This is a genomic window from Bacillus sp. FSL L8-0152 (assembly GCF_038006365.1).
GTDB lineage: Bacteria > Bacillota > Bacilli > Bacillales > Bacillaceae_G > Bacillus_A > Bacillus_A cereus.
The window spans coordinates 475,515-533,185 of record NZ_JBBOVB010000001.1 but is presented as its reverse complement, the minus strand read 5'-3'; the positions used below and the strand labels follow the sequence as shown (position 1 = coordinate 533,185).

Below are 57,671 nucleotides of genomic sequence, written 5' to 3'. Positions count from 1 at the left end.
ATTGTTCAAACTTAATAACCGGTGTACCTGGTCCTAAATTATTTCCACTATTGTCTCCAAAAAGAGAGTCAACAGAATTTGGACGAAGTTTACCATCTTTTGTCGCCCGCTCAAGCGCATTATAGATAGCTTCCTTCAACTTTAATTGGTTCACACCAACTGGTGTATAAATTTTAAACGTTGGCATCCCTGTATCTTGGCAAATCGGTGAGATGTTATCATCAGCCATTTTAATATTATTTGTAATTGTGCCAAGTGCCATCGCAGAACGAGTCCCTGCATTTTCTCGCTCTTTCGCTTGTTGAATCGCACGACGAACATCTTTCGGTAAGTTCGTTGACGTTTCAACAATTAGTTGATACATGCTTTCTTGAAGCTTTTCCATTGTTACTTCCCCCTCAATTGTGAACGCTACCAAAACGTTATGAGCTGAAAATTCCATTGTTATGCTCTTTAGCTTTTTATTTGTTTCACGCTATTAAAGCATAAATGAAATTTTTCACAACTTGATTATACCTCTTTTTCTATCGTCCTTCTATTATCCGCACAGAAAAAGGCTACCAAATTGGAATTGGCAGCCTTTTTAATATATTATTCGTCTTTTTTAAATTGCTCACATTTTAATTCTAATTCATCTAACATTGCAAGAAGACGATCTACATCTTCTAATTCTACTTCTTCAGGTTCAATTGTATCAATTACTTCAATGAACATATTTAAACGCTCTTTTAAATATACTAATTGTGTATCTTTATCTTGAATTGCTTTTCCCATGAAGGCACTCTCCTTTTAATTCGAGTTGCTTTTATTATACCGCAAAAATGATTGCTATGGGCATGAAATTTCATCAATTTTGTCACAGTCATCCACTATAATGTAAGCCCTCTCTCTTTTCACGCTAAAAAGTTTCACTTTATAAAAAGCACATATTCTTCTATTATAGAGAATGGACAAATTGTTATTTCAATAGTCAAAGGAGTATTTCATATGACGATATCACAAAAAATGAAGCCGATTACTCCTTCTTACGATCCATGGGAAACGTATATGGACCTTGAAGAGTACGGCAAACTACTATTAACAAATGTTGAATTTACAACGACGACGTTATGCAATATGCGCTGTGAGCATTGCGCTGTTGGTTACACGTTACAGCCGAAAGACCCAAATCCGCTTCCGATGGATCTTTTATTAAAACGATTAGATGAGATTCCTCATTTACGTTCTTTAAGTATTACTGGCGGAGAACCTATGCTTTCAAAAAAATCCGTCGACAACTATGTAACACCACTCTTAAAATACGCCCATGAACGAGGCGTTCGCACTCAAATCAACTCTAACTTAACTATAGATTTAGCACGTTACGAACAAATTATTCCTTATTTAGACGTGTTGCATATCTCTCATAACTGGGGAACAATTGATGACTTCGTTGAAGGCGGATTTGCAATGATGGAGCGTAAACCTACTTACGAACAACGTGCAAAATTATTCGAAAGAATGATTACAAATAGTAAGGCTCTATCAGATGCAGGTGTACTTGTATCGGCCGAAACAATGTTAAACAAAAGAACTCTACCACATATTGAACATATTCACCGTCAAATCGTCGAAGAGATGGGCTGTAAACGTCATGAAGTTCACCCAATGTATCCAAGTGACTTCGCGAGTAATCTAGAGATTTTAACAAAAGCTGAAATTCGTGATGCTATTGAGCATTTACTAGAAATTCGCGATGAAAATGTATGGATGTTATTTGGAACGTTACCTTTCTATGCTTGTAGCGATGACGAGCGAGACATTGCCACATTTAAAAAATTACAAGAGAGCAAAAATGTCACTGTTCGTAATGATCCAGATGGCCGTTCTCGTTTAAATGTAAATATTTTCGATGGAAATATTATTGTGACGGACTTTGGTGATGTTCCACTTCTAGGAAACATACAAACAAACACATTACAAGAAGCATATGACAAATGGAGTGCTTCAAAAACAGCAAAATCATTAAGCTGTCACTGTCCTGCAGTAAAATGTCTTGGACCAAATGTTCTTGTAAAAAACAGCTACTATCCGACAGAAGATTTCTTATCAAAAACAGCAAACATTACATTATAAAAAACGTCAGCTTATAAGCTGACGTTTTTTTATGTTATTGCGAGTGGGAGGAAGAAATGAATTTAAAAAATAAATAATCATGAATTGGAATCGCCGCTCCAATTCCTTGAGAAGTAATATTTTTCACAACAAGTCTTTTTTGATTTCCCTTTAATACAAGATACACTTCTCCAAATGTTACTTTTCCCTTTTCATTTACTGCTGGTGTATAAGCGTATAAATATCCGAGTTGACTCGGACTAATATTATACACACGCTCATGTCCAGTACCATAACCAATAGTTGTTTTAAACGAAAGGGGCAATTGTACTTTTTCAAGCGCTTTGAGAAGCATCATTTTTTTCACATCTGCAGCATCTTTCATATCTGCTGTTAAATCGCCTTCAACCGTCTTTTGTGTTTCTTGCTTATAGCGAAGTGGATATAAACGGTCTCCTCCGCGATTATCATACACATTTCGATTCACTTGTTTATATTCCCAATTAATCGATGTGTCTACTGATTCATAATGTAAAGCCCATTGACCTAAATAAATTTTTGCCCGGTACCCTACTGCAAGCGGCGCATTTGAAATTGTCGTTTCATTAAACATCCGAATTAAGTCTGGATTTTCAATTTTAATATTAGCTGTTTTCAATAGTTCTTGAGCAAACTTACTTGGCTGTAAACGTGGCAAATCTTGCGCATCATTTGGAAATGTATTGTCTTTTGAAATATTTAAAACAGATGAAGGCATTTTTGTTCCTACTGTTGTCTTTGCAAAACTCATGTTAGGAAATAATAAAATAAACGAGACCATAGTTGAAAGACATATGCTGTATACTCGTTTCACCTGTCTGGCTCCTTCCTATGTAAAGGTATATATACTACTTTGTTTATTGTTTTCTCTGAGCACAATTGTTATGCCTATTTTTCATAATAAATAAAAACCAATTCCCATAATGACATACGCCGCTAGTAAAGTGCCGCCTTCAAACCAGTTTGTATCTCCATCATTTGAAATCGCAATCGTTAAGAAAACGGCTGTAATCATAGATACAAGTTCTGGTATGGTAAATACTAAAGGCATCCTCTGCGCGAAGAACATAGATAGCAATACTAGTACAGGAGCAACAAACATGGCGATTTGTAATGTAGAACCTATTGCAATTTCGACTGCAATATTTACTTTATTTTTATAAGCCATAATAATTGCAGATGCATGTTCCGCTGCATTTCCAACAATTGCAACGATAATAACCCCTATAAATAATTCTGACCAACCAAATGATTTTGCAACAGTTTCAAAAGTATGCACGAGCGCCTCTGATACATAAGCTACCGCCAGTGTTGCTATCGCTAAAATAAGGAGTGCCTTCCCTTTCGACCACTCTGGCTCTTCTTCATGCGCTACTTCGTCACTTTTATGTTGATATACACCACGGTGCGTAACTAACTTAAATAGTAATGCAGCAAGGTACATGATAATCATAATAATAGAAACACCTATACTTAATTGATACGTCTTGCCAACGTCCATCTTCATTGAAAAGATCTCTGGAATAACAAAGGCCACGACAACAGCAAATATTAATAAAGCTGAATTATGCCTTGCATCGTAAACATTAAAGCTTTGCCTTTTATATTTAAGTCCACCTACAAAGAAGGATAGTCCTCCTACTAATAATAAATTTCCAAGTACAGAACCCGTTAAAGAAGCTAACACCACTTCAATTAACCCTGCTTGAAGTGCAAAAATTGAAATGATAAGTTCAACAGCATTACCGAAAGTAGCATTTAATAATCCGCCTATTCTAGGACCAGATACAATTGCTAAACTCTCTGTTGCTCTCCCCATAAAACCAGCTAACGCGATAATCGTAATACAATATACAGCGAACATAATTGTTTCTGGCCAATGAAGTGTTTTTCCAAGTACAGATAGTGGTACACCTATAAGTGCTACTATAAGAAATATTTTATTAAACATGCTTTTCACCCTTCCATCGTATGTATTTCTCCACAATATTATTATTATTCTTCTCCTAACTTGTCCGATTTCATCACAATTACGTTTAAAAAATCATCTTGATGAAAAGAGTATGAAAGATACTTCATTCTTATTTTGACGAAGAAAACTACAAAGTATGAAAAGAGGCTAAAAGCATGCATTTAAAAGAAAAAATTGAAACTATTATATGCGGTCAACGAACTGGTGTATTATCTACTGTACGTGAAAATAAACCTCATAGTGCCTTTATGATGTTTTTCCACGAAGATTTTGTGTTATATATTGCAACAGATCGGAAATCAAAAAAAATAACAGATATTGAAAACAATCCTAATGTCCATGTATTACTCGGACGAGAAGGAAAAAAATTAGATGAAGATTATATTGAAGTTGAAGGGTTAGCTTCAATCGAGGAAGACTCGACATTAAAAAACAAGTTTTGGAATAATAGCTTAAAACGTTGGTTACTCGGTCCTGAAGACCCTAATTACGTATTGATAAAAATCAATCCCGACACAATTTATTACATCGATGGTGCCGGTACGACGGAGCCTGAGTTTTTACGACTATAAAATAAAACAAGCCCCCCTTAGGTGGGCTTGTTTTGTCGAAAAGTTCTTTTGAAAAAAACAATAAAATAGGTGGAACTTTCTAAAGATTCTGTTATATAATAGCATTAACTTAAATAAACTGTATTAAAACAGATTGAGAGGAGAAATAAAATTGATGAAGAGAGAAGAACGCAAAAACATGATTGAGTTTATTGAAAAGAAAAAAGGGATTGAGCGTGACGAATTACTGTTTATGACAGACGATGAAGTAGAACATATTTATAATGTAACGTACTTTTTATATGAGGAAATTGCAGAGTAGTATAATAATCCCCACCTTATTAAAAATATAAGGTGGGGATTATTTCGTTATTTAGCCCACTATTTACAGGCAGTAAAACTCCCACCTTAAAATTCAGGTGGAGCAAGAAGTTAAGTTGAAGTCGTGCTTCCTATAAACCTCAATTGCTTCAACTTTATACATGAGAATCATTTTCATGTATAATACTGTAAGATTGGAGGGATTTTACTATGAGTTCGTGGCTCTTATTTGCACTATTATCAGCAATTGCTGCTGCCCTTGTATCGATTTTTGGAAAGTTTGGTTTAGACGGCATCGATGCAAACGTTGCAACAACAATTCGATCTATTATTATGGCATTATTTATGATAGGCGTTATTATCATACAAGGTAAATTTCAAAATATCGGCGACGTACTGCTAAATAAAAAAGCACTGCTATTTATCACATTAAGTGGGATTGCAGGTGCTTCGTCATGGCTATTTTATTTTCTTGCCCTCAAAACAGGAAAGGTTTCACAAGTAGCTCCTGTCGATAAATTAAGCGTCGTATTTTCTATCATTCTCGCTATGATTATCCTCGGTGAAAAGTTAAACTTTATGACCGGTGTTGGTGTAGTCTTTATTACAGCTGGTGTATTATTTATTGCTTTCAGCTAAAAAAACCGCTATTAGCGGTTTTTCTTTTTCTTTATGTACAACCATACAACACATGTAACAACTGCTGAAATTAATAAAATCCATATTCCATAATGATGTAAACTATACTCAACGAAGCGCCACTTCTCGCCTAACTTCCAGCCAAGCCCAATAAAAACACTTATCCAAATGAGCGCACCACCGTAAGCGTACAAACAAAAACGCCAAAGTGTCAAATTTGATACCCCAGCAAAATATGCTGTTAAATGACGTACTCCCGGTATAAAATAACCAATCATTAAAAGAAATGGCCCATATTTTTCAAATAAAATATGTGTTTTTTCAATGTGATGTTCTTTAATTCTAATTTTCGGCCCATATTTCTTTAAAACAGGGAGCCCAAGTTTTAAACCTAATATGTAGCTTAACGTGATCCCTAACATCGCACCAGCCATCCCACTTAAAAAAGCAGCAGTTCCTGACATAACTCCTTTTGAAACATTATAACCAACAAAGGTCAATAAAAACTCGTCTGGTATCGGTAATCCGACAATCCCACCAGCCAAAGCTATAACAATTCCAAAATAGCCATAATGCGCGATTAACTCGCCAATATGTTGTTCCATTCGGAAGACACATCCTATGCACGATCGTTATTCCACATTGTACCCTTTCTATCTTTAAGGCAAACATGGTATACATATTCACTATACATTGTTTTTATAATGAACTCTACTTCTATTCTTTCCTTTAACAGAGATAAAGTGAAACTTTAATCAGTGGGAGTTTTGTAATTATTAACCTATGCCAATCTTGCTTCTACAGACATCCCGACTCCCACATAACTCACTTACATTCACTAATTTTGAGATTAGATTCTTACTGCCTGCAAATGTCCTGATAAAAAATAAAAATTCATATGCGTGTTTTTTTGTTACAATAAAGGAAAGTTACTTTTCGCAACGGTTTAACTCTCAAGAAAAATGATATATCTACCAAAAACATAGTTTGGTCTATATAATCCAACTTCTACCTATTAAAAGAACATGAACCCTTTTACATACAACATCATTTTTCTAAATTATACAGGGGGGAACGAACATGACCATTGAAAATCAATTTATTCAAAAAGTTTACTATAAAACATTTTTAACAGAAGAAACTTCTACTCCTGCATCGAAAGTACTCGGTGAAGCATATATAAATGAATCTAAAAATGAATTCTCCAACATTTCTAATATTCGATTTGCTCAAGGTGAATTTTATTATCAAAATAAAGATTTTGAAGCAGCTATATTTAAATGGGAAAAAGTTAATAATACTCTTGCACTTTGGGCAACAAAAAATATTGCAGATGCTTATTTTGAACTAGGATTCCTACCAAAGGCAGAAGAAATTTATCAATCTATTCAAACAGAAGATACAACTCTTACGATGGAAGTTTCATTACAACTTCTTTCTCTTTATATCGAACAAGATCGTTTAGGACTTGCTTTTAAGACGATTAGTGAAGCTGTTGCATTCCAACCGGATTACCCAAATATTACTGCAATTGCACGTTCTTTCTATGAAAAACAAGAAGATTGGAACAACGCTATCGAACTAGCTGTTCAAGAAGGTATTCGAACACAATCTTTACACTGGTTTGATACATTAATAAATTACATAAACAAAGGATTTACTAAAAATATTAAGCCTGAATATTTCTATGAGTCTTTAAAAGCTCTATATGCTGTTGATCAAGCTCAATTTAAAGAACTTGTTATTGCTCTTTGGAATAGCTACCAACATGAATCCTTATACCTTCCTTGGATTCAAAGTATTAATCATTTATTCTTGCATATTGAAACAGACAATAATGACGATTGGAATGAAATTTCTACTCGCTATCAAGAAACATACTTTGCATTAATTACCGGAAATCATTTTATGCATGAATTAAACGGACTTGTACCAAATCTATTAACAAATTGGTTCAGTTTAACGAAAGCAAAAGATTCTCTAGTTGTCTCTGCAGCAGTATTAGCATGGAATGAAGTCTCACCTACAACCTTAGAATCATTACTCGTAAAAAGTGCTGGATCCTTACTTTCTAATACATCAGCTGAAGCAGATGTAAATATGGAAATAGTTTCTCATTTATTCGAAACAATCGCTGTATGGGCTGAGAAAAATGATGTAGATTTAAGTCATCAATTTACGCTACTCGTCCATGAACTATGTGATTTAAATGTCACACCACTACTAATAGCTGGAACTAGTGACCATGATAAAACATCATTTGTTAATTCAATATTAGGAGAGAACATCTTAACTGAAACTTTAACAACTCCTATTCTATTTAAAGACGCTAGTCAAACTGAAATAACAGAATTTACCGAGTTAGATATCAGAAATATCTCTAACCTTGATGAATTCCACCAAATAGCGGCTACATCTGCTCAGTCAGAACTTGAGAAAAAATGTATAGAAATTAAGCTACCAAGTAGATTTTTAAGAAAAAATAAGTTTACATTTCTTATTACACCATCCATTCAAGGACAATTGGATAAAAACAATGCATACTTTGAATACTTACAAGCAGCAGATAGCCTTGTTTACGTATTAAATTCTTCTTCACCATTGCATAGTGAAGAAATTGATACGTTAATTTATTTACGTGAACAAGTACCAAATTTACAAATTCACTTCGTATTACACACAAATAATACGACTACTAATGAAAAACTAATTAGTAAACTTAAAGTACATTTTCCAGATGCACAATTCTTCCCATACTCTCCTTCGCAAGAGAGTAGTCAGCAACTTGGAGATGTAACAGAATCTATTCTCTCTAATCTTGCAAAACGCGATATAGAAAAAGAACGTATAGAAAAGCTAATATGGTTTACGCAAAAGACAATTGCTTATCTCATAAATGAACGTGTGGAATTAGAAAATACATTAGTAAAATCCGTACGCTGGAATAAACACATCTCAGTGAAACTTACTGGATTTATTAATAACCTTACTGCTCTTGAAAAAGATAAAATTCGCTCTATTACCGAATCCTATCTTTTAACGAAAGAAGAAATTACACGAGATATACATTCTCAAATTCCTGAATTATTACAGAGCTGCTCTGATCTTGTTCAAGAAGATAGTGATTTCAAACTAGTTCATGAAGAATTAAATGCTGCAATGAATGAACGAGTTCAAAAGCATGTACAACAGGTACTTCTTCCTAAATTTACTGGGTCTATTCAAGAATGGATTGAAACAGCACATAATGAATTTATTCAAGCTCAAGCTTATTTAGATGAAATGAGTGAAACGTTTAATAAATTATATAAAGAAGAACGTATGAAACTTCCTTGCGATTTCAAATTATTAGATGATTGGAATCGAGATGTTGTACGAATGACAAATCGAATTACAGTAACGAACATCAATATTTTATTACGCTTTACACCAACACAGTTTTTCTTAAAAAGTGCCGGAAAATTATTTGGTAATATGCAAAAAAACCAATCTATGCTCGCCAACAAATATAAACAATATATTGAAACAGAAGACTATACAGAAATTGCTCACACAATTTCAAAACAATTCTTCCTACAATTTGAAGTATTTGAAGGTGCATTAGAACGTGATATCATGATGTTCTTTAAAGATCCACTTAGCATATTGAAACAAAATGTGGATGCAGCTCAACTTGAGATAAAGGAAGACGAGCAAACATTAGCAACGCTAAGAAGCAATCCAGAAACATATCATGATCCTTTGGCGTTATTTAAACTACAATTGCTACAACATAAATTCGTTTTAAGTACTACAAAGAAACATGAAGATATGTTTGTATCTAACGAATCTCCTACTGTTTAACAAAAAAACCAAGCAAACTAAAATTTGCTTGGTTTTTTACTTTATTATTTTCATATGTTCAAACGGATAATAAATGCCTGCTAACTTTCCTAACACATCTTCTCTATCAATAAAACCTAAACCATTTCTACTATCTTTACTTATTAAGCGATTATCTCCCATAACAAAAATCTTATTTTTAGGAACTGTAATCGGTCCAAAGTCCTCTGTTAAATTCATAAGTTTTTTTTCTGCTTGTTTTTTATTACTATCCAAATACTCTTCATCTTTCACTTCAGAATTTACATATAATTGATCATTTCTCATCTCAATTATATCTCCAGATAATCCAATCACTCTTTTGACATAAAAATTATCTGTTTTCACAACAATAATATCTTCTCTCCCATAGCTTTCAAATTGTTTTGCTAACTTATTAACAATTACCTTATCTCCATCTTGCAACGTTGGCCTCATAGATGCTCCTTTTACAGTCGTAGGGAAAAACACAAAAATTTTCGCCAAAAACACCAATAAACATGCAATTGCAATAGTTCCAAAGAATTCACGCCAACGTTTTTTCTTTTGCATCATTTCACCATCTCATCATCTTTTTACTTTTATTATAAATAATACAACCGATATTTTTCTACAAAATTCTGAATTATAAAATTATAATATTAGAAATTTCAAAATGGTAATACTGATCAAATTAAACAAGCAAAAAAGATACTCTCAAAATAGTCTATTCACTATTTTGAGAGTATCTTTTTATAATCCCACATATACAATACACATTTGAGCAGATACATATGTAAACCAAATCCAAAGTGGCTCATACTTCAATTTACGCCCTCCGATATCTGTCACGCCAATAATAAAATCAGAAATCACAAACAGTAAACCACCAAACGCTGGTATCCACCATATTCCTGTATTTTCATAATATAAGGCGAATGCAAAGCAAGCCATTCCTCCAACCCACAATCCGTAAATTAGAGCTCCTATCGTAAACAATTTATCCTGTTTATCATTTCGGATAAAGAAGAACCATCCTACAATTAGAAAGAGCCCATATACGAGTAAGCCAATCCAAAAACCATTCCACGAAATTCCTGTTTGCAAAAATGCTTTTACATAAAAACAATGAGCAAGAGCGAAAGTAACCATCCCACCAATTAACCTGTGACCAATTGGAATCAGCCCAGCCATAAACAAATCTCCCACAGTCGATAAAGTCATACCAAGTGCAACCCACGTACTATACTCTACAGATGGATCTTGTAACCATATCCAAATTGCACTACCTGTTAAAGAAAAACTAAGAATAAGACGGATTGCTAAAGGTAACGGCATATTATCTTTCGTTCTTTTTGTCTGCCGCATTGCATAAATTGCACCAATTAAAAAAAGAAGTATTTGCCCAATTAACACCACGTAAAGTAGATTCATAATATGTTCTCCTCAATAAATGCTTTTTGTATCTTTTTTCGTTACACTTAGTCTATTATCCTTTTTCTATAAAAAAAGAAGAACAGTACTGTTCTTCCATTGTAATCGCTTTTCTGCTTTCTATGCTACTTGTTTTTCTTTCTCTATTTTTTGCTTAGCTGGCGTCCGATTTACCACAATAATTCCCGCGGCTACACATGCTAAACCGAGTAACACAAATGAATGAATTGCTTCACCTAAAATCATGCTCGATAATAACACACCAAATACGGGTATAAAGAACATATACATAGATACTTTTCCAACCTTATTGTACTTCATAATTGTATTCCAAATGCAAAAACCAGCTGCAGATAAGAAAGATAAATAAATCAGCATAAGTAGTGCATGTAGACTAAATGTAAATGGCATTACTCCAACTTGTAAAGCCCCTATACATAATAATCCTATAGAACCAAACATCATTTGGTATGCTGTCATATAGCCAACATCTAACGTTTTACTACCTTCTTTCGCTAATATGTTTCCATATGAATACAGCATTGCTGCACTAAGAAGTAATAAGCTTCCGATTCCAAAATGAAATGATAAGCTACCATCACTCGGCATATTTACTAAAACGACGCCACAAAAGCCAATCGATACGCCAATTATTTTTCTCATATTGAGGGCATCATCTTTATATAAAAAATGGGCGAGTAAAATTTGAAAGAATGATGATGTCCCTGAAATGATAGCTCCTTCAATTCCCGAACTATAACTCATTCCAATATAAAAACAGATATATTGAAGAAACGTTTGGAATAAACCAATTTGTATTAACTGTTTCCCCGTTCCTTTTTTGAAGCTCATATCTTTTCCTAACACTTTAAAGAATAATAAGAGCATGAATCCAGATAAAAAGAAACGATAACCGGCAAATAATATTTGCTCTCCAACTTCTTGTGGTTGAATTCCAAGTTCAACATAACTTAATTTAATAAAAGGAAATGCGCTTCCCCATAAAAAAGTTGCTACTATTGCAGCAATAAATACGCCAATCGGATGGGTAAAAAATTTCTCTGTCTTCACTTGTTGTCTTCCTTTCCGACCTTTTTATGAACAATATTCATATATACCAAAGGAATTGCGAAAACACAAGTTTTCCGTTTATACTTGAAACAAAACCGTACCATCTCATAAAAACATATGATATACTATAGAATAATTACAACATAAGAACGATTAAAAACAGATTCAACAGAAATGCTGCTATCCATTATGGATGGCAGCTTTCGTCGTTTTATAGGGGTTTCGATTTTGATTATTTTTCTCAATAAGAATTCGGAAGGAGCGAGTAGTAATGAACTCAGAAGTAAAAACGTTACACGCAAAAGAAACAATTTCTCATCCCTCTTTATGGGACACATTAAAAAAACATTATGAACTTGTATTTGCAGTAGCATCTGGTATTTTTATTTTAGTTGGTTGGTTATTTACAAAGAACGATGCAATGAATGTAGGTATTACTTGCTATATCCTTGCTTATATAGTTGGTGGATATGCAAAAGCAAAAGAAGGAATTGAAGATACGATTGAAGAAAAAGAGCTAAATGTTGAAATGCTAATGCTCTTTGCAGCTATTGGTGCTGCAATTATTGGCTACTGGGCAGAAGGGGCTATTTTAATCTTCATCTTTGCACTCAGCGGTGCTATGGAATCTTATACGTTAAGTAAGAGCCAAAAAGAAATTTCCGCTCTTCTTGACTTACAGCCTGAAGAAGCATTACGTATTTCCACCGGAACTGAGGAACGTGTTCCGGTTGGAGAGTTACAAATTAACGACATTATTTTAATTAAACCCGGTGAACGTGTTCCTGCTGACGGTACGATTCATAACGGTGAAACAAATATCGATGAGGCAGCAATCACAGGAGAACCTATTCCAAATGAGAAAAGACATGGCGATGAAGTATTTGCCGGTACTGTAAATTTACGTGGTGCTATCGAAGTTAAAATTACGAAGCCGAGCGATCAAACATTATTCCAAAAGATTATCCGTCTCGTCCAAAGTGCACAAAGTGAAAAATCACCATCACAACTATTCATTGAAAAGTTTGAAGGAACATACGTAAAAGGTGTACTACTCGTTGTTGCGCTTATGATGTTCGTTCCTCATTTCTTACTTGACTGGAGCTGGAATGAAACGTTTTATCGCGCTATGATCTTACTTGTAGTCGCATCTCCTTGTGCGCTCGTAGCTGCCATTACACCAGCTACGTTATCAGCCATTTCTAACGGAGCGAGAAACGGTATTCTCTTTAAAGGCGGTATACATTTAGAACGCCTTGCTTCTGTGAAAGCAATCGCGTTTGATAAAACAGGAACATTAACAGAAGGTAAACCTACCGTAACAGATGTATATGTTCGAGAAAATATAACAGAAAAAGAAGTACTTTATATTACAGCATCAATTGAAAGTCACTCTACACATCCTTTAGCTGAATCCATTGTTAAATATGCACAACATGCGTACGACATTACTTTAAAAAAACCAGAAAAGGTTGAAGATGTAACTGGTTTTGGTCTAAAAGGAATATTGGAAAACAACGCTTATAAAATAGGTAAAGCTGATTTTATCGGTGAAGAAACAAAGACATTTCATAATGGTATTTCTGCCTCACTTGAAAAAGAAGGTAAAACTGTCGTTTATATTAGTGATGAGGGAGGCATTCTTGGACTTATCGCTTTAAAAGATACGCTTCGCCAAGAAACAATAGCTGCTATTCGTGATTTACAAAGCATTGGTGTCGAAGCAATTATGATTACTGGAGATAATGAAGAAACGGCAAAAGCAATTGCCTCTGAAAGTAATATAAAGGAATATTATGCATCATGCTTACCAGAAACAAAAGTTGAAACGATTAAAAAGTTAAAAGAAAAATACGGTACAGTAGCAATGGTTGGAGACGGTATAAATGATGCACCTGCCCTAGCTACTGCTAGCATTGGTGTCGCAATGGGGGAAGGAACAGATGTAGCTTTAGAAACTGCAGATGTTGTACTGATGAAGAACGAACTATCTCGCCTTTCCCAAGCAATTCGTTTATCAAAACGAATGAACCGTATTGTGAAGCAAAACGTAATCTTTTCGCTAGCCGTTATTGCCATGCTAATTTGTTCAAACTTCTTGCAATTTTTAGCTCTTCCATTCGGTGTTATTGGCCATGAAGGAAGTACGATTCTTGTCATTTTGAATGGCTTACGATTACTAAAAGGAAGCAAATAAAACGGGTCCCTCATAGAGGACCCGTTTTTTTTAGTGATAGCTATTATGACCGTTCGCACTGCTACTCGTTTTATGCTTTGGATGCGAACTGCTCTTTTGTTTATTATTACTTTTATTATTATGGTTCTTTTTATTATTACTCATGAAATATCCCCCCTGTTCCTTTTTATTATGGAACAAGAACTCATTATTCATTACGGGAATTATTGTCACCGGTTCTATAATGGTGGAGTAAACCATTAATTTCACCGCCAAGTAAAATTACCCATCCAGTTAAATAAAACCATAACATTAAAATAATGATACCACCGAGACCACCATATGTATTGGCGTAATTCGCAAACTTATCTACATAATAAGCAAATGAGTAAGACACCACAATCCATCCTACAGTAGCAAATAACGCCCCTGAAATAACTTCTCTTCTTTTTAACTTTCGATCTGGTGCAAATGTATATAAGAAACTAAACAAAGCAAATAGTACGAAGAAACTCGCTACTAATCGTGTAATGCTCCATACGAAAGAAAAACTATCTGATAAACCGAGTGCTTTAAACACTGCTGCTCCAATAACTTGTCCGAATACCGGAACAATTAACGCAAAGACAATCATAAAAATAATAGCTAATGTAAACACAATTGATAACGCTCTTGTTGTAATAAAAGAACGTGTTTCCTTTACGTCATAAGCGCGGTTAAAAGCATTCATAACCGCATTAACACCATTTGAGGCAAACCATAACATGGATAATAAACCAAATGATAATAAACCACCATTTTGCTGGTTTACAACTTTATCTACATTTACCTCAATTAAGTTCATTGCATCATCTGGTACATAAACCTCTAATAAACTAAGCACATCCTCTGTTTGAATGGGAATAAATCCAAGAAGCGTAATTAAGAAAACGAGCCCAGGAAAAATTGCAAGCAAGAAGAAATAAGCGAGCTGTGCTGCCAAGCCCGCTACATCATCGCGCATCGTCCGGTCATATAAATCTTTACCAAACGAATAAGTACGATTTCTTCTCACCTTTTCTAAAATTTTTCTCATATATGTTTAAACGCTTTTCTTCTCTTCTTTATCTTGCTTTAACTCAATGTACGCTTCAGTTTTTTTTTCCACTGCATTTGAGTCTTTTATAAATAATTCACGCGCTTCTTTCATACCACCATCTTCAGCAACTACTGGCTCTTCTTCTGCTTTCAGCTCATCTACCTTTGGAGATACAGCTTGAATTTCAATCGTTTCTGGCTTTTCTTCTGGCTCAACTTTTTTCTTACTAAAAATTTCTTTCGTTTCTTTTAACGTCTCTACAACAGATGGCGTTAATTTTTTAATTTCTGCTACTTTCGCTTTTACCACATTGAAATCAGCAAGTTCGCGTCCTTTATCTGTAACAGTTTGCACTTTTTCTTTGATCTTTGCATTTTCACCAATTTCAATCATCTTTGTTTTTGCTTTTTCTGCTGTATTTTTTACTTTTTCACGGTTTTCTTTCTTTAACATGGATACAGCTACACCTGCCGCTACACCAATCGCAATGTTTCGAGCAATATTATTTTTCTTTGCCATATTCCTTCACCCTTTCATTTCTTATGTTAGAAAGTATTTCTTTCTAAGCTTCCTCATATTCCTTGTTCATTTCGAATGAAAGCTAATAGCTTTGCACACCCTTCTGTTACAAGGTCATATACTTCTTGGAAATTCCCTGTATAGTAAGGGTCAGGAACGTCTGTCCAGCCACCGTCTGGAACAAAATCGGACAGCCTACCAATATAGCCTCCAGTTTTACCTAAACTTTTTAAATCTGCTATATTCTTGTTGTCCATGGCAATAATATAATCAAACTTTGTTAAGTCTTCTTTTTCTACTTGCCTTGCTTTAATTCCTTCAAAAGTGACTGCATTTTCTTTTAAAATTTTTTGTGTTCCTTTATGTGGCGGATGGCCAACATGCCAATCTCCAGTTCCTGCAGAATCAATGACAATTTTCTCTTCAAGTCCCTCTTTTACGACAAGATTTCGAAAAATCGCTTCTGCCATCGGAGAACGGCAAATGTTCCCAAGACAAACAAACAATACTTGAACCATGTTTTTGTTTCTTCCCTTCTTGGTGCATTTCTTCATATATACTTATAGTATAAACAACCAATTATGAAATATAAAGGAAATCCCTACTAATTTAATAGGATTGAAAAGATCCATTAACGAAAATGATAAAAAATGTTAAGATAGCCTTATGTTATTTTAAAGGGGGACACTTCGGTGGATTTATCCGTAAAGTCAGAAGAAAACGTTGAATACATGGTCGAAGCTATTAAAGAAAAATTACGTATGGTTAATGCTGGAGCGATGAGAGCTGCTAGTTTTAACGAAGAAATGTACGAAGATTTACGTGACATTTATGATCATGTTATGAAACGTGAAACATTCAGCATTAGTGAAATGCAAGCTATTACAGAAGAATTAGGTACATTAATTAAAAAGTAAAAAAGCCTCTCTTATATGAGGCTCTTTTTTATTTCCAACAAATTCATGACAACTCTTCTCTTTCCCTCAACCAACTGTAAAATATTGTACAATAGAAGTAGAACCTCACCTTAGATTTTTTCTCCATACATACTACTCACAAATAATAGCAACACTACCATTGCTAACTGTTTTTACTGGAGGTGCTTACTTATGAGCAATTGGTACAGTAAGACGAAAGATCAAACATTGATTGACCTAGAAACAAACGAACAACACGGTTTAACAGATGAGATTGTAAGTGAACGTTTAAAGCAATACGGTTCTAATGAATTAGCTACAAAACAAAAACGCACTTTATGGCAGCGTATTTTCGCCCAAATTAATGACGTCCTCGTATATGTCCTTATTATTGCTGCCCTTATTTCTGCCTTTGTAGGTGAATGGGCGGATGCCAGTATTATCGCGCTTGTTGTAGTTTTAAATGCTGTTATCGGTGTTGTCCAAGAATCGAAAGCAGAACAAGCTTTAGAGGCATTGAAAAAGATGGCAACACCTAAAGCTATCGTCAAGAGAAATGGTGAACTAAAAGAAATTCCATCTGAGCACGTCGTTCCAGGGGATATCGTTATGCTCGACGCCGGACGATATATCCCATGCGATTTACGCCTTATTGAAACCGCAAATTTAAAAGTTGAAGAATCTGCTCTAACTGGTGAATCTGTCCCTGTTGATAAAGATGCAATCTACCACCCTTCCATGCAAAGTGATGAGCAAGTACCACTCGGCGATCAAAAAAACATGGCATTTATGTCCACTCTTGTAACATACGGAAGAGGCGTCGGTGTTGCTGTTGAAACTGGAATGAACTCACAAATTGGTAAGATTGCTACCCTTTTACATGAAGCAGACGATGATATGACACCACTTCAAAAAAGCTTAGCACAAGTCGGAAAATATTTAGGCTTTGTCGCTGTAGCTATTTGTATCGCTATGTTCCTCATCGGTTTTTTACAAGGCCGGGATACGTTAGAAATGTTTATGACTGCTATTAGTTTAGCCGTTGCAGCTATTCCAGAAGGCTTGCCAGCTATCGTTTCCATCGTTCTTGCAATTGGTGTGCAACGTATGATTAAACAAAACGTTATCATTCGGAAACTACCAGCTGTTGAAGCCCTCGGTTCTGTCACAATTATTTGTTCAGATAAAACAGGTACGTTAACGCAAAATAAAATGACCGTTACTCACTTTTATAGTGATAACACATACGATCGCTTAGAAAGTTTAAATGTAAATAATGATACGCAACGTCTATTGTTAGAAAATATGGTGCTATGTAATGATGCTTCTTACACTAACGAATCACAAACGGGAGACCCGACTGAAATTGCACTTCTCGTTGCTGGAACCACTTTTAACATGCAAAAAGATCATTTAGAAAAAATACATGAACGTGTTAACGAAGTACCTTTCGATTCAGATCGTAAAATGATGTCAACCGTACATACATACGATGAAGGCTACTATAGCATGACGAAAGGCGCTATTGATAAGCTCTTACCTCGATGTACCCATATTTTTAAAAACGGCAAAATCGAGATTTTAACTGATTCTGATAAAAATCAAATATTAGAAGCTGCCGGAGCAATGTCTCAAGAAGCTTTAAGAGTACTTTCATTCGCATTTAAACAATACAATTCAAACGATGTGGATATAAATCATCTTGAAGAAAATCTTATCTTTATTGGTCTTGTCGGTATGATTGATCCACCACGAACTGAAGTGAAAGATTCAATTACAGAATGTAAAAAAGCCGGTATTCGCACAGTTATGATTACTGGTGACCATAAAGATACCGCCTTTGCAATTGCCAAAGAACTTGGCATTGCTGAAGAAATATCGGAAATTATGATTGGAACTGAATTAGATAACATTTCTGATACAGAACTAGCTAGCAAAATTAATCATTTAAATGTATTCGCTAGAGTCTCTCCAGAGCATAAAGTGAAAATTGTAAAGGCATTACGCGCGAAAGGAAATATCGTTTCTATGACTGGTGATGGCGTCAATGATGCACCATCTTTAAAGCAAGCCGATGTCGGCGTAGCGATGGGCATTACAGGAACAGACGTTGCAAAAGGGGCAGCGGATGTTGTGTTAACAGATGATAATTTTTCATCTATCGTGAAAGCTGTTGAAGAAGGTAGAAATATTTATCGCAACATAAAAAAATCAATTCTCTTCCTACTCTCTTGTAACTTCGGAGAAATTATCGCTTTATTTTTAGCAATTTTACTCGGCTGGGCAACACCACTACGACCTATTCATATTTTATGGGTGAATTTAATTACAGATACACTGCCTGCATTATCACTTGGGGTTGATCCTGAAGATCCAGATGTGATGAAGGAAAAACCACGACATGCAAAAGAAAGCTTATTTAGTGGCAGCGTTCCTTTCCTAATTTTCAATGGAGTTATCATTGGACTTTTAACGCTAATAGCTTTTATCGCCGGAGCAAAATTCTATACTGGAGATACAAATTTATTCCCTCTTTTCCCAGAGCGAATTGATGACGATGCTCTATTACACGCTCAAACGATGGCATTTGTCGTCCTTAGTTTTTCTCAGCTCGTTCATTCATTTAACTTGCGTTCAAGAACGAAATCAATTTTTTCAATTGGGATCTTTACAAATAAATATTTAGTTTTCTCCCTTCTTATCGGTGTTCTTATGCAAGTTTGTATCATCTCCATCCCGCCCCTTGCAAATATATTCGGTGTACATGCATTAACGATGCGAGATTGGGGATTTGTTCTCTTATTGAGTATCATTCCACTTATTGTGAATGAGATTATTAAATTAGTGAAGAGAAACTAAAAGGCAATGAGGAATATTCCTCATTGCCTTTTCATTTATCCTTGTAATTCTTTTTTGATATTCTCCGTTAATGTAGCCATACGCTTGCGGCTTTCTTCACGCTCACGTTTATTTTGTTCTTCAATTTGTTGTGTTTCTTGCATACCTCTTGAAATAATGTTCCAAGTTTCCTCAAGCGTTTCCATCTTAATACTAGAAGAACCTGATATTCTCGCTACTTCTACACTTTGCGTTGCGATATTTTGTGCATTTTTCTTAAGTAATTCATTTGTACGGCGATCAAGTTCAGCCATAGAATCTGCAACAAGCTTTTGACGTTTCGCATTTACTGCTTGAATAATACCATTTTTAAAGATAGGAATCGTTGTAATAAATGCTGTATTGATTTTACCAATTAATTTATTATTACCACGTTGAATCATGCGAATTTGCGGCGCTGTAAGTAGCGCAACCATACGCGCTTTTTCTAAATCATCAATACGTTGCTCTAAAATTTCAACCGAGTTTTTAAGCGACTCTAATTCAATACCTGCTAATTGATCATTATTACGCACGCGCTCTTCATACATCGGAACTAATTCTGTATTTAAACGCTCTAATAGCATTTCTCCTGCTACTACGTACTTCTCTAAGTCTAAATAATATTTTAAGTTTTGCTCATACAAGCCATCTAACGTTCCAATTGATTTTTTCATCTCATCTTGGTACTTCGTAATTTCCACATAAACCTTATCAATTTCGCGGCCCATCGTTTGATATTTACTAAAGATTTGTTCTATCATTTTATCCGCTTTTTTGAACATGCGCGAGAAGAAACCACTTTTTTCTTCTGCAAAGTCTTTACTATCAAATCTGTCCATAATTTTACCAAGTTGCTTTAACAATTCACCAGAATCTTCTATCTTTGATAATGACATTGTATGTAAAATTTGATCAGCAAAACGTGAAATTTCCATAGAAGGTTCTTTTCCAAGTTCAATTAATTCCAATTGATCTTTAATATCTACTGCGTTATAAATACGTTGCACATCTGCATCTTGTCTAAGTTGCAAGCGAACATCTTGTGCGGTTTGCTCATTCAATTCAGTTTTCGAATCTAGTACGACTGGGTTATTCATATGGTATTCTCCCTTTCCTTATAAAAATGGACGAAATAGTCCTTTTATTGTTTGTGATAAATTTTTATAGGCTGATGAACCATGAAACTCAAGATCGAAATTAACTTCTTCAAGCCAATGGGAATCAAATGCTCCCGCTTCAACATATGGTTCAATATCGTTTCTGCCCGTGGGATTGAAATGGAATACATCTACTCCAATTTGATTTAAAAATAGTAATAAAACAGCGTCAGAACGAGTTAATTCTCCGCTCTTCTCATTATTAAATATAACAATTTTCGGTACATCTTGTGAATAATCAAATTTCTCAAGCTGTTCTAAAATATTGGGTGGTATTTGAGAAAGTTGTGCGAAAACATATAGCGCTACATCTTGTTTCGTCTCTTTCGCAATTGGTTTGCACATTTCACTTTCGCACGTATGGATAATCGCCTCTGCAATCCCATGTTGTAAACCTTCCGGTAAACGCTTATGCGGCCACCAATGGCTATTCATAATTAGATCAGGATGTAATTTTCCAGCTCGGTCCAATGCATCTCGATAATGATATTGGAAGTTTGCTTTTTGCTCTTTCGTAAACGGGAATGTATTAATTAATAAACTGTTATCAAATGATGTAACAGCCTTTAATCGTTGAAAATATTCTTTATCATTCTTTGAAACGCCTGATATTTTCGCAAATAAAGAAGGAATATAAATATGTTTATTTTCAACAAAGAATGTTGGACGTACAAATGCCTTTTCTTTCGTAATTAAAAAGAGTTCATCATATGTCGTTTTTAACGTACGTGCTACAGGTGTATACGAACGGAATTGCCACGGTTTATATAATAGTGAATTATCGTGGTGAAGTACTTGTTCAATTTCTTTCGAAGCTTGATACGCTACTGTTGCAACACGCTCGCGGCGGCGATCAGGGAATGGTTCAAGAGAAATGCGACCCGGATGGGACACAATAAAAGTTCTTCCCTCTTCATCAATATTTTCAAATCCATCTTTTCCTTCGGGGTGATAATAAAGCACATCACAACCGAGCATAATAAGAAAATATAAGAAATATATACGGCTTTCCTGTGCATCACCATACCAAACGATACGTGGCATCTGTTTCTTATAATTAATCGTAGAGAACCACTTCGCTACGTAATTTTCGCTTAGTTTAATTATGTCGATTAAGAAACGACGGAAGCCTTCTGTCTTTAACGACTGATTATGTTGTTTCTCATATAATTTCAATAATGCAATAAACGTCGTATGTATGTAATGCTGTAAATCAGGGTTGTCTACTTTCGGTAAAAGTTGTTTCCCAGATAAGTGTGCAACTAACCTATTTACTGTCAGACCATTTGGTGCTTCTTGATGTAATCCGAACACTTCTTGAATATGACGAAGCTTTTCTGAATCAATCACTTTGTTTAAATTTTGTTCGTGTAAAACTTCGATTCCTTTCGCTTCACTATAATCAAACAGTTCATTAAAATATTCATCTACATCATTAGGAACGCCTAGGATTCGACATGCTATATAACTAAATTTCATCTCATTCTCTGTCAGCTCATATTGTGGGCGTTTTTCTAAAAGCGCTTCAAATTGCTTTAAATCTGATTCATCTTTTAATGCATATGGTTGAAGTGTAAAACGTGAAAACACAACAGTTCACCTCCAAAAACATTTACGTTTTTTCTAAGTCCTTCTTCTATTATAAACTATTTTTGGTTATAAAAAATGGGCGCTCGCAAAACGAGCAAACCCATTTCAATTATTTATTGTTTTCTTTAGTAGCTGCTACTTCTTCTTTAGCTTGTCCAGAATTCTTCATGTAGTGAAGTATAAATGTTGCTCCAAATGCTACAACTAAAATAATGAAGAACACTGTATGGCTTATTTCAATATGAATAACAGACAATAACATTTTTGCTGCAATAATTAAAATTAAAATATATGCTGTCGTTTCAAGTTCTGGAATACGCTCTAACAATTTTAAGAATACACCAGCGATACCACGCATCATTAAAATACCTAGCATTCCGCCTAATAGTAAAATCCAAACTTCATTAGATACACCAAATGCAGCAAGTACACTATCTACAGAGAATGCGATATCCATTAATTCAACCATCGCAACTGTTCCCCAGAAGACACCGAACATTCTGAAGAGAATACTATTTTGGTTCATACCATGAGATTCCTCTTCTTCTGCATTACCTTTTCTTTTATCAATGAAGTATTTAACTGAAAGCCACGCTAAGTAAAGTGCACCTAACACTTTTACCCATGCTAATTTAATTAAGAACATCCCGATTCCAATCGCAATAAAGCGGAACACATAAGCTCCAATAAGTCCATAGAATAACGCTTTTTTACGTTTTTCTTCCGGAAGGTGTTTTACCATTACCGCTAACACAAGTGCGTTATCAGCAGATAACAACCCTTCAAGTACAACAAGTGTACCTATTAATCCCCAAGATACTGGATCTTGCAACACTTTAATCCACATGTCCAAGTCGAAAAACTGAGCATACGTATCAAGGATTCCTTGCAAAATACTCATCTTACCTTTATCCCCTATTCTTTGCTAGATTTATAGAAAGGTCAAAAAAAGGAAACGAATATCGTTTCCTTTCTATGCATCCAAGCCATACGCTCTTACAAGCGCACCTAAACCACCTTGGAATCCACTTCCTACTGCATTAAACTTCCACTGTCCATTATGACGGTATAATTCACAAAAGACAACTGCTGTTTCGATGGAGAAATCTTCCCCTAAATCAAAACGAAGAACTTCTTCATTCGTCTCTTCATTCGCTAAACGAACAAACGCATTTCCAACTTGCCCAAAGTTTTGACTACGGCCTTCTGCATCATAAATCGTAACTGTAATAGCAATTTTATGAACATCTGCTGGAACCTTCTTCAAATCTACAACAAGTTGCTCATCGTCGCCTTCGCCTTCGCCTGTACGGTTATCTCCTGTATGTAAAACAGATCCACAAGGAGACTGTAAATTATTATAGAAAATAAAATCAGTTTCCTTCGTACATTTTCCGTTTGCATCTAATAAAAAGGCAGATGCATCTAAATCGAAATCTGATCCACCGTCATAAGATTTAATATCCCATCCAAGACCAATTACTGCTTTTGTTAAACCAGGGCTTGTCTTACCTAAATCGATTTTCTGTCCTTTTTGTAATTGAATAACCATCTATATTCACCTCTATATTTTTATCTTTAAAAATATATCCATCGGTATACACGCATTTCACCGATGGATATATAAATCAAATCTATTACTCTACATCTAAACCAAAATTATTACATAGAGACGCTAACCCACCTTGGAATCCACTTCCGATTGCATTGAATTTCCAGTCACCTGCATGACGATATAATTCACCTACTACTACGGCTGTTTCAATAGAGAAATCTTCTCCTAAATCGTAACGAATTAATTCTGCATTCTTTTCTTCATCTAAAATACGTACGAAAGAGTTAGAAACTTGTCCAAAGTTTTGGCTGCGTCCTTCTCCATCGTAAATCGTGATTGTGAAGCAAATACGTTCGATATGTGCAGGTACATTTTTCAAATCTACTTTAATCGATTCGTCATCGCCTTCACCTTCGCCAGTTCGGTTATCTCCTAAATGCTCTACAGCACCATTCGCACCTTTTGGGTTATTATAGAAGACGAAATCCTCTGCACCTGAAACTTTACCGTTAGCACCTACTAAGAAAATACTAACATCTAAATCGAAATCGTTTTGTCCATCATAACGATTCGTATCCCACCCAAGTCCTACAAGAACTTTTGAAAGACCTGGATTCGTTTTTGTTAAGTCTACCTTTTGTCCTTTTTTCAATGAAATTGATGCCATATACAATTCCTCCTCGGTTATTTTATTGATAACGTGATACAATCTCACTTAAGTTTTTATCTTGTGTTCCTTCTCCAACTGCTGAAAACTTCCATTCACTTCCGTGACGATACATTTCACCTGCAATTAGAGTCGTTTTGCCAGCATAATTATCCGATAAATTATAGCGTGCTAATTCTTCACCAGTTTGCGGGTTTTGAATACGAATATATGCATTACGAATCATCCCGAAATCTTGACGACGATTTACACAGTCATAAATATTTACAACGAATACTAAACGATTAATACGGCTCGGAACTTTATGTAATTCTACGAAAATTGTTTCGTCATCACCAGCGCCTTCGCCTGTTAAATTATCTCCTGAATGAATAATACTACCACAAGTAGAAAGTTTATTTCCGAAGTAAACTAAATCATTTTTGTTTAAAAAACGATCTCCTTCTAACATAACAACAGATGCATCACAATCTACATTTGGTTTACTTCCAAATAATGAAGACAGAAATCCACCTGATTGCCCAATTGGATCCCAGCCTAAGCCAACCTGTAGTTTTGCTACTTTTGGTTGTCCTTTCGTTAAATCGATCTTTTGACCTTTTTCTAAAATAATAGGCATGAAGTTTCTCCCTTTCTACAAAGCATTTTCCAAATCGGAAAATATTGTATTCTTCTCTTATATTGTAGCATTATTTACCTAGCGATAAAAAGGATAAATTCTCAGTTATATGAAAACATTCATATAATTTACTTATGATGATGTAAGAAGTGGTAAATAGCACCAATCATTCCTGCACAATTACCGTTTTGTGCAAGTTCAATCTCACAATTATTATAAATCTCTTGATTTAAGTATTTACTGACCTCCTCTTTTACTTCTTTTAAAAACTCATTTCCTCTATCGGTAATTCCTCCACCAATAATAATCGTTTCTGGATTAAAAATATAAGCAAGATTACTAATTCCGATCGCCAAATGTTTAAAGAAGATCCCAACTGCTTGAGCAACTTCCCAATCTCCTTTATCATACAACTCGAAAATTTTTTTCCCATTCCACTCGCCTTTGCCTTTATATTTTCTTACAAGCCGAATTAATCCTGAAATCGAAGCAACCTCTTCAAACGTTTTTCCTTCTATTAACATATTCCCCCATTCACCAGCACTAAATGAATGTCCTCGGTACAATTCTCCATCTATAAAAATTGCTCCTCCAATTCCTGTTCCAAGGGTGAGCATAATAAAGTTCTCTTTCTCTCTTCCACTACCATTCCACTTTTCTCCAAACGCTGCACAATTCACATCATTGTCAATCGATACTGGAACTTTTAATATCTCTTGCAATCTATCAATAATAGGAATAGTACTATATCCCGGAATATGATCCGCACCTCCCGTCACAATTCCTTTATTAATATCAACAATTCCCGTAGTGCTAATACCAATTCCTGTAATAGTATGTTCATTCATTATTTTTTTGGATACATATATAAGTTTTTGAATAATTTGTTCTCCGCCTAAATGAATTTCTGTTGCAACTGTTTTACGCTTTAATACTCTCCCTACTTCTGAAACAATGCCATACTTAATTTGCGTACCGCCAATATCAAACGCTATGTACTCTTTCATCTACTGCCACTTCCTCTACCGTTATGAATGTAAATTCCCCGCCTCTACTATTTGTAGGAAATCTACATTAACTCTTTTCTGCTTTGACAAATACACCACCTTTTTCTATATATAGTTTTTTTTGCATAAAACTCTTTTTCCTAAGAAATATTACAAAGGGATGTATTTTAGATGGAATATTAATTTCTTAGGAGGAAAACCATGACGAAAATCTTCATTTTAGCATCAACACTCTCTTTATCTTTTTTTAGCGGTTTAAATATCGGTAATGCTGCAACTGAGAACTTCCAACCATTAACAAACGCTATTGTACAAAATAGCGATCATTTTGCCGAAGGAAATTTAAAGGATAATAATAAACCTCCAGGAAATAACGGTTCTCAGGACGATAGTGGTTCTGGCGGCAGCGGCTCTGGCGGCAATGGTTCCGGCGGTAATGGTTCCGGCGGTAACGGTTCTGGTGGCAGTGGCTCTGGTGGCAATGGTTCCGGCGGTAACGGTTCTGGTGGCAGTGGCTCTGGTGACAACGGTTCCGGCGGTAACGGTTCTGGTGGCAGTGGCTCTGGCGGCAATGGTTCCAGTGGTAACGGTTCTAGTGGCAGTGGCTCTGGCGGCAACGGTTCCGGCGGTAACGGTTCTGGTGGCAGTGGCTCTGGCGGCAATGGTTCCGGCGGTAACGGTTCTGGTGGCAATGGCTCTGGTGACAATGGCTCTGGTGACAACGGTTCCGGCGATAATGGTTCTGGTGGTAGCGGCTCTGGCGGCAATGGTTCCGGTGGTAATGGTTCCGGCGGTAACGGTTCTGGTGGCAATGGCTCTGGTGGCAATGGCTCTGGTGGCAATGGCTCTGGTGGCAATGGCTCTGGTGGCAATGGCTCTGGTGGCAATGGCTCTGGTGGCAATGGCTCTGGTGGCAATGGCTCTGGTGGCAATGGCTCTGGTGGCAATGGCTCTGGTGGCAATGGTTCTGGCGGTAACGGTTCTGGTGGCAGTGGCTCTCAAGGTGGCAATCGTGTTAAAGGTGATAGCAGTTCTCAAGGCGGTAATGGCTCTCACGGCGGCAATCGTGTTAAAGGCGATAGCAATTCTCAGAAGGGCAACGGTTCTCAAGGTGGTAATGTAAAAGATAATACAAAAAAACAAGGTGATAAATTACCTAATACTGCAACGCATTACCCTATATCTATTTTAATGGGTCTTTCAACATTCCTAATTGGTATGTTACTGTTTATTCGTCTTAAAAACGTAAAATAAGAACAACATCCTTCCATCTAAAGAATACATGAAATACTGTATAAAACCAAAAAGGGCTTTGGATTGCATTTTATTATGCAGCCCAAAGTCCTTTTTATCCCCTATCAAAAGAGTATTAATATGCTTTTCCCCAATACACCATTTGTTTAGCTTCTTTACCACAACAAATACATTCTTCAGCTAAATGCTCTTGCTCAAAAGGCATACAACGTGAAGATACTCCCACCTCTTCTTTTAGTTTCTCTTCACAAGCCAATTCCCCGCACCACATCGCTTTAATAAAGCCTTGCTTTTCGTCAGCTACTTTTTTCATCTCTTCGAAATTTGTCACAGCATACGTATTCTCATCGCGAAATGCTTTTGCTTTATTAAATAAAGCAATATGAATTTCTTCAAGTAATGCTGGAATACGTTCTTCTAATTGATCCATTGGTACAAACTCTTTTTCCTTCGTATCTCTTCTTACAAGTACAACTTGATTCTTTTCAATATCTTTAGGGCCAACTTCTAATCGAATTGGAATACCCTTCATTTCATACTCATTAAATTTCCAACCAGGCGTTTTATTACTAGCATCTATTTTTACTCGTGCAACCTTTTGAATATGTCCTTGTAACTCTGTTGCTTTTGCTAAAACTCCTTCTTTATGCTGAGCAATTGGTACAATAACAACTTGCACTGGAGCGACTTTTGGTGGCATTACAAGTCCATTATTATCGCTATGAACCATTATTAGCCCGCCTATCATTCTTGTTGATACACCCCAAGATGTTTGGTGCACATATTGCCATTTACCGTTACGATCTAAAAACTTAATATCAAATGCTTCTGAGAAATTCGTCCCAAAGTTATGAGAGGTTCCTGTTTGAAGCGCTTTTCCATCATGCATTAAACTTTCAATTGTATAAGTTGCCTTTGCTCCAGCAAACTTCTCTTTTTCTGTTTTTTGTCCTTTAATAACTGGTATCGCTAAATAATCCTCACAGAAAGAAGCATATAAGTTTAAAATATTTAATGTTTCAGCCTGCGATTCTTCTGCCGTTTCATGGATTGTATGACCCTCTTGCCATAAAAATTCAGTCGTACGAAGGAATGGTCTAGTTGTCTTCTCCCAACGAACTACTGAACACCACTGATTATATAACTTTGGCAAATCATTATAGGATTGCACAATTTTTGAAAAGTGCTCACAGAATAAAGTTTCAGATGTAGGACGTACACAAAGTCTTTCCGCTAACTTTTCATCCCCGCCATGTGTAACCCATGCTACTTCAGGAGCAAATCCTTCAACATGATCCTTCTCTTTTTGCAATAAACTCTCTGGGATAAACATTGGCATATATACATTTTCATGGCCAGTTTCTTTTAACTTCTCATCCATCACCTTCTGCATATTCTCCCATAAGGCATAACCATACGGACGTAAAATCATGCACCCTTTTACACTTGAATAATCAACAAGTTCGGCTTTTTTTACAATATCGGTATACCACTGCGCAAAGTCCTCTTCCATCTTCGTAATGGCTTGCACTTGTTCTTTTGCCATAGTCAGTCTTCCTCCTTCTAGAAAATACAAAAAAGCCCGCGTCCCTAAATAGGGACCGAGCTTTGCCGGCGTTACCACCCTGATTCATGCACAAAAATTGCGCATGCTCTCTTTTTGATAACGGGAAATTCCCGCTGCATATGCAGAACTCAAAGGCAGGTTCCATATTGCCTTTTTAAGAATCTTTCAGCCTGGCGGATTCTCTCTCTGCTAAAAAGGTTGAATATGTACTAGTCCTTTTTCATCGTTATAACGAAATAAATTTGTTGATTATCATAATACAAATTCTTTTTTAAAACAATAGCTAATTTTCTTATTATTATATATTCTTTTCATTTTTTACAGTTTTATACGTAGCTTTTTCGAGAGATTTTTACAAGTTGATGTGCAATCATACCAATAAGTGTACCTAGTAGAACGAAGAAACCAATAAATCCATATCCCATTCCTTCCCACCCACCAATAACCATCATGGTAACAGGAAATGATGCTAAGCAAAGAAGTATTACAATCAGTGCAAATATAATATCAAACTGTTTGTCTGGAAAACGTTTCTTTAGTAAATATGAAATAGCAAATACAAGGAGAATTGTGATGCCACCAATGATGTAAAATATACCGAATCCATCTAACCAGTCCATACTATTCCCTCCGTCCATAGATTCCCTTATACTTATTATATGTTTAATTTTTCTGAAAATAAACAATAAATTTTATTCAGAAACATATTTTTATTACTAGGTATTAATAGTAATATATAAGAATAGGTTTTATATAATTAGGAGGATTACTTTATGGATAAAGCATTAACGAATCGTGTCATTATTTTATCATTCGACTGTTTATCAGCTTTAGATTTTCCTATACTACAAAAACTACCTCATTTCCAATCTCTAATAAAAAAGGGCACGGTTGTCGAAAAAGTAGAACCAATTTATCCTTCTGTAACATATCCAAGCCACTCAACAATCGTAACCGGTAATTACCCTAACAAGCACGGTGTTGTTAGTAATACGTTACTTCAACCAGGACGTGAATCACCTGATTGGCATTGGTACCGAAAATCGATAAAAGGAACAACATTGTATGATGAAGCGCGTAAAGCAAATTTAACGACAGCTGCCCTTCTATGGCCTGTTACTGGGAGAGCAAACATTGATTACAATTTACCAGAAATTTTCCCCAATAGACCTTGGCAAAATCAAGTGTTAGTTTCCTTATTTAGCGGTAGCCCACTATACCAATTAGATTTAAATCTTCGTTTCGGCCATATAAGAAATGGTTTATCACAACCAGAGCTGGATGATTTCGTCCTCGCCTCTGCTGTACACACCATTCAGACGAAAAAGCCTAATGTTATGTTCGTACATTTCACTGATTTAGACATGCAAAGACATTATCATGGCTTTGAATCTAACGAAACAATAGCTGCAATTCATAGACATGATGAGCGGCTCGGGAAAATTATTCAAACTTTAAAAGACAGTGACCTATACGAAGAGAGTACAATTATCGCTCTTGGTGACCATAGCGCTTTAAGTGAAAACAAAGCGATTCAATTAAATGTGCTATTCCAACAAAAAGGCCTCGTATCTATAAATAAAAAAGGGCTATTAGTAGATTGGAAGGCCTATTGTCAAAGTTGCGACGGGTCTGCCTATGTATATGTGAAAGACAAAAATGATACGGATACAATTCGAGAAGTACAACTACTCCTTGAAGAACTGCTGCAAAATAAACAGAATGGAATTGAATTTATACTTCATGATGAAGCTGCGAAAGACTGCGGTGCAGATGGTAATTGTTTATTTATGTTAGAAGCGCAAGAGGGGTATTATTTCACTGAAAACTATACAGGAGATTTTATAAAAGACATTACTGAAAAAGATGTTACGCCTAGTAAAAAATATACATTTGGTACGCATGGATACTCTCCAACAAAACCTAACTATGAAACAATTTTTATCGCTGCTGGAAAAGGAATAAAAACCGGCGTTACCGTCCCGTATATGAGACTTATTGATGAAGGTCCAACTATCGCTAGACTACTCGGTTTACACTTAGGCGAAACAGACGGATCAATTGTAGAGGATTTACTCCAATTGTAAAGAACTGTGTATATATGTAAAAGTTCTGTAAAAATCATCACTGTTTCTCTTTTTATAATTTTTATTTTTGTACACTGTTAGTAGAACAAATTTAAGGGGGAACACTATATGAAAAAAATGTCCAGACAAGAAAAAAGCTGGATATTATACGATTGGGCGAACTCGGTATATTCGCTCGTCATTACAACTGCATTATTTCCAATTTACTTTAAAGCAGCTGCAAAAGAAGCCGGGCTATCTGGTGCAACTTCAACAGCATATTGGGGATATGCAAACTCGTTCGCTACACTTTTAATTTCTATACTTGCTCCTATTCTCGGCACAGTTGCTGATTATAAAGGATTTAAAAAACGATTTTTCACATTCTTCTTTGGACTTGGTATCGTATTTACAAGTATGTTAGCAGTCGTTCCAACATCTCAGTGGTACTTATTATTAGGATGCTATATGCTCGCCTTAGTTGGTTTTGCTGGAGCCAACATTTTCTATGATGCATTTTTAGTAGATGTCACTTCTGAAGATAGAATGGATCGAATTTCTACAAGAGGTTTCGCTTTAGGCTATATTGGGAGTACTATTCCTTTTATCGGTTGTATCGCTCTTATTATTCTTGCTCAAAAAGGAACTATCCCTTTATCAGTTGGCATTGCTAGTCAAATTTCATTTGCGATAACTGCTCTTTGGTGGGGGTTATTTACAATTCCAATGCTTAAAAACGTAGAGCAAACACACTATATTGAGCGTCATCCAAGACCTATTAAAATGAGCTTCAAACGTCTTGCTGATACTTTTAAAAATATTAAAGAATATAAAACTGTATTTATGTTTCTAATTGCTTACTTTTTCTATATTGACGGAGTCGATACAATTATTACTATGTCTACAGCTTACGGAACCGACCTCGGTATCAGTGCAACGAATCTATTAATCATATTATTTGTAACACAAATTGTCGCTTGTCCATTTGCGTTACTATACGGAAAACTATCTGAAACATTTATTGGTAAAAAAATGTTATATGTCGGTATCATTATTTATATCATCATTTGCACATATGCTTATTTCTTAAAAACGACACTTGATTTTTGGATTTTAGCAATGTTAGTTGCTACATCTCAAGGTGGTATTCAAGCACTAAGTCGTTCATACTTTGCAAAACTAGTACCAAAAGAATCTGCTAATGAATTCTTCGGATTTTATAATATATTTGGGAAGTTTGCCGCAATTATGGGTCCGGTATTAGTCGGTGTTACAACGCAATTAACAGGAAAAACAAACGCTGGTGTTCTTAGTATTATTGTTCTGTTTATTATCGGAGGATTCTTACTAACTAGAGTTCCAGAAAATAATACATCCGTTACACCACCTAGTCCAAAGACTAAAACGCTATAAGAAAAGATCCTCTTCTCATAAGAAGAGGATCTTTTTTATTTTTAAAGGTGCGCCTTATAATGAACGACTCTACTGCTTGTACAAAAATAATTTATCAACAGTTGTTCCTAATACTTCAGCTAAACGGAATGCTAACGCTAAGCTTGGATCATATTTATTATTCTCAATTGCATTTATCGTCTGTCTAGAAACCTTGCATTTATCAGCTAATGCGCCTTGTGAAATATTATTTTCAGTGCGTAATTCATAGATTTGATTTTTCACACCATTGCTCCTAACCTGTAAAATCGTTTTTACAACATCAGTATATAATTGGCTCATATAGTTGTCAAAAGTTCCTCAAAGAAAAAGGGAGCAATTTTGCTCCCTTACAATAGTTATTTCGAAGCTAAAGAATTTGTTAGTTCCTCTTTATTAGCGACAGCTTCTTTCTTTATTTGCATACGTAGAACTGGCCCTATCGCTAATAAAATAAGTGCCATCGCTATACAAAACACAGTAACTAGTGAAGTTAGTTCCTTTAATCCTCCAGCTAGTGAAGTTCCAATTAACATTGCTCCCATAAACAGTGGTAAAATCGTCCCATTTACTCTTCCAACCATATTTTCTGGTACAAGTTGAATCATAAGCGTACCGACAACGATATTAACACAAGCTAAACAAATACCTGTTCCAAATCTCATGAAACTAGTAATCCAAAATGATGTAGATAGCCCTTCTACTAAAAATGATATCGCTAATATGCCCATACCGAATACAAACATCTTTTTCGGATTCACTTTTGAAGCGAAAATTGCAGCAACAATACCACCGATTAACATACCTATTCCATCAGCTGCTGCTAAATATTGAACAGCTTCTTTTTCCATGCCTAAACGTTCAATTACAAGGAATACTTCTAATGGATTCGTTAATCCAACAGCTAAACCCATAATTGTAAAAGTGATCGTAATCATACGTAAATTTTTCGTGTGAAGAACGTATTTCCATCCTTCTTTTATATCATTTTTTAATGAATCTCTTGCCACTTGCTCTTTTTCAACCCATTTTGGTAAAAATGAAAGGGCGATAGCAGATAACAAAAATAAAATGATTAAACTATATAGTGATGTAAATAAGCCAAGTTTTGTATACACAATTGATCCTACAACTGGTCCAAAAATCATAAATAATGACTGTAATGTTTGGTTAAATGCAATCGCATTTGCTACCTCTTCTTCTTTTACATAGCGCTTAAATATACGCGACGATGAGGGCTGAGAAAACTGACCTACAATCGCGGAAATGAGTGTTGCAAAAAATATAGCCTGCCAATAATCAAATTTTAATAATAAGACAATTCCTATAATAGACAGTACACTTAACACATCTCCAGCGACCATTGTTCTTTTCGGATTCCAACGATCTGCTAATGCACCACCAATGAACGAGAAAATAAAGATAGGTGCATACTCCATGACAGATAATAGAGACACTGAAACTGGATCATTATTTGTCCGCTCCATTATGAAATATAAAAGAGCCATATTTCTGATCCAAATTGCAAATTGTTGTAAAATATCAGATGCCATAACGAGCATAAATGCTCGGTTTTTAAATAAAGCTTTCACTTTCATTCCCCTTCCATAAACCGACCGTTCGGTCTAATTTGTTTTGTAAGAAAAGCAACTGACTTATTATTCAGCTGCCATTCCTTTTAACAATACATCTATTGCCTTTTTATAAATACGTTTCAGCTCTTTATAATCTAACTCGTAGTAAAGTACTCCAAGCCCTGATAATAATCCGTTCACAATATACATAAGATCACGAGCATTATCTTCACGGAACTCTCCAGACTGTATACCTGCTTCAATTAATTTCTCAAACATAACATATGATTCTCTAGTTAAAGCTAACAGTTCATCCAGAATCTCTTTACTTACAACTTGGCTCATAGAGAATTCCTCTATTGCATTTGAAATTGGTTGCTGTATGTCCTCTACATGATATTCCGCGAGACCATATAGTTTTTCAGTACTAGTACTATACAACTTCTCTTTTTCATTCCATTTTTCAACCCAATCATACGTATGCTGTTTCACTACAAATAAAAATAATTCTTCTTTACTTTTAAAGTGATAATAAATGCTTCCTTTACTTCGCTCTGTAATTTCACAAATCTCTTCCATAGATGTAGCTGCATAGCCCTTCTGTGAAAATAGACTTTCTGCTTTATATGCAATTTCTTTCTTTATCTCTTCTGCGCTTCTTCTCATATTCACACCTCTTTAAACCGACCGTTCAGTCTAATAATAACAAATCAAAAACCTCTATCGCAAGAGGATATATTCCTTATTTAAGAAAACGTACTTTCAAACCAAGTTCGAATCATATGTATCGTTCCAAATTTAAATGCTAATTTAACAAGAAATACGCCTCCCGCAGCTAATAAAAATAACACTACTTTCCCCTTATTTTTCACTTTCGGTTCCCTTTTCATTTCCATTCCCCTTGGTATATTAAAAATATTAATCAAACGTTTGTTTAACTGTGTTTATGCAATATGTAAGCCAACTAATCAAACGTTTGTTTAAAAAGAAATACGCCTATATAAGGCGCATTTTCATCAATCACCGCCACCACCGCAGCTTCCACCGCTATCTCCCCCAAAAGACCCTCCACAATCATGTGAGCCGCCATCATGCGAGCTATCATTATCAGATCCAGCAAAGAGAAATAATGGTGATGAGCTGTTAGATGAATTATGAATGTTATTTTGTTTTGTAAGATTTACCTTCTTTTTGTTCGATCGAACTGCTGTTACGATTATTCCAACTACAACAAATAATAGTATGACAATAATAAATTCCATATAAAAGCCTCCCTTATTCCTCGAATAATTGAATGGTTCTCTCTAGATTTTCAAGTGAAATGAAGCGCGATTCTCGAAGGATCTCTTTTCCATTATAAAATAATAAAATTGTCGGTCCTGTAAATACGGCATATCGCCCCGCAATCTCTTGCATGTCTTGTAGTAATATCTCTATTTTCTCTACGTAATCATAATTCTCTAATACGCAATTTACTTTTCTTAGCATAACATCACAAACACCACAATTTTCCGTTTTAATAAACAGAAGTACCAATTGTTGTTCTTCGATATAGGTCGCTATTTCTTCTATCGTTTTAAATGTAGTCATCTTATCCCTCTTAGCGTAATTTACGAAATACTTTGTCTTGATACATACGAAAAGCTGAACTATCTTTAATCTTTCTCTTTTCCATTACCTGCTGAAAACGTAACGTTTTTATTGTTAACTCTTCTCGTAATTTCTTTCTCTCTTCTTCATCATAACAGCAGGCAATTAGATCCTCTATTTTTAATATATCTTTTTGTAGTTCCATCTCTGGTGGAATCATTCCCGCATTTTTTAAAATTTTATAACTCATTCTAAGTTCTGGAGGTACCATTGAAAAATCTTCTAATTGTAGTGGTTTTCCTTTTCCCGGAAGATAATCAAGATCACCATTCCGTATTGCTTGTCGAATTTTTTCTTCAGCAATGTTCAAAAACACATCCACACTATTCCCTCCTTTACATATTTTTACTATTATTTTACATGATATTTCCTTATCTTTCTACGTCTTTAATAATTGGCTCCATACAATTTTTTCTCAAATTTATTTATAATGAGCTATTTCCTCCCATACCGACCTTTCGTTTTCATATATAGTTTGTATTCAAGCCTTTTTGTATTGAGAAAGTCTTTTTCAACTTAATAAAGCGTTTACACTAAATCTTACATTTGTTACGATTTAATCACCCCCAGCTCCCTTGTATAGACTTCGTGATGTCTGATCATTTTATCTAGACGTTTCATACGTCTAGATTCATTTTGATTTATTGGCGTATGCCTTTAAATATATCTTTTATTTTGAAAGGAGAAATGGCTATGAGGTCTCAAAAATTCACACTGCTATTACTATCTCTACTACTTTTCTTACCTCTTTTTCTCACAAATTTTATTACTCCTAATCTCGCATTAGCAGATTCACCAAAGCAAAGTCAAAAAATTGTTGGGTACTTTCCTTCGTGGGGCGTTTACGGACGTAATTATCAAGTTGCTGACATTGATGCATCAAAACTTACTCACCTTAACTATGCTTTCGCGGATATTTGTTGGAATGGAAAACATGGAAATCCTTCTACCCATCCGGATAATCCAAATAAACAAACGTGGAACTGTAAAGAATCTGGTGTACCATTGCAAAATAAAGAGGTTCCTAATGGTACTCTCGTACTCGGTGAACCATGGGCTGATGTTACCAAATCGTATCCTGGCTCAGGTACAACTTGGGAAGATTGCGATAAATATGCCCGTTGCGGAAATTTCGGAGAACTAAAACGATTAAAAGCTAAATATCCTCATTTAAAAACAATAATTTCCGTTGGTGGCTGGACTTGGTCTAACCGCTTTTCTGATATGGCCGCTGATGAAAAGACAAGAAAAGTATTTGCCGAATCTACAGTAGCTTTTCTTCGCGCATATGGATTTGATGGCGTAGATTTAGACTGGGAATATCCGAGCGTTGAAACGATTCCTGGTGGTAGTTATCGTCCTGAAGATAAACAAAATTTCACTCTTCTTCTTCAAGACGTCCGAAATGCTTTGAATAAAGCAGGTGCTGAAGATGGCAAACAATATTTACTAACAATCGCGTCAGGTGCAAGTCAACGCTACGCTGATCATACAGAGCTAAAGAAAATTTCTCAAATACTCGATTGGATTAATATTATGACATATGATTTCCACGGTGGATGGGAAGCTACTTCTAATCATAATGCAGCTCTATACAAGGATCCAAATGACCCAGCAGCAAATACGAATTTTTACGTAGATGGTGCTATAGACGTTTATACCAATGAAGGTGTTCCAGTGGATAAACTAGTATTAGGCGTACCTTTTTATGGACGTGGCTGGAAAAGTTGTGGAAAAGAAAATAACGGACAATATCAACCTTGCAAACCAGGTAGTGATGGGAAACTTGCTTCTAAAGGTACTTGGGATGATTATTCTACCGGTGACACAGGTGTGTATGATTACGGTGATTTAGCAGCCAATTACGTTAATAAAAATGGTTTTGTACGCTACTGGAATGACACAGCTAAAGTACCTTACTTATATAATGCGACTACAGGCACATTTATTAGCTACGATGACAATGAATCTATGAAATATAAAACAGACTATATAAAGACGAAGGGTTTAAGTGGAGCAATGTTTTGGGAACTAAGCGGGGATTGCCGTACAAGTCCAAAATATAGTTGTAGTGGTCCAAAATTACTTGATACGCTAGTAAAAGAATTACTTGGTGGACCTATTAGTCAAAAAGATACTGAGCCACCAACAAATGTTAAAAATATTGTAGTTACGAATAAAAATTCAAGCTCAGTTCAATTAAGTTGGACTGCATCCACTGATAACGTAGGCGTTACTGAATACGAAATTACTGCCGGAGAAGAAAAATGGAGTGCAACAACAAATAGCATTACAATTAAAAACTTAAAACCTAATACGGAATACACATTTTCAGTAATTGCCAAAGATGCTGCTGGAAATAAATCACAACCTACCGCTCTTACTGTCAAAACAGATGAAGCTAATACGACACCTCCTGATGGAAATGGCACTGCTACATTTTCAGTCACTTCGAATTGGGGCAGCGGTTATAACTTCTCGATTATAATCAAAAATAATGGAACGACCCCTATTAAAAATTGGAAATTAGAATTTGATTATAGCGGCAATTTAACACAAGTTTGGGATTCTAAAATTAATAGTAAAACAAATAATCATTATGTAATTACGAACGCAGGATGGAATGGCGAAATTCCTCCTGGCGGATCTATTACAATTGGTGGTGCAGGAACAGGTAATCCTGCCGAACTTTTAAATGCCGTCATTAGCGAAAACTAGACGTAATATCCATTAATTATTTCACTAAAGTTTGAATTTAGGTTCGAGCAATACCTCCTAAATTCAAACTTTTAATTTTACGAAAAATAAAAAACATTACAATAACTTATTATAATTATATTTAGTTTCTAATATGAAGTTTATATGAAGTTCATTTGAATTTTACATGAATTTCCTTTAATTTCTATTGTCTTCCTATAATATCCACATTATCCTTTACATATAGGAATTATTTTCATTCCATTTTGAACTATCTATATATATAAAGAAAGATAGTCACCTGTTAGGGAAAGGCTTTCGTATTATTATAAATATAACAAAAGAAAAAGCACGCTTATAAGCGCACCATAAGAGTGCTTCTTCATACAATTCTCATGTAAGAGTTCTCGAAAATCATGTTAATCACAAAGAAAAGGCATTAGCTCATAAAAGCTAATGCCTTTTCTTTATTCATATTGTTCAGCATTCCAATCTTCTATATTCCATACTTTTGTTATCCACGATTCATAGAAAGAAGGTTCATGCGAGACAATTAAAACTGTTCCTTTGTATTGTTGTAACGCTTCCTGTAAAGCCATCTTAGTTTCTACATCCAAATGATTAGTCGGTTCGTCTAAAATTAAAACATTGCTTTTTGTTACGATAAGTTCACATAAACGCACTTTCGTTTGCTCTCCACCGCTTAATAAACGAATAGGTTTTAATACGTGTTCTTCTTTCAATCCACACTTCGCTAATGCTTGGCGCACTTCTTTCTTTGTCATATCTGGTCGTTCTGTCCAAACTTTCTCTAACGGTGTTATTTCTGAAGCAAACTCTTCCTGTGCAAAATAAGCAGGATTTACTCGTTCCCCAACAAAAATTGAACCGCTTAGCGGCTTTATTTGACCTAATAACGTCTTTAACATTGTCGTTTTTCCAATACCATTATGACCAACAACAGCTATCTTTTCTCCTTTTTTCACTTGTAAATTCAAGTCTGGAAATAACGGCTCACTATAACCCACTCTTAGTTTCTCAGCCTGTAATATACGACTTACTGGTTCATTATAAACAGTAAAAGCAAAACGGGACCGAGGTATATTATTAACCTTTTCAACCCTTTGCATTTTCTCCAATACTTTCTCTCGACTTTTTGCCTGTTTTGCTTTTCGAATCTTATTTTTTTGAATAAATGTTTCTAACTGAGCAATTTCTTTTTGTTGTTTCACATACGCCGATTGTAATTGTTTCCTTTGTACTTGGTAACTTTGTAAAAACTTTTCATAATCCCCTACATATCGCTTAACTTTTCGTTCTTCTAGATGGTAAATGACATTCGTAATATTGTTCAAAAATACTTCATCATGCGAAATGATAATATAAGCTTTTTCGTACAGTTTCAAGTACGATTGCAACCATTCTATATGTGCTGTATCTAAATAGTTCGTTGGTTCATCTAGCAATAAAACATCAGCTTTTTCTAGAAGAAGCTTTCCTAGTAATAACTTTGTCCGCTGTCCTCCACTTAACTTTGAAACATCCTTTTCCAATCCTATTTCAAACAGCCCTAAACCAATTGCCACTTCTTCAATTTCTGTATGAATTTGATAGAAATTAGAGTTTTCCAATATAGTTTGTAACTCTCCATACCTTACTAACAATTTTTCTACTTCTACTGCTTCAGCCATCTCTTCTGCAATTTTTAACATTTCGTATTCAATCGCATACAAGTTAGAAAATGCACTTTGCAAGTATCCTGCAATTGTTATTCCTTCTTGTAAATCTATATGCTGCTGCAAAAATCCAACCTTCACATGTGGAAACCATTCAATGTTCCCATCATCATGTATAAGTTCTCCTGTTAAAATTCTTAGCAGTGTTGATTTTCCAATCCCATTTTTCCCTACTAACCCAACATGCTCCCCCTTTAATAATCGAAAGCATGCATTATATAAGATGGTTTTCTCACCATACGAATGACTTAAATTTTCTACTGTTAATATACTCATTTTTTTCTCTCCTTTACTTATCGTCCATAAGCTAAATAGAGAGACCAACAGTATGAATCCTTATTTAATTATGCATATAAAAATGGGTAAGGTGAATACACCTTACCCATTACATATTATCGTAAAAAAGGATTAAGGTTCTTTACCTGCTGTCTTCAATTTAGCTTAATCTTAAAAAATGGGCAGACTTCTCCCATATCAAGCTAAAACCATTTGAAGAACAGTTGATAAAGTCATTTTATCCTTTCACTCCTTTAACATTTGTTATATTAAGAGTATAAACTACTCTGTTATATTCTATTCTCTATTTTCCCTTTTGTTCCTTCTCCATCTTTTCATATTCTAAAAAAAGCCTCTTAACAGTAATTATACTAACAACTGTTAAAAGGCTTTTTCTATTTTTTCATATAAGGAGCTAACACACTTAAAATCTCTTCTTTATCCTTTTTTAATTCGAGTGATGTTAACATATCCATCGTTCTCGGTCTAGGTAATTTCACTTGTACCTCGCCAACAATTGACGCTGGTCTTTGAGATAAAATAAATACGCGATCTGAAAGCAAGATTGCCTCATCTAAGTCATGTGTAACCATAACGATTGTTTGCTTCTCTTGATGCCAAGAGTTTAAAAGCCAGCTATGTACTTCCATTTTTGTAAATGCATCTAACTTTCCAAAAGGCTCATCAAGCAGCATAATTGGCTTTTCACATAAATATGTGCGCAGAAAACTAATTCTTTGACGCATACCACCAGACAATTCATCTGGATAATGGTCTGCATATTCATCTAGTTCGAACTGCTTTAATGCTTCCATTCCTTCTGTCAGCCTTTGTTTTTTCGGCTTTCCTTCAATTTCTAACGGAAGAACGATATTTTGCAAAGCTGATCGCCACGGTAGTAATAAATCTTGTTGTGGCATATAACTAACAACATCTTGCTCTTGTACTTGCTTATCTTTATACATTACGTTCCCGCTTGTTGGTTTTTCAACATTTGCAATCATGTTTAATAATGTGCTTTTCCCGCAACCACTCGGTCCTACAAAAGAAACAAACTCTCCCTCTTGTATAGAGGCACTAATATTCTCTAATACATTCTTTCCGTCGAAAGATTTCACTATATTTTTTATTTGTAATCCGCTCATTTTTCACTTGGAAGGAATTCATTTGTAAAAGCATCTTTTACATCGATTTTCTTTTTAATAACTTTGTTGTCATATAAGAAATTCATGTAATTCGTCCAAATTTCTTCCTTCTGTACTCCCCATGCTTTCGCATCATCTTGATACTTCGTACTTAACCATTTCTGGCTTTCTTGAACTAAATCTTTATTTACATCTGGAACAGCTTTAATTAGAATATCAGCAGCTTCTTTCGGTTCCTTAATTGCAAAATTATAACCTTCTGTTGTTGCACTCATAAACTTTTTCACAAAGTCTTTATCTTGCTTCGTATGTTTTTCACTCGTAATAATAACAGGACTATAGAAATCAAGCGCTGGATCTAAGTCTTTCACCATAATCGTATTTAACTCTTTTCCTTGGCGCTTCGCTTCAATACCATCCCAACCGTAATAAATCCATTCGAAATCTGCATCACGGCCGATTGATTTAAAGAAATCTGTTTGTCCTAAGATGATTTTTTCAACTTTATTAAAATCAGCTTGATGCTTATCCATAATCGTCTTTAATGTCGCTTCTTCCGCTGGTCCTCCCCAGCCGCCATAACGTTTACCTTCAAAATCTTTCGGTGACGTCATATTATCTTTCTTAAGCGATGCAAACGCTGAAGTGTTATGCTGAATAATCGCTCCTACAGATACAACAGGAATTCCTTCCACACGAGCTAATGTTACATTTTCTTGTGCGCTTATTGCGAAGTCTGCTTTTCCTGATGCTATCATTTGCTCTACTGTTACATTGTCACCTGGTTGAATAATTTCTACATCTAATCCTTGCTTTTTGTAATAATCTTTCGTTTGCGCTACATACAAGCCAGTATGATTCGTATTTGGAAACCAATCTAATACTACTTTTACTTTTTGATCTTTACTTGCACTTTCTTCTTTCTTCGCCGGATTACATCCAGCCACACCTACCGCTACTAAGGCAGCTAACATAACTTTCAAACCTTTTTTCATTTTCTGCCGTCCTTTCTATATATCCATGGTGCTGTTATTCTTGCCATAAACTCTACGATAAAATACAGGCATAATGTCACTATAACGATGATTGCTGCAACACCAAATACTCGGGCAGTCAAAAAGGATTTTGTAGCCCTCGTAAGCATAACGCCTAATCCTTCACTTGCACCGAGCCATTCTCCGATAATTGCCCCCATTACGCTATATGTAACTGCAATTTTTAAACCGGAGAAAAAGTATGGAAGCACTGCTGGAAATTTTACTTTCTGGTAAACTTGCCATTTTGTCGCCTTCATTGTTTGTAAAAGCTTCAACATGTTTTTATCTACTGTTTGAAAACCTTCTAAAATACTAAGCGCAATTGGGAAGAAACAAACGAGTATTACGACCATTACTTTCGGCAACATCCCATATCCAAACCAAATAATAAATAGCGGTGCAAGTACAACAATTGGAATTGTTTGCGAAATAACGAGCAATGGATTTATTAAAATACGAAATAACGGTATAACGTCCATAATAATTGCGATGCTCGTCCCCAATAAAATTGCAAAGAATAGTCCAATTATAACTTCCTGCAGTGTTTGCATCGTATTTGGTAATAGTAAATCTTTCATCCCAATTAATTCTTGAACAATGGCAGAAGGCTTTGGTAAAATCCACGGTTCGATTTTAAATAATGAAACAGATCCTTCCCATATCGCAATGAGAAGGATAAGCCAAATAGTTGTAATAAGTTTAGATTGCTTCTGGTTTTGCATATTCATCACGGTACTTCCAAACCTTTTCATCTATCGTTACACCAGTGCTTGGACGATAATGGATTTTAATAGAAGTAATCACTTCTTCTGCTCCAGCATCGACGCAAGCTTGTTGCGCACGTTTAACGACATCAAGAAGTACATCTAATTCTCCTTCCAAAGTTGTTTCCATTGCCCCTACTTCATAACGAACTCCCGATTGTTGCACAACTTCAATTGCTTTATCGACAACAGAATATACATCTTTCGTTTTCGCTTGTGGTACTACTGAAAATGACATTGTAACTTGTTGTGACATAATAAAATCCCCCTTATAAAATTAGATTTCAAAAATAAGAAAAGGCTTTCCTACTGCGTAGGAAAGCCTTGTATGCAAGTTATTATAGAATAACATATGCTACATCACTTTAAGTAACTCCCTACGCTGGCATTATCCAGATCAGGTTGAGGGTCGATGTTTACTTACATCCTCTCAGCCAATTGGCTCCCCGGTCCTTAATTCGTTTTCATTGTAGCATGATTTATTTTATTGAACAAACAAAAGCATGCATAATCATTTCATTATTTTTGGAAAATATCCAACTTTTTCACCATGAGCTAATAACTGCTGTATAAATTCTTTATTGATTGCTGGTACTATCAATTCTTTTTTCTTAATCCATTCATTCGTTCTACGCGTACCCATTACAATTTCAGATTGCTGCGCTCCATCTCCTGCAACTTGAGAAGCAATTAACTCTGCTATTACTTCATTTTCCTTCGCTAATTCAAGTCCGGTATTTACATATTCTGAAAGTGGAACCATTTCAAGATTGTATCCACACTCTCCAATTAACTGTATAAATTGTTCAAACTCAATTTGATGTGGATGACAAATATGTAACGTCTCTCCTACAATTTGCGAATCTTTTAAATACGATACAATTGATTTACTAGCAAAATCAATTGGTGTGAAATCAACTTTCCACTTCACATTTGGTGCTTTCCCAATTAATAGCATTGTTTTAATAAGACGATAAAATGCGTTTCCTTCAATATTTTGTTGGAACGAACCTGTTTCTGAATGACATGCTAAATTACCTGCACGATAAATATTTCCGCGCAAACCATTTTTCATTGCTTCACGAACAATGTTTTCCGCTTGTAGTTTACTATTTGAATATACATTCTCTAAGTCTACACTGTAATTAAAATCACCAGTTTTCATGTATGTATCCCATTGATCTACCGCTAATTCTAACGGGATACCAATTGTAGAAATAAAATGGAATGTAGCACCTTTCTCCGCTAATGCTAGCATACGGCTAGTTCCTTGGACATTTATATTTTCAAATTGTTTTACATCTCCAAAATGTCTTACATCTGCACCGCAATGAATTATCGTATCCATCTTAGAACTGATGAACATAAATTCTTCTTCGCTCATCCCAAGATACTCTTCCCCCAGATCACCAGCTACGGCCTGTATACGCTGTAACCATTCTTCACATATATCACTAAAGTAGCCTGTTAATGTATCTATAATTCTTTGTTGCACATCTTTGGTTGGTCTTACTAAACAATAAATAGTAGCAGATGTATCTCTCAACAATTCATATAATATGTGTGATCCTAAATAACCAGTAGCTCCTGTTAAAAAGACATTTGAAATCTGGGTTTCTTCCAAAACGTTTGCATACGTAATATTATCTGGTTCGTGAATCAGTTTATATTCACGAAATACTTCTTCTTTCTCTACTTTTACTTCTCGCTCAATTCGAGCTAATCCATATATCGTTCTTTCTTTAAAGAAATCTTGAATTGTTAAATGTGAAAAATCTTCTTTTAACAATGTTAAGACTCGTAATACTTTTAATGAATGTCCACCAATTGTAAAGAAATCATCATGCACTCCAACTTTTGAAATTCCTAATACTTCCGCCCAAGCGCGCGCTATTTGTTTCTCTGCTTTATTAGAAGGTGCAACATATTCTTGTAGACGAACCGGTTCATACTTTTCTTCTAACTGAGCTAACTTCTTAACATCAATCTTTTTATTAGGTGTAAGTGGTAATTCATTAATATAAATTAGTTTAGATGGCACCATATAATCTGGTAATTGCTCTTGTAACTGATAAACTAATTCTGGTATTTCTTTTTTATTTAAAGTTGTATAGAACGCGATTAAATATTGGCTACCTTCCTTACTCTTCTTAGCAAAAACAGCATTTTCTTTTATATTATGATTTTGAGAAATTTTACTTTGGATTTCTCCTAGTTCAATACGATGTCCTCTAATCTTTACTTGATCATCTTTCCGATGTAAAAATTCTATATTTCCATCCTCTAACAACTTAACAATATCACCTGTTTTATATATATTAACTATAGGATTAAAAGGGTTCTGAATAAAAGCTTCAATTGTTTTATTAGGCTTATTAAAATACCCTTTTGCTAATCCTACTGAATCTATATATAATTCACCAGGTACACCAATTGGACAAAGATTCATATTCTCATCCAAAATCATAACTTGATAATTAGCACATGGTTTACCAATGGGAATACTCGCAACATCCTCATTTAACTGACTAGGTATTTTATAGGTTGTCGTCACTACAGTACATTCTGTCGGTCCGTATACATTATGAATTTCAACATTTGTACCTATCCTTTCTCTCCACAATTTAATAACCTCTACAGGCAACATTTCACCGCCAATCGCAATTCTTTTTAGGGAAGCTAGCTTATATATATCTTCTTCTGCTAAATAAGTTGCTACTTGTCGAACAAAAATTGTTGCTAATGCCAAGATCGAAGTTGCTTTCACTTTATAGATTGCATTTGCAAATGCTTCTACAGACAATCGCTCTTCCTCTAATAATACATACAAGTTTCCTCCGCAGAATAAAGAAGCAAATGACTCCCATACAGAAGCATCGAAACTAAAAGAAGGAAATTGGGCAAATACATCCTCTTCTGTCAATTCATATTGCTTTTGCATCCAAGTGTACAGATTAACAACCCCTCTATGTGCTAACATCGTTCCCTTTGGATTCCCTGTTGAACCAGACGTATAAATCATATAAGCTACATCATCACAATGAATAGACAACTTTACATCTATATCTTCACAAGTTTCACTATCATACATTGAAACTGTTTGAACTCCATCACATGTTATAGGCGTCTCTTTCATCAATATAACTTTCGCTTGGCTATCTTGAATAATGTACTGTATTCTACTTTCCGGATAATCTGGATCAATCGGAACATACGCTGCACCAGCTTTTAATATAGCTACCATACTTACTACTGTGTCTATGCTACGTTTCATAAATATTCCAACATAGTCTCCTAATTGGACGCCATTTTTAATTAACATATGAGCTATTTGATTACTTTTTTTATTTAGCTCCTCATAAGTTAAAGTACCTTCCCTTGAAGATAAAGCTATACGATTTGGAAATTGAGTAACAGTATTATAGAACATATCGACGATACTTTTCTCAGGATATACTGCTGTCGTATCATTCACTTGACTATAAAGTGCCATCTCGGCCTCTGTAATAATATTAAAATTCTTTATATAATTATTCTTATTTCGTGATGTACCAATTAAAACACCTTGTATTTGTTGTGCATAACGAGTAATCGTTGTTTCCTTCCAATTAACACTATTAAATATTATTTCTACACTTTGCATATTTTTACTAAATACAAATTGTAATGTATTCGTGTCTTGTAGCTCATAATATGTTTCACCAATAATAATAGGTGACATTTCATATAATGTATTACCGTTTTGAAACTCTTCTATTTCTTCCTCATTCATTTCTTTAATTTGTTCCAGTTGCTCTTCAATCTGTAAATTCAAACTTTCATAGGAGAGAAAATTAGAAACTTCAATAGTAATCGGAAATAAACTTCCTCTTACATGATAAAGCACGACAATATGTTTTTCTTTAGAAATATGATATAACCACGTTGCAGTCGCTCCTATTAAATCTACAATATGAGTCAAATTTGGAAATAGTTCAGTTTTCCTTTTTATCCTAAGTTCCGTTCCTTGCACATCTTTAGGTATTTTAATACTTCCTTCTACTTTCCCTAAAAATTCTTTTACCATCTCATTATAAGAAATTGCTAATTTCATATTTATGTAAATTCCTCTCTTAAATATAATAAAGGTGTGAAAATTCACACCTTTTTCATCCCTTATTAACGGACAGATTCGTTCAATTCATAATCAGTAGCGGAGATATCCCCTTTGATTAGAATTGAACTTTCTCCTTATTCGCTTTTAAACTCACCAATAAGCTCTTGTAATTCCTGAGAAAGCCAACTTAAAGAAGTCGCTAATTCTGCAATATCTTGTACTGATATTTCTTGCTCTTTCATGCTTTCTTCAACATTACTACTGCTGTTGGCATAAGTGTTTGCAATATGTGATAATTCATTTACGACTTGAACGATATTCTGGCTATTTTGTAAAATGTCACTCGAATTACCCGAAACAGCTTTTACTTGATCTGTAACAGATTGCGCTGATTTGGAGATTTTTTCAAAGAAATTTCCACTACTTTGAACAAGTGAAATTCCAGTTTCTACTTCTTTTGAACCTTTTTGCATTGAAACTACAGCATCTTCTGTCTCAGCTTGTGTTTCACCAATTAATTTCGCTATATCTTTAGCAGACGCTTCCGTTTGTTCTGCTAATTTTCGTACTTCATCAGCAACAACTGCAAACCCTCTCCCCGCTGCTCCAGCACGTGAAGCCTCAATAGAAGCATTTAAAGCTAATAAATTTGTTTGATTTGAAATACCTGTAATTACAGTTACGATATCACTAATTTCTTTTGACCTTGTTTCTAACGAATAAATGATGGAAGATAAATCTTGTACTGCATTTTGAATTAAACTCATTTGATTAATAATTTGTCCAATCACTTCATTACCTTCAATTGAATGTTGCTCCATACCTTCAGAAGCAACCGCAACTTGTTTCGCAGCCCCAGTTATCTCTTCTACCTTATCTTCCATTCCATGTACAATTCCTAAACATTGTTGTACTGAAGTTTTTTGAGACTGTGCCCCTACTCTTAAACCTTCAATAGAACTTGCAATCTCTTGAACTGCCATGCTGTTTTCCTCTGTACTCGCCGACAATTCTTGTGAAGAAGAAGAAACTTGCTCAGCAGTTTGCCTTACTTTATCTATAATCCCTTTAAATTTTTCAATCGTGTTATTGAAATAAACATTAATAATTCCAATATCATCTGGTCTTTCTTTTAATTTAATACTTAAGTCACCTTCACCAATTTTACGTAACCCTTCTCGTAAATCTTTTAATGGAGCTAACGAGTGACGCACGATAAAGAATTGAGTAATAGTCGCAATTGCTAATGAAATAATGATAAAGAGTAAGCCCTGTATCATAAACTTCTCTTTTGTAATAGGAACAATGGAAGCATCTAAGTCAGCCGCAATAATTGCAACAATATTATTTTCTCCATCTGTAATTGGTTCTAATATTGTCACCCACGAACCTATTTCATCTTCATATACTTCTGTCATTTGGGCCTTTTTCGTATCAATGACTTTATCGTATGCCTTCATCCAATGAGCGGGTTGTTCATAATAATCTCCCGGCTTTATAGGGAACGCTTTTGTTAACTCTGTAGTCAAACCAACGAGTTGTAATTCTCGCTTTTCATTCGGCTTTGCTCCTGTAACATACGTTTGTCCAACACTTTTCAATTCTTTTGACACTTCATCTAATTTCTCTGTTAACTTTTCTTTTTTCACTTTTTCGGCTGTAGGATCTTTCGCCATGTCTCTAACTAATTCTACATCCAATTTTTTCAATACTATTTCTCCTGTTTCAATAGACTGCCTTTCAAATAAAGACATCATACTATTTTGAAACATGTTGAAACTTAGTGCACCCATACTTCCAACAAGTGTCAAAATAACTAATACGGTTAATAAGACGTTCTTTTGAAGGAACGATAACTTATGCCAATATTTTTTCATTAATATCCACCTTCCTTAATTAACATAAACAAAAAAACAAAATATATGAATATTTTGTTTGAAAATGTTTCTCAATATGTTCGAGAATAAAAAAAAGCCAATGTAAAAGCATTGGCCAAGACCAACCCTATCCGTCCGGTAACTGGCTAGCGTAGCCTTTCGACCTTAGCTCCTGTAGTTTTGCGTCCTCATGTTTCCATCAGTTTGCCTTTCTCGCTGAACGAGTTGAACGATATGGGAGTTCTATGAGAATTAATTTATTCTCTTTCAAAGATTACAACATATAAATCAAAATGTCTACTTATTTAGAGATATAAATACAAATTTTTAATGCATTGCTTTTTCAAAATAATTTCAAAAAGTACGTGAATGTTACTTTTTTTGTGTTATATAATAAAAAATGTATAAACAACAAGGATTTCTTCGGGTATTTATTTAATTTTCATTCAAATTAAACTATTCGAATATATCTTAACTAATGAATTTCGGAGGTAGTTTATCATGTTTTGGCTACAATTTCTTACCTTGTTACTCTGTATTTTTATTGGTGCACGCCTAGGCGGAGTTGGTTTAGGAGTAATGGGTGGAGTTGGTATGGCAATACTCGTTTTTGTCTTCCACTTACAACCAACCGCGCCTCCTATCGATGTAATGCTTATGATTTTGGCAGTAATTACAGCTGCTGGTGCTTTGCAAGCTGCTGGAGGAATGGACTATCTTGTTCATCTAGCTGAAAAGGCATTACGAAAAAATCCAAAGCGTATTACTTTTTTTGCTCCAATTGTTACTTATTTATTCACACTATGTGCAGGCACTGGTCACGTTGCCTATTCTGTACTTCCTGTTATTGCAGAAGTCTCTCGTGAATCAGGGATTAGACCGGAACGCCCAATGTCGATTGCCGTAATCGCTTCTCAACAAGCAATTACAGCTAGTCCAATTTCAGCTGCCACAGTTGCTCTTTTAGCAATGTTAGCTGACTATAAAATCACTTTATTAGATATTTTAAAAGTGAGTATTCCCTCCACTTTCATTGCTTGTATGTTAGCAGCATTCGTTGCTAGTAAGATGGGAAAAGAATTAAGTGAGGACCCTGAATACTTAAAACGATTAAAAGAAGGAATGATTCCTAAGCTTGAAGAGAAAAAAGAATTTGTAGGTGTAAAGGGCGCAAAATTATCAGTTATCCTTTTCCTTGTAGGAACCTTCCTTGTTGTACTTCTTGGTTCATTTGAAGCACTTCGTCCAGGATGGATAGTTGATGGGAAGTTAGCTCGCCTTTCCATGCCGAACACAATTGAGATGGTCATGTTAACTATCGCGGCTCTTATTATTATTTTCTGTAAACCAAATGTAGAAAGCATTGTGTCTGGTAACGTCTTTAAAGCAGGGGCAACAGCAGTTGTTGCTATTTTCGGTATCGCTTGGATGGGAGATACTTTCTTTAACGGAAACTTAAATATGATTCAAGGATCCATTCAGCATTTAGTAACAAGTGCACCTTGGCTATTTGCCATCGCGCTATTCATTCTATCTATTTTACTGTACAGCCAAGCAGCAACAGTACGTGCCTTAATGCCACTTGGACTATCCCTTGGTATTCCACCAGCACTACTGATTGCAATGTTCCCTGCAGTAAACGGATATTTCTTCATTCCAAACTATGGAACAATCGTTGCTGCCATTAACTTTGACCGTACTGGTACAACAGGTATCGGTAAATACGTATTAAATCATAGCTTTATGATTCCAGGTTTAATCGCAACATTTACTTCTATCGGCATTGGAATGCTTTTAATTTCTATTATGTTTTAAAGAAAAAGCACAAACCCTTATTTAAAAAGGTTTGTGCTTTTTTAATCAAACGTTTGTTTAAAATTTGGGGCAGTCCATTTCTCCATGTAGCACTTAAAATACTACACGTCCTTCCCTACAAACTTCTCTTTACTTCTTCAGCTAATTTTCTCGTACTTTCATACGCAGATTCAGCTAAACTAATTGCTGAAATAACTGAAACACCGTCCGCACCCGCTTCTATAACTGCTGCTGTATTTTCAATTGTAATCCCACCAATACCAACGATTGGCACTGTAATTCCTTGTTCTCTAAAATAAGCTAATCCTTTCGTTCCTTGAACCGCTTTCGTATCTTTTTTCGTACTCGTTGTGAAAATAGGTCCAACGCCTAAATAATCTGCTCCATTTTCGATTGCAAAGCGTGCTTCTTCAATTGTATGAGCAGATACGCCGATAATTTTATCTCCCATTTTTTCACGAACAGATGTAATTCCTTCATCATCTTGTCCTACATGAACACCATCTGCATCTAATTCAATGGCTAATTCTACATCATCATTTACAATGAAAGGAACACTATATTCCTTACAAAGCGTCTGCAATTCTTTTGCAAAGCGCACTCTATCTTCTCCGATTAAAGAACCTTCCCCCTTCTCGCGAAACTGAAAAAGTGTCACTCCACCATCTAACGCTTCTTTCAATACAGCTAAAGGATCCTTCGTGCAGTTATTGCTTCCCATAATAAAATACACTTGTAATAACTTAGACATTTTCTTTGTTTCAATGCGCATCGTATGTTTCATCCCCCTTACTCTAACTCCTCAATCTTCCCATACTTCTCAATATCAGCTGAAGTTGTATTCGCTAATTGATTTAAAAATTCAATTTGGAAACTACCTGGCCCTTTTTCTACTGTTTTAACAGCTGCCAGTTCCGCAGCTACACCATAAAACGTTAATGCGGCTACTGCTGCTTTTACATAATCTTTTTCTACTGCTACAAATGCTCCTATTACAGAAGTTAGTAAACAACCTGTTCCCGTAACTTTCGTTAAAATAGGGTGACCGTTTCGAATAACAATAGTTCTCTCTCCATCTGTAACAACATCTTCTTTTCCAGTAATGACCGCAACTGTATTTAGTTCGTCTGCTGCCTGCCTTGCAATACTTACAACATTTCCATTTCCAGTACCAGCGTCTACCCCTTTAATTTCCCATTTCTCATTAATAACATTTGCTATTTCAGCTGCATTTCCGCGGATAATTGCTAAATCGATTTCAGCCGGAATATGTCTCGCAACTTCTGTTCGATACGAAGTTGCTCCTGCACCAACTGGATCAAATAGTACTGGCACATTGTTCGTATTTGCTGATTTACCCGCGAGTAGCATAGCTTCTACTTCTTCAGGACGAAGTGTCCCCATATTTAATACTAACGCTCCAGCAATGCTAGCCATTTCTGCTACTTCTTCTTTTGCATACGCCATTACAGGCGATGCCCCAAGTGCCAACAAACCGTTAGCAGTAAAATTTGTTACAACAACATTTGTAATATTATGAACAAGCGGATTAGATTCTCTCACCAAATCCACTACTTTACTAATTTCTTTCATATTCATCCTTTTCATCTCCTAACTATAATGATGGGAGATACACAAAAAGACACTTTGCGCGTACGCAAAGTGCCTGAACATGTGCTTTTACACTCTCCCTACGCTGGCATTATCCAACAGGTTCAAATGGTCAATGACGGACTAGTAGCCATACTCTCAGTTTGTATCCACAAACTCCCATGTGTTTCTTATTCATCTACTTCAAAGTCTACTCTTATTCTAGTAAAATAACAAGTTCTTTACTTTTCCATATAAAGTGAAACTTTAATCAGTGGGGGCATCCCCCACTGATTATTAGCCTTCACCAATCGGGCGTTTACGGCAGCCCGACCCCCGCCTAACTTCTTTGCTCCATCCAAGTTATATAGAAGATAAATGAAGTACACACCATCGAAGAAGTTAACAATTTCATTTCGTTAATACAAATTTATCTATTCAATTAAAAAGATAAAAAAATTACTCTTAAATATATTAAACTTTTGAAGTTACAATTTGTATTTACATAACAAAATAAGAGACTTACTGTAATTTCGTTGTAGGTCTCTTCATCTTGCTCCCCTATCGGTGTAATTTAGTAAAAAATATGAATCTGAATCATAATAAATTAAATTATATAACTTCTATCAACTAATAGCGGAGATAAATATGTTTCCAATAATGCAGCAACAAATAAAAGTACTAGATCTATGACTAGTAAAATCAAAATTTTTTTCCCTAATATGATAAAAGAATTTTTACTAAGTTCTTTTTTTCTAATTATATTAATAATGGATACCGCTACATATACACCTATTGTTGCAGTAAAACACATATTTATGATCTCAATTATTCCATGGCCTGCAAAATAAGATGCTGCTGTTTTCAAAGACGTTCTCTCTATCAAGCTATGGAAAGAAAACCCTAAATAAAAAAACTGTTCAAATAAAAAAATTAAAGAAAAAAAGCCAAAACTAATAATCGAGAAAATTATTGTAAACAAATGAATTTCTAAATTATTACTAAAAATTGTAATGAAAGAGGGCTTTAAATTAGGACTAAACTGTTCATTAGGCAGCAATAAAAACCCCAGAAAGAAAAATAAACTCCCTATAACTGAACAAGCAATAAAACAAAGGATAAATAATTTAGGTTTCACAGTTATCACTCTCCAAAATTAATTTATTCAATCGCTCATCCCTTTTTAAAATTATTTTTCCATCCGAAAAATTTGCTAAATCAACATCTGTTGAATGCGTGGCATAAATTAAAATTGATCTATTTTGAATTATGTAATCCTTTAAATAATCCAAAGTAACTTTCCTTGACCTAATGTCAAAATTAACAAAAGGTTCATCAAGAAGAATTAAGCTAGGTGAAGCTAGAAGAGCCAATATTAATGACAGCTTTTGTCTAGTTCCCAAAGATAATTCACGTGTATATGTATTTTGATATTTATCAAGCCCAATCTCTTGAATCAAATGTTCTAAAGACGAATCTAATCTAGTTCTATTAATAAAAGATAGTACCATATCTATTGTTTCCGAAGGCGTTAAATATTCGTATAAGAACGGTGTATTACCAATTAATGAGACATTTGCAATATACTCTTTAAAATCGTTCTTTAATGAAGATTTCTTTAATATAACTTCCCCATCAAACTTTGTCATTCCACCAATTATATTCAATAAAGTTGATTTTCCTATCCCATTTTTACCAACTAACTCTAAAATCTTCATTTCATCTACCTTTAAATTTACTCCATCAAAAATATAAGTTGATTCACCATATTTTTTTTTTATATTTATTAATTCCAGCATATTTTACCTCTCTTTTTTTAGGAAATTATAAAATACCAAATAAATAGAATAAACGATAAAAAAGCCCATTACAGGATATAAATTCCCTAGCTTCATTGAATAAACAGCCACAAGACTACATGTTACAAATGGTAAACCTAAAACTAACAAATCTTCAATAGGATTAAAAAAGTACATAAAGAAATTATTTTTTATATCTTCTATTGATAATTTTTTAAAGCGGTATACTCTTTTAGTTATGATTTTTATTGAGTAGAAGTAAATAATTGTTGAACCAAAAATAGTAATACCTGTAAACAATGAAGTTCCATAAAACATAAATGCACCAATATAATAACTAATTAGAATTACTATAAGCTTTCTTGACAGAAATTTGGAAAGTAAATCCTCAAAATATGTTTTCTTATCAAACTTCCTTATATAATAAAAATCACTCAAGTTAGAAGTTTGTAACATTTTTGAGCTATTTATAATTCCTTGAGATAGAAAACTAAGAATCGCACTTTCAACAGCTAAATAAACGGAAATTATAATAATTTTATTAATGCTAAAATAAAAATTTAAAATGCCGATTATCAATAGTGAAGCTATTGCAAACAGATAAGTATAAAATATATGTAAAAAGAAAGTTCTATTTTGGCAAGATCGAGCTAACGCCATTCGATACTTATCCAACTGCTTGCCGTTTTGATACTTGATTATATGCTCTTTCTTTTTCGTATAGTTTGGTCCATGAATAAAGAAAAAGATAATCTGATGATTACTCCATAAAAATTTTGATAGAATAATCGCTGAAACTATTACTATCACCAAGCATTCATATATAAATATTGTTATGTAACTAAACTGCAGCTCAACCATAAAAATGATACTAAAAATACAATAAAAAAGAATTTTTGTTCCAAATGTCCGTAGCAATTTTTCTATGATAAGTAATTTAAAATTATTGTTTTGAGCCTTATGCATCCATTGAGAAATATTCTCAATTTCTTCCGAATCATAATCATCATTATTAATATCTGTCATCAAAATTGTTAAAAAAAGATAGACAGTCGCACTATAAAAGGGATTTATAGACGAACGAAAATAATGCATTAATTCATAAACAAAGATTGGTGCCAAAATTGAAACAAATGTAATACATATATTTATATTATAAAAAAAAGATAGCAATAATTTTTTATCGCCATCGGCAAATTTGTTTAAAAAATCCCCAAATAAAACTTCCATATTTGCAAATGCTTTTCTTTTTTTCATCAATCTTTTAAATTTAAAGTATTTCATCCGCTTTAATTTCCTAATAAATTTATAACAGTTTTTATCAAACTATATGCCGCTACTACACCAAATAAAATCGATACTACTAACATTACTTTCATCTTAAACTTAAAATTCTTTTCCATCTATTACACCCTCCTAAAGTTATTTAGACTAAATAAAAGTAATCATCATTTGAAAGATAACTGTCAAACCATAAGTTATTAAAAATATAATTGTACTTAGCTTTATTTTCAATCTATTCGAAATAGAATCATCTAAATTAAGTAAATATAGATAAACAAAACCTGCCAAAAATAGTTGAGATCCTGGAGACCACCCTATCCATTGAACATCGTATAAATTGTTTAAACCAGCAATCGAAAAAATAACCATATTTAATAACACAGATGCTATATTCGCAGAAACTATTATTGGAAAAAAATTGCTGAATTTTAGTTTTTTATGAGTAATAAAATTTGTACTAAAAGTAATAAATAATGTTTCTATTACTACCACTGTAATACTCACAACCAATTGTATTAAAATTAAAAAGACTGTGACAAAAGAATCTGTAAATAATTGTAACGGCATTTCCATTTTATGAAATTCTTCAATAACTTTAAACTGTTTAATTGTAAAAAGTGAATTTGCGACCACTACTAGAATGAGTAGCAAAAAAGATAATAAATTTATGCCCCTTTTATGTATTAACTTAAACATTTTTATCTCCCTAATATAAGTAAATTAATAAATCGTTATGTTTTTTAATACACAAATAGCTGTGTGCCTCTTCTATTACATAACTCTAATACCCTATAAACATATCATTCTAAAATTAAATTTTAGAATACACCTCATCATAATTAGGGGGCAATTTTGCCCCCCTAATGTCCTTTTTAAAGAGCTCTTGCTGCAGCCCTCTTACCCATTCTAGTCATTCCTAAAATTGTAGCACGATAGCTCCAAACAGCTGCAGAAGCTGCAGCACCAATTCCAGTTAGAGACAATAGTAAAGAAGCATAAGAAATCCAATCTAAAGCGGCCATAATTGCTGATGCAGTAGCTGCGCTACATCCAATAAGATTCATAATCATAACTTTTTTCATTATAAATATCCTCCTTGAACATCCACTTAATTTTAATATAAAAATAATAATTCCACTCTTCTTCTCAACATCCCCCCGGGTTCTACTAAAGTTTACCATTATAGTTAAATATACACAATATCCTTTTATAGAATTTTCTAAAAATAGTTTTTTAGATTTTTAAATATGATACATGAGCACTTTCTCTCATGTATCAAAATGTATTCTTATATTTTGATACTCTTAATAAGATCAAAAAAGGAGCACTAAATAATAAAGTGAAACTTTAATCAGTGGGGTTTTGTTCATCCCTCACTGATTATTAGCCTTCACCAATCGGGCTTTTACGGGCAGCCCGACCCTACCTAACTTCTTTGCTTCCACTGAATTTTGAGGTGGGGGTCTTACTGCCCGTTAATGCGGGATAAATCCCATCCCCACTTAATCAACTAATCAAAAAATATTAGTTCAATTAATAATTTTAAAAGGAATTTCTAGAAAGAAACATCTGACTATAAGATAGGAGCCTCCTTTACATTTCCTCTTGAAAACTGTGGTATATTAGACGATATATAGTTAATAAAGGAGTTCAATTAAATGGCAAAAAGTATTGTAATCGCTGAAAAACCTTCCGTTGCACGAGATATTGCTCGTGTACTGAAGTGTGATAAAAAAGGAAACGGCTATCTTGAAGGTAGTAAATATATTGTAACTTGGGCTTTAGGTCATCTCGTTACATTAGCAGATCCAGAAAGTTATGATGTGAAATATAAAAAGTGGAATTTAGAAGATTTACCGATGCTACCTGAGCGTTTGAAATTAACGG

General features: G+C 34.7%; 54 protein-coding genes, 1 pseudogene, 3 riboswitches and 1 other annotated feature (2 of these 59 cut by a window edge). Of the genes and pseudogenes, 14 read left to right on the top strand and 41 right to left on the bottom strand.

From position 1 onward, the window contains the following. Both fumA and MHH27_RS02785 read right to left on the bottom strand, forming a co-directional pair. Positions 1-385: the start of a class I fumarate hydratase gene (gene fumA, locus MHH27_RS02790; protein ID WP_000413528.1), read on the bottom strand. 1,136 nt of this gene lie to the left of the window's left edge; only the first 385 of its 1,521 coding nucleotides appear in the window; the start codon lies at positions 383-385; its stop codon lies off the left edge, out of view. A 206-nt stretch (positions 386-591) separates the two neighbouring features. After that, the gene (locus tag MHH27_RS02785; protein WP_000513558.1) at positions 592-774 is read right to left on the bottom strand and encodes an SE1561 family protein; all 183 of its coding nucleotides are present in this window, start codon (positions 772-774) and stop codon (positions 592-594) included. 213 nt (positions 775-987) lie between these two features. Between MHH27_RS02785 and yfkAB the strand changes: the two genes are divergently transcribed. Next, the gene (yfkAB, locus tag MHH27_RS02780; protein WP_340941591.1) at positions 988-2,115 is read left to right on the top strand and encodes a radical SAM/CxCxxxxC motif protein YfkAB; all 1,128 of its coding nucleotides are present in this window, start codon (positions 988-990) and stop codon (positions 2,113-2,115) included. A 34-nt stretch (positions 2,116-2,149) separates the two neighbouring features. Here the strand turns inward: yfkAB and MHH27_RS02775 are convergent, their stop codons facing one another. Next, positions 2,150-2,947, bottom strand: coding sequence for a YfkD famly protein (locus MHH27_RS02775; RefSeq protein WP_002098868.1), 798 nt, complete (start codon positions 2,945-2,947; stop codon positions 2,150-2,152). An 81-nt stretch (positions 2,948-3,028) separates the two neighbouring features. After that, positions 3,029-4,084, bottom strand: coding sequence for a calcium/proton exchanger (gene cax, locus MHH27_RS02770; protein ID WP_142338773.1), 1,056 nt, complete (start codon positions 4,082-4,084; stop codon positions 3,029-3,031). 176 nt (positions 4,085-4,260) lie between these two features. Between cax and MHH27_RS02765 the strand changes: the two genes are divergently transcribed. From MHH27_RS02765 to MHH27_RS02755, 3 genes are all read left to right on the top strand, one after another. Then, a complete protein-coding gene (locus MHH27_RS02765; protein WP_016083647.1) occupies positions 4,261-4,677 on the top strand; it encodes a pyridoxamine 5'-phosphate oxidase family protein in 417 nt (138 codons plus the stop codon). 154 nt (positions 4,678-4,831) lie between these two features. Then, positions 4,832-4,978 carry a BH0509 family protein gene (locus MHH27_RS02760; protein ID WP_000817786.1) on the top strand — a complete coding sequence of 49 codons (147 nt, stop codon included), beginning with the start codon at positions 4,832-4,834 and terminating at the stop codon, positions 4,976-4,978. Between the two features lie 209 nt (positions 4,979-5,187). After that, entirely contained in the window at positions 5,188-5,616 is a 429-nt protein-coding gene (locus MHH27_RS02755; RefSeq protein WP_000100295.1) for an EamA family transporter, read from the top strand. A gap of 11 nt (positions 5,617-5,627) precedes the next feature. Here MHH27_RS02755 and MHH27_RS02750 read toward each other — a convergent pair whose 3' ends face one another. After that, positions 5,628-6,221: a DedA family protein gene (locus tag MHH27_RS02750; protein ID WP_000434878.1), complete on the bottom strand. Its 594-nt coding sequence runs from the start codon at positions 6,219-6,221 to the stop codon at positions 5,628-5,630. A gap of 475 nt (positions 6,222-6,696) precedes the next feature. Between MHH27_RS02750 and MHH27_RS02745 the strand changes: the two genes are divergently transcribed. Continuing rightward, positions 6,697-9,459, top strand: coding sequence for a tetratricopeptide repeat protein (locus MHH27_RS02745; protein ID WP_340941588.1), 2,763 nt, complete (start codon positions 6,697-6,699; stop codon positions 9,457-9,459). A gap of 36 nt (positions 9,460-9,495) precedes the next feature. Here MHH27_RS02745 and lepB read toward each other — a convergent pair whose 3' ends face one another. The 3 genes from lepB to MHH27_RS02730 all read right to left on the bottom strand — a co-directional run bounded on the left by lepB (position 9,496) and on the right by MHH27_RS02730 (position 11,961). Continuing rightward, positions 9,496-10,032 carry a signal peptidase I gene (gene lepB, locus MHH27_RS02740; protein ID WP_000983310.1) on the bottom strand — a complete coding sequence of 179 codons (537 nt, stop codon included), beginning with the start codon at positions 10,030-10,032 and terminating at the stop codon, positions 9,496-9,498. 177 nt (positions 10,033-10,209) lie between these two features. Further along, the gene (locus tag MHH27_RS02735) at positions 10,210-10,890 is read right to left on the bottom strand and encodes a lysoplasmalogenase (RefSeq protein ID WP_340941586.1); all 681 of its coding nucleotides are present in this window, start codon (positions 10,888-10,890) and stop codon (positions 10,210-10,212) included. Positions 10,891-11,010: 120 nt separating this feature from the next. Beyond that, on the bottom strand, positions 11,011-11,961 hold the full coding sequence (locus MHH27_RS02730) for a DMT family transporter (RefSeq protein WP_000845702.1): 951 nt from the start codon (positions 11,959-11,961) through the stop codon (positions 11,011-11,013). Positions 11,962-12,232: 271 nt separating this feature from the next. On the opposite strand from MHH27_RS02730, the gene MHH27_RS02725 reads away from it, so the two are divergent. Further along, on the top strand, positions 12,233-14,158 hold the full coding sequence (locus MHH27_RS02725; RefSeq protein WP_001083755.1) for a heavy metal translocating P-type ATPase: 1,926 nt from the start codon (positions 12,233-12,235) through the stop codon (positions 14,156-14,158). 187 nt (positions 14,159-14,345) lie between these two features. Here MHH27_RS02725 and MHH27_RS02720 read toward each other — a convergent pair whose 3' ends face one another. Genes MHH27_RS02720 through MHH27_RS02710 form a run of 3 tightly spaced genes read right to left on the bottom strand, consistent with a single transcriptional unit; the run spans position 14,346 to position 16,252 of the window. Then, on the bottom strand, positions 14,346-15,212 hold the full coding sequence (locus tag MHH27_RS02720) for a YihY/virulence factor BrkB family protein (protein ID WP_001226536.1): 867 nt from the start codon (positions 15,210-15,212) through the stop codon (positions 14,346-14,348). A 6-nt stretch (positions 15,213-15,218) separates the two neighbouring features. After that, entirely contained in the window at positions 15,219-15,734 is a 516-nt protein-coding gene (locus tag MHH27_RS02715; protein WP_001085387.1) for a DUF4075 domain-containing protein, read from the bottom strand. A 53-nt stretch (positions 15,735-15,787) separates the two neighbouring features. Next, positions 15,788-16,252: a low molecular weight protein-tyrosine-phosphatase gene (locus MHH27_RS02710; RefSeq protein ID WP_000250916.1), complete on the bottom strand. Its 465-nt coding sequence runs from the start codon at positions 16,250-16,252 to the stop codon at positions 15,788-15,790. Between the two features lie 174 nt (positions 16,253-16,426). Here MHH27_RS02710 and MHH27_RS02705 point away from each other — a divergent pair, with 174 nt between their 5' ends. Both MHH27_RS02705 and MHH27_RS02700 read left to right on the top strand, forming a co-directional pair. After that, positions 16,427-16,651 carry a DUF1128 domain-containing protein gene (locus MHH27_RS02705; protein WP_000366196.1) on the top strand — a complete coding sequence of 75 codons (225 nt, stop codon included), beginning with the start codon at positions 16,427-16,429 and terminating at the stop codon, positions 16,649-16,651. A 192-nt stretch (positions 16,652-16,843) separates the two neighbouring features. Then, a complete protein-coding gene (locus MHH27_RS02700) occupies positions 16,844-19,510 on the top strand; it encodes a cation-translocating P-type ATPase (RefSeq protein ID WP_098236002.1) in 2,667 nt (888 codons plus the stop codon). A 35-nt stretch (positions 19,511-19,545) separates the two neighbouring features. Here the strand turns inward: MHH27_RS02700 and MHH27_RS02695 are convergent, their stop codons facing one another. The 7 genes from MHH27_RS02695 to MHH27_RS02665 all read right to left on the bottom strand — a co-directional run bounded on the left by MHH27_RS02695 (position 19,546) and on the right by MHH27_RS02665 (position 26,126). Beyond that, complete coding sequence (locus MHH27_RS02695) at positions 19,546-20,628, bottom strand: toxic anion resistance protein (protein WP_098236004.1); 1,083 nt, start codon at positions 20,626-20,628, stop codon at positions 19,546-19,548. 18 nt (positions 20,629-20,646) lie between these two features. Continuing rightward, positions 20,647-22,278: a YceG family protein gene (locus MHH27_RS02690; RefSeq protein ID WP_340941585.1), complete on the bottom strand. Its 1,632-nt coding sequence runs from the start codon at positions 22,276-22,278 to the stop codon at positions 20,647-20,649. 109 nt (positions 22,279-22,387) lie between these two features. Beyond that, positions 22,388-23,179: a TerC family protein gene (locus tag MHH27_RS02685; RefSeq protein WP_098236005.1), complete on the bottom strand. Its 792-nt coding sequence runs from the start codon at positions 23,177-23,179 to the stop codon at positions 22,388-22,390. 72 nt (positions 23,180-23,251) lie between these two features. Next, entirely contained in the window at positions 23,252-23,830 is a 579-nt protein-coding gene (locus MHH27_RS02680) for a TerD family protein (RefSeq protein ID WP_000236649.1), read from the bottom strand. An 85-nt stretch (positions 23,831-23,915) separates the two neighbouring features. After that, entirely contained in the window at positions 23,916-24,500 is a 585-nt protein-coding gene (locus MHH27_RS02675) for a TerD family protein (protein ID WP_000146729.1), read from the bottom strand. A gap of 22 nt (positions 24,501-24,522) precedes the next feature. Further along, positions 24,523-25,119, bottom strand: coding sequence for a TerD family protein (locus MHH27_RS02670; RefSeq protein ID WP_001121586.1), 597 nt, complete (start codon positions 25,117-25,119; stop codon positions 24,523-24,525). A 128-nt stretch (positions 25,120-25,247) separates the two neighbouring features. Continuing rightward, positions 25,248-26,126: an ROK family protein gene (locus MHH27_RS02665; RefSeq protein WP_090978242.1), complete on the bottom strand. Its 879-nt coding sequence runs from the start codon at positions 26,124-26,126 to the stop codon at positions 25,248-25,250. Positions 26,127-26,327: 201 nt separating this feature from the next. Between MHH27_RS02665 and MHH27_RS02660 the strand changes: the two genes are divergently transcribed. Next, positions 26,328-27,380 (top strand): cell wall anchor protein, encoded by a 1,053-nt coding sequence (locus MHH27_RS02660; protein ID WP_340941582.1) that lies wholly within the window; start codon positions 26,328-26,330, stop codon positions 27,378-27,380. Between the two features lie 115 nt (positions 27,381-27,495). On the opposite strand, the gene proS is transcribed toward MHH27_RS02660, so the two are convergent. Both proS and MHH27_RS02650 read right to left on the bottom strand, forming a co-directional pair. Continuing rightward, positions 27,496-28,926: a proline--tRNA ligase gene (gene proS, locus MHH27_RS02655; protein WP_090978240.1), complete on the bottom strand. Its 1,431-nt coding sequence runs from the start codon at positions 28,924-28,926 to the stop codon at positions 27,496-27,498. A gap of 47 nt (positions 28,927-28,973) precedes the next feature. Then, positions 28,974-29,180, bottom strand: a binding site (T-box leader). Between the two features lie 93 nt (positions 29,181-29,273). Then, on the bottom strand, positions 29,274-29,567 hold the full coding sequence (locus MHH27_RS02650) for a YesK-like family protein (RefSeq protein ID WP_000383860.1): 294 nt from the start codon (positions 29,565-29,567) through the stop codon (positions 29,274-29,276). A 153-nt stretch (positions 29,568-29,720) separates the two neighbouring features. On the opposite strand from MHH27_RS02650, the gene MHH27_RS02645 reads away from it, so the two are divergent. Continuing rightward, a complete protein-coding gene (locus MHH27_RS02645; RefSeq protein WP_340941579.1) occupies positions 29,721-31,034 on the top strand; it encodes an alkaline phosphatase family protein in 1,314 nt (437 codons plus the stop codon). 108 nt (positions 31,035-31,142) lie between these two features. Further along, entirely contained in the window at positions 31,143-32,426 is a 1,284-nt protein-coding gene (locus MHH27_RS02640) for an MFS transporter (protein WP_098251214.1), read from the top strand. A gap of 69 nt (positions 32,427-32,495) precedes the next feature. On the opposite strand, the gene MHH27_RS02635 is transcribed toward MHH27_RS02640, so the two are convergent. From MHH27_RS02635 to MHH27_RS02605, 7 genes are all read right to left on the bottom strand, one after another. Continuing rightward, positions 32,496-32,747 carry a helix-turn-helix transcriptional regulator gene (locus MHH27_RS02635; RefSeq protein ID WP_002023181.1) on the bottom strand — a complete coding sequence of 84 codons (252 nt, stop codon included), beginning with the start codon at positions 32,745-32,747 and terminating at the stop codon, positions 32,496-32,498. A gap of 56 nt (positions 32,748-32,803) precedes the next feature. Further along, positions 32,804-34,036 carry an MFS transporter gene (locus MHH27_RS02630; RefSeq protein ID WP_340941577.1) on the bottom strand — a complete coding sequence of 411 codons (1,233 nt, stop codon included), beginning with the start codon at positions 34,034-34,036 and terminating at the stop codon, positions 32,804-32,806. Between the two features lie 66 nt (positions 34,037-34,102). Further along, a complete protein-coding gene (locus MHH27_RS02625; protein ID WP_001254447.1) occupies positions 34,103-34,684 on the bottom strand; it encodes a TetR/AcrR family transcriptional regulator in 582 nt (193 codons plus the stop codon). Positions 34,685-34,764: 80 nt separating this feature from the next. Then, positions 34,765-34,908 carry a hypothetical protein gene (locus MHH27_RS02620; RefSeq protein ID WP_000817981.1) on the bottom strand — a complete coding sequence of 48 codons (144 nt, stop codon included), beginning with the start codon at positions 34,906-34,908 and terminating at the stop codon, positions 34,765-34,767. 126 nt (positions 34,909-35,034) lie between these two features. Continuing rightward, positions 35,035-35,280 (bottom strand): hypothetical protein, encoded by a 246-nt coding sequence (locus tag MHH27_RS02615; RefSeq protein WP_098236010.1) that lies wholly within the window; start codon positions 35,278-35,280, stop codon positions 35,035-35,037. A 13-nt stretch (positions 35,281-35,293) separates the two neighbouring features. Continuing rightward, complete coding sequence (locus MHH27_RS02610; protein ID WP_000206513.1) at positions 35,294-35,608, bottom strand: thioredoxin family protein; 315 nt, start codon at positions 35,606-35,608, stop codon at positions 35,294-35,296. 10 nt (positions 35,609-35,618) lie between these two features. Next, a complete protein-coding gene (locus MHH27_RS02605) occupies positions 35,619-35,990 on the bottom strand; it encodes a DnaJ family domain-containing protein (RefSeq protein ID WP_000382370.1) in 372 nt (123 codons plus the stop codon). Positions 35,991-36,361: 371 nt separating this feature from the next. On the opposite strand from MHH27_RS02605, the gene MHH27_RS02600 reads away from it, so the two are divergent. Then, the gene (locus MHH27_RS02600) at positions 36,362-38,386 is read left to right on the top strand and encodes a glycosyl hydrolase family 18 protein (protein WP_340941574.1); all 2,025 of its coding nucleotides are present in this window, start codon (positions 36,362-36,364) and stop codon (positions 38,384-38,386) included. Positions 38,387-38,832: 446 nt separating this feature from the next. On the opposite strand, the gene MHH27_RS02595 is transcribed toward MHH27_RS02600, so the two are convergent. The 7 genes from MHH27_RS02595 to MHH27_RS02565 form a co-directional block, all read right to left on the bottom strand. Next, the gene (locus MHH27_RS02595; protein WP_098236012.1) at positions 38,833-40,377 is read right to left on the bottom strand and encodes an ABC-F family ATP-binding cassette domain-containing protein; all 1,545 of its coding nucleotides are present in this window, start codon (positions 40,375-40,377) and stop codon (positions 38,833-38,835) included. A 395-nt stretch (positions 40,378-40,772) separates the two neighbouring features. After that, the gene (locus MHH27_RS02590) at positions 40,773-41,522 is read right to left on the bottom strand and encodes an ABC transporter ATP-binding protein (RefSeq protein WP_000016079.1); all 750 of its coding nucleotides are present in this window, start codon (positions 41,520-41,522) and stop codon (positions 40,773-40,775) included. Further along, a complete protein-coding gene (locus tag MHH27_RS02585; protein ID WP_340941572.1) occupies positions 41,519-42,517 on the bottom strand; it encodes an ABC transporter substrate-binding protein in 999 nt (332 codons plus the stop codon). The genes MHH27_RS02590 and MHH27_RS02585 overlap by 4 nt, the downstream gene beginning before the upstream one ends. Further along, the gene (locus tag MHH27_RS02580; protein ID WP_001057164.1) at positions 42,514-43,287 is read right to left on the bottom strand and encodes an ABC transporter permease; all 774 of its coding nucleotides are present in this window, start codon (positions 43,285-43,287) and stop codon (positions 42,514-42,516) included. The genes MHH27_RS02585 and MHH27_RS02580 overlap by 4 nt, the downstream gene beginning before the upstream one ends. Next, entirely contained in the window at positions 43,259-43,579 is a 321-nt protein-coding gene (locus MHH27_RS02575) for an MTH1187 family thiamine-binding protein (protein ID WP_000082906.1), read from the bottom strand. The genes MHH27_RS02580 and MHH27_RS02575 overlap by 29 nt, the downstream gene beginning before the upstream one ends. Before the next feature lie 101 nt (positions 43,580-43,680). Continuing rightward, positions 43,681-43,782, bottom strand: a riboswitch (TPP riboswitch). 52 nt (positions 43,783-43,834) lie between these two features. Continuing rightward, complete coding sequence (locus tag MHH27_RS02570; protein WP_098236013.1) at positions 43,835-47,416, bottom strand: non-ribosomal peptide synthetase family protein; 3,582 nt, start codon at positions 47,414-47,416, stop codon at positions 43,835-43,837. 137 nt (positions 47,417-47,553) lie between these two features. After that, positions 47,554-49,296, bottom strand: a complete 1,743-nt coding sequence (locus tag MHH27_RS02565) for a methyl-accepting chemotaxis protein (protein ID WP_000761077.1) — start codon at positions 49,294-49,296, stop codon at positions 47,554-47,556. Positions 49,297-49,430: 134 nt separating this feature from the next. Continuing rightward, positions 49,431-49,515, bottom strand: a riboswitch (cyclic di-GMP riboswitch). A gap of 282 nt (positions 49,516-49,797) precedes the next feature. Here MHH27_RS02565 and MHH27_RS02560 point away from each other — a divergent pair. Next, positions 49,798-51,111 carry an anaerobic C4-dicarboxylate transporter family protein gene (locus tag MHH27_RS02560; RefSeq protein WP_064532153.1) on the top strand — a complete coding sequence of 438 codons (1,314 nt, stop codon included), beginning with the start codon at positions 49,798-49,800 and terminating at the stop codon, positions 51,109-51,111. A gap of 115 nt (positions 51,112-51,226) precedes the next feature. Here the strand turns inward: MHH27_RS02560 and thiE are convergent, their stop codons facing one another. The 7 genes from thiE to MHH27_RS02525 form a co-directional block, all read right to left on the bottom strand. Further along, complete coding sequence (gene thiE, locus MHH27_RS02555) at positions 51,227-51,895, bottom strand: thiamine phosphate synthase (RefSeq protein ID WP_097924644.1); 669 nt, start codon at positions 51,893-51,895, stop codon at positions 51,227-51,229. Between the two features lie 5 nt (positions 51,896-51,900). Next, positions 51,901-52,710, bottom strand: a complete 810-nt coding sequence (thiM, locus tag MHH27_RS02550) for a hydroxyethylthiazole kinase (RefSeq protein ID WP_097924646.1) — start codon at positions 52,708-52,710, stop codon at positions 51,901-51,903. Positions 52,711-52,782: 72 nt separating this feature from the next. Next, positions 52,783-52,895: riboswitch (TPP riboswitch) on the bottom strand. 413 nt (positions 52,896-53,308) lie between these two features. Next, positions 53,309-53,839 carry a stage II sporulation protein M gene (locus MHH27_RS02545; RefSeq protein ID WP_098236015.1) on the bottom strand — a complete coding sequence of 177 codons (531 nt, stop codon included), beginning with the start codon at positions 53,837-53,839 and terminating at the stop codon, positions 53,309-53,311. Beyond that, positions 53,829-54,500 carry an ABC transporter ATP-binding protein gene (locus MHH27_RS02540; protein ID WP_090978220.1) on the bottom strand — a complete coding sequence of 224 codons (672 nt, stop codon included), beginning with the start codon at positions 54,498-54,500 and terminating at the stop codon, positions 53,829-53,831. Before MHH27_RS02540 ends, MHH27_RS02545 begins: the two co-directional genes overlap by 11 nt. Before the next feature lie 3 nt (positions 54,501-54,503). After that, a complete protein-coding gene (locus MHH27_RS02535; RefSeq protein ID WP_257130310.1) occupies positions 54,504-55,757 on the bottom strand; it encodes a sugar transporter in 1,254 nt (417 codons plus the stop codon). 174 nt (positions 55,758-55,931) lie between these two features. Beyond that, positions 55,932-56,480 (bottom strand): hypothetical protein, encoded by a 549-nt coding sequence (locus MHH27_RS02530; RefSeq protein ID WP_097913222.1) that lies wholly within the window; start codon positions 56,478-56,480, stop codon positions 55,932-55,934. 176 nt (positions 56,481-56,656) lie between these two features. Next, positions 56,657-56,866, bottom strand: a complete 210-nt coding sequence (locus MHH27_RS02525; RefSeq protein ID WP_090978215.1) for a hypothetical protein — start codon at positions 56,864-56,866, stop codon at positions 56,657-56,659. Positions 56,867-57,442: 576 nt separating this feature from the next. On the opposite strand from MHH27_RS02525, the pseudogene topB reads away from it, so the two are divergent. Further along, positions 57,443-57,671 (top strand): annotated as a pseudogene (gene topB, locus MHH27_RS02520) (DNA topoisomerase III) (its annotated part continues 347 nt past the right edge of the window); the annotation flags it as partial.

What these genes read in the sequence shown, in the direction of transcription:
- MHH27_RS02615 (WP_098236010.1), bottom strand. Translation starts at nt 35,280, where the DNA reads ATGGAATTTATTATTGTCATACTATTATTTGTTGTAGTTGGAATAATC.
- MHH27_RS02695 (WP_098236004.1), bottom strand. Translation starts at nt 20,628, where the DNA reads ATGAATAACCCAGTCGTACTAGATTCGAAAACTGAATTGAATGAGCAA.
- MHH27_RS02785 (WP_000513558.1), bottom strand. Translation starts at nt 774, where the DNA reads ATGGGAAAAGCAATTCAAGATAAAGATACACAATTAGTATATTTAAAA.
- MHH27_RS02600 (WP_340941574.1), top strand. Translation starts at nt 36,362, where the DNA reads ATGAGGTCTCAAAAATTCACACTGCTATTACTATCTCTACTACTTTTC.
- lepB (WP_000983310.1), bottom strand. Translation starts at nt 10,032, where the DNA reads ATGATGCAAAAGAAAAAACGTTGGCGTGAATTCTTTGGAACTATTGCA.
- cax (WP_142338773.1), bottom strand. Translation starts at nt 4,084, where the DNA reads ATGTTTAATAAAATATTTCTTATAGTAGCACTTATAGGTGTACCACTA.
- MHH27_RS02640 (WP_098251214.1), top strand. Translation starts at nt 31,143, where the DNA reads ATGAAAAAAATGTCCAGACAAGAAAAAAGCTGGATATTATACGATTGG.
- MHH27_RS02675 (WP_000146729.1), bottom strand. Translation starts at nt 24,500, where the DNA reads ATGGCATCAATTTCATTGAAAAAAGGACAAAAGGTAGACTTAACAAAA.
- MHH27_RS02585 (WP_340941572.1), bottom strand. Translation starts at nt 42,517, where the DNA reads ATGAAAAAAGGTTTGAAAGTTATGTTAGCTGCCTTAGTAGCGGTAGGT.
- MHH27_RS02590 (WP_000016079.1), bottom strand. Translation starts at nt 41,522, where the DNA reads ATGAGCGGATTACAAATAAAAAATATAGTGAAATCTTTCGACGGAAAG.
- MHH27_RS02735 (WP_340941586.1), bottom strand. Translation starts at nt 10,890, where the DNA reads ATGAATCTACTTTACGTGGTGTTAATTGGGCAAATACTTCTTTTTTTA.
- thiM (WP_097924646.1), bottom strand. Translation starts at nt 52,710, where the DNA reads ATGAATATGAAAGAAATTAGTAAAGTAGTGGATTTGGTGAGAGAATCT.
- MHH27_RS02650 (WP_000383860.1), bottom strand. Translation starts at nt 29,567, where the DNA reads ATGGACTGGTTAGATGGATTCGGTATATTTTACATCATTGGTGGCATC.
- MHH27_RS02700 (WP_098236002.1), top strand. Translation starts at nt 16,844, where the DNA reads ATGAGCAATTGGTACAGTAAGACGAAAGATCAAACATTGATTGACCTA.
- MHH27_RS02580 (WP_001057164.1), bottom strand. Translation starts at nt 43,287, where the DNA reads ATGAATATGCAAAACCAGAAGCAATCTAAACTTATTACAACTATTTGG.
- MHH27_RS02760 (WP_000817786.1), top strand. Translation starts at nt 4,832, where the DNA reads ATGAAGAGAGAAGAACGCAAAAACATGATTGAGTTTATTGAAAAGAAA.
- MHH27_RS02540 (WP_090978220.1), bottom strand. Translation starts at nt 54,500, where the DNA reads ATGCTGGAATTAATAAATATAAAAAAAAAATATGGTGAATCAACTTAT.
- thiE (WP_097924644.1), bottom strand. Translation starts at nt 51,895, where the DNA reads ATGAAACATACGATGCGCATTGAAACAAAGAAAATGTCTAAGTTATTA.
- MHH27_RS02560 (WP_064532153.1), top strand. Translation starts at nt 49,798, where the DNA reads ATGTTTTGGCTACAATTTCTTACCTTGTTACTCTGTATTTTTATTGGT.
- MHH27_RS02610 (WP_000206513.1), bottom strand. Translation starts at nt 35,608, where the DNA reads ATGACTACATTTAAAACGATAGAAGAAATAGCGACCTATATCGAAGAA.
- MHH27_RS02720 (WP_001226536.1), bottom strand. Translation starts at nt 15,212, where the DNA reads ATGAGAAAAATTTTAGAAAAGGTGAGAAGAAATCGTACTTATTCGTTT.
- MHH27_RS02595 (WP_098236012.1), bottom strand. Translation starts at nt 40,377, where the DNA reads ATGAGTATATTAACAGTAGAAAATTTAAGTCATTCGTATGGTGAGAAA.
- proS (WP_090978240.1), bottom strand. Translation starts at nt 28,926, where the DNA reads ATGGCAAAAGAACAAGTGCAAGCCATTACGAAGATGGAAGAGGACTTT.
- MHH27_RS02575 (WP_000082906.1), bottom strand. Translation starts at nt 43,579, where the DNA reads ATGTCACAACAAGTTACAATGTCATTTTCAGTAGTACCACAAGCGAAA.
- yfkAB (WP_340941591.1), top strand. Translation starts at nt 988, where the DNA reads ATGACGATATCACAAAAAATGAAGCCGATTACTCCTTCTTACGATCCA.
- MHH27_RS02530 (WP_097913222.1), bottom strand. Translation starts at nt 56,480, where the DNA reads ATGTTTAAGTTAATACATAAAAGGGGCATAAATTTATTATCTTTTTTG.
- MHH27_RS02685 (WP_098236005.1), bottom strand. Translation starts at nt 23,179, where the DNA reads ATGAGTATTTTGCAAGGAATCCTTGATACGTATGCTCAGTTTTTCGAC.
- MHH27_RS02755 (WP_000100295.1), top strand. Translation starts at nt 5,188, where the DNA reads ATGAGTTCGTGGCTCTTATTTGCACTATTATCAGCAATTGCTGCTGCC.
- MHH27_RS02750 (WP_000434878.1), bottom strand. Translation starts at nt 6,221, where the DNA reads ATGGAACAACATATTGGCGAGTTAATCGCGCATTATGGCTATTTTGGA.
- MHH27_RS02765 (WP_016083647.1), top strand. Translation starts at nt 4,261, where the DNA reads ATGCATTTAAAAGAAAAAATTGAAACTATTATATGCGGTCAACGAACT.
- MHH27_RS02565 (WP_000761077.1), bottom strand. Translation starts at nt 49,296, where the DNA reads ATGAAAAAATATTGGCATAAGTTATCGTTCCTTCAAAAGAACGTCTTA.
- MHH27_RS02680 (WP_000236649.1), bottom strand. Translation starts at nt 23,830, where the DNA reads ATGGTTATTCAATTACAAAAAGGACAGAAAATCGATTTAGGTAAGACA.
- MHH27_RS02570 (WP_098236013.1), bottom strand. Translation starts at nt 47,416, where the DNA reads ATGAAATTAGCAATTTCTTATAATGAGATGGTAAAAGAATTTTTAGGG.
- MHH27_RS02665 (WP_090978242.1), bottom strand. Translation starts at nt 26,126, where the DNA reads ATGAAAGAGTACATAGCGTTTGATATTGGCGGTACGCAAATTAAGTAT.
- MHH27_RS02635 (WP_002023181.1), bottom strand. Translation starts at nt 32,747, where the DNA reads ATGAGCCAATTATATACTGATGTTGTAAAAACGATTTTACAGGTTAGG.
- MHH27_RS02620 (WP_000817981.1), bottom strand. Translation starts at nt 34,908, where the DNA reads ATGAAAAGGGAACCGAAAGTGAAAAATAAGGGGAAAGTAGTGTTATTT.
- MHH27_RS02645 (WP_340941579.1), top strand. Translation starts at nt 29,721, where the DNA reads ATGGATAAAGCATTAACGAATCGTGTCATTATTTTATCATTCGACTGT.
- MHH27_RS02670 (WP_001121586.1), bottom strand. Translation starts at nt 25,119, where the DNA reads ATGCCTATTATTTTAGAAAAAGGTCAAAAGATCGATTTAACGAAAGGA.
- MHH27_RS02525 (WP_090978215.1), bottom strand. Translation starts at nt 56,866, where the DNA reads ATGAAAAAAGTTATGATTATGAATCTTATTGGATGTAGCGCAGCTACT.
- MHH27_RS02745 (WP_340941588.1), top strand. Translation starts at nt 6,697, where the DNA reads ATGACCATTGAAAATCAATTTATTCAAAAAGTTTACTATAAAACATTT.
- MHH27_RS02660 (WP_340941582.1), top strand. Translation starts at nt 26,328, where the DNA reads ATGACGAAAATCTTCATTTTAGCATCAACACTCTCTTTATCTTTTTTT.
- MHH27_RS02625 (WP_001254447.1), bottom strand. Translation starts at nt 34,684, where the DNA reads ATGAGAAGAAGCGCAGAAGAGATAAAGAAAGAAATTGCATATAAAGCA.
- MHH27_RS02715 (WP_001085387.1), bottom strand. Translation starts at nt 15,734, where the DNA reads ATGGCAAAGAAAAATAATATTGCTCGAAACATTGCGATTGGTGTAGCG.
- MHH27_RS02725 (WP_001083755.1), top strand. Translation starts at nt 12,233, where the DNA reads ATGAACTCAGAAGTAAAAACGTTACACGCAAAAGAAACAATTTCTCAT.
- MHH27_RS02535 (WP_257130310.1), bottom strand. Translation starts at nt 55,757, where the DNA reads ATGAAAAAAAGAAAAGCATTTGCAAATATGGAAGTTTTATTTGGGGAT.
- MHH27_RS02710 (WP_000250916.1), bottom strand. Translation starts at nt 16,252, where the DNA reads ATGGTTCAAGTATTGTTTGTTTGTCTTGGGAACATTTGCCGTTCTCCG.